Source organism: Bradyrhizobium sp. WSM2254 (genome assembly GCF_000472645.1).
GTDB classification, from domain to species: domain Bacteria; phylum Pseudomonadota; class Alphaproteobacteria; order Rhizobiales; family Xanthobacteraceae; genus Bradyrhizobium; species Bradyrhizobium niftali.
Genome location: NZ_KI421444.1, coordinates 1 through 56,594, shown reverse-complemented (window position 1 = coordinate 56,594; position 56,594 = coordinate 1). Strand labels below are relative to the sequence as shown.

Here is a 56,594-nt window from a genome sequence, read left to right as displayed (position 1 = left end):
AATCGGTCCCGGCCGAGACCGCGGCGATGCCCGGCTTTCTCTATGCCAATTACGTCATCACCGGCGCATGGACCGCGGCCGCGCTGCTGATGGCGGCCGCCAATCTCGTGCTGCTCTACGTCCCCGGCCTTCCCCTCTGGTCGAGCCTTGCGGTCGCCTTCGCCGCCCGCAACAGCGCGATCTACTTCACAAAATGGTATCCCGAGTATCGCCAGATCAAGTACGGTACGGCGGCCGCCGCACTTCCCAACGCTCGCTGAACAGGATCGACGATGAAGGACGTATTCGCCCGCCTCGCCTCCGACTTCCTCTCCGCCATCGTCTTCCTGGTCGTCTATCTCATCACCGACAACGTCGTCCTGGCAACGTCGGTGGCGATTGCCGGTGCGATCGCGCAGGTGATCTACGCCCGCGTCAAGGGGCAGCAGCTCAACTACATGACCTATGCGAGCCTCGCGCTCGTCATCGTGCTGGGCACCGTCACGCTGCTGACCAATGATCCCCGCTTCATGCTGGCAAAGCCCTCGATCGCGCATTTCGCGATCGGCGCCATCATGCTCAAGCGCGGCTGGATGCTGCGCTACATGCCGCCGATCGTCGCCGAGACCGTTCCGGAATATGTCACCGCTGCGGGCTATGCCTGGGCGGTGCTGATGTTCGTGATCGGTGCCGGCATGATCGCGGTCGCCTCCACAGGCGATCTGAAGCTGTGGGCGTTCTACATCACGGTGGTCGCGGGCGGCGCCAAGATCCTCGCCTTTGCCGTGCAGTATGTCGTTCTGCGGCTCATCGTCACCAGCCGCCGGCGCGCCGCCGCCCGCGCCTGAAGCGCGATGCAATTGCGCTTCAGGTTGTTGTTTGAGCATGATCCTTATCGGAAAACCGCTACACACTTTTCCGGATCATGCGCTATGCCTCCAATGCAGCGTTAGGCAGGCGCGCCGAGTTGGGTTATAGGCTCGCTCAGGACTGGCCGCGGATCGTCGCGGCCCGCCGGGATTTGTTCGGGAGACGGGAATGGCCGTAGACGGCAACTGGAATCTGACCATGACGACGCCGATGGGCGAGCGCAACGCGACGCTGAGCCTGAAGGCCGCCGGCGGCGCGCTCACGGGCACGCAAGGCGCGGAAGGAAATACCGCCGAGATCTTCGACGGCACCGTCAGCGGCGACGCCGTCAACTGGAAAGTCTCGATCACCAATCCGATGCCGTTGACGCTCGAGTTCATCGGAACGGTGTCCGGCGACAGCATGAGCGGCGAGATGGGCATCGGCCCGATGGGCAGTTTTCCGTTCACGGGCGTGCGGGCGTAAGGCCGCGTTGCGAACCGTGCGCGTACTCCGTCTCATCGCGGCATCAATCCTGTGCATCGCGACACAAGCGGCGCGCGCGGATGACACCGAACCGGCGTGGCGCGCAAGCGCGCTCGCCATGGTGCCGGCGGGCTATGTCGCCGGCACGGCCTACCGGACCGAAGGATCGACCGGTTATCTCGCCGTTTATCCGGCGACGTCGAATGATCCGAAGACGCCCGCAAGCGTGTTCGCCGCGCGCCAGGCGCTCGTGGTCACGCTGACGCCGGATGCGACGCGCGCCGTCTCAGCCGAGCTGAAGCCGCGCGCCGGGCCGGATCCTGACAACGACGACACTGATTTCGCAAAGCTGCACGCCGATCTCGCCAAGCGCGCAACGCTGCCTGACGGCACCGAGCCCTGCGATCTCGGCGCCTGGTCGATCGACAAGGATCCGAGCGGTCTCAACGTGCGCGCCGAGCCGTCAGTGAAGGCACGCGTGCTCGGCACGCTGCCGCCGCCCTACCGTCTGAAGCTTGGCGGCGCCGAGAACACGCCCGAGGGCGGCTGGCTCACCGAATTCCGCATCATCGGCTTCAAGGACGGCTGGTTTCTGATCGAAGGCGCCAAGCCGCCGGGCAAGGACTACGAGGACGACAAGAAATATCCGCGCAGCGCGCCAAAGCCCTATGCCGGACGCGGCTGGGTCGCCTCCAACAAGGTCGGCGCGAATTACGCCAATGGCTACACACGCGCGGGCGGGCTGTTCCAGGCGCCATTCGTCGATGCCAAATGGATGCCGGCCCAGCGCGAGCTTGGCGGCCCGATCGACGGCGACGGCGGGCCGAAGCGCATCTTTGCCTGCAGCGGCCTCTGGGGCCTCGTCGAGAGCCACGACGGCGTCCGCGGCTGGTGGCGCGCGCTCTGCTCCAACCAGGTCACGAATTGCAGTTGAACTCTTCTCCCTCGCCCCGCTTGCGGGGAGAGGGTCGGGGTGAGGGGGAGTCTCCACAAGGACGGCGAGAGTCGGACTCGCGGAGAGTCCCCCTCACCCGGACTTTGCGCAATGCGCAAAGTCCGACCTCTCCCCGCAAGCGGGGAGAGGTGAAGAGCTAACCCAAATTCAACTCCTTGAAGAAGTCGTTGCCCTTGTCGTCGACGATGATGAACGCCGGGAAGTCGACGACTTCGATGCGCCAGATCGCTTCCATGCCGAGCTCGGGATATTCGAGCACCTCGACCTTCTTGATGCAGTGCTCGGCGAGGTTCGCCGCGGCGCCGCCGATCGAGCCGAGATAGAAGCCGCCATACTTCTTGCAGGCCTCGCGCACGGCCGGCGCGCGGTTGCCCTTGGCCACCATCACCATCGAGCCGCCGGCGGCCTGGAACTGGTCCACAAACGAATCCATGCGGCCCGCGGTGGTCGGACCGAACGCCCCGGAGGCGTAGCCTTCCGGCGTCTTGGCGGGGCCGGCGTAGTAGACCGGATGGTTCTTGAAATAATCCGGCAGCGGCTCGCCCTTCTCCAGTCGCTCGCGCAGCTTGGCATGGGCGCTATCGCGCGCGACGATCATGGTGCCGGTCATCGAGACCCGGGTCTTGATCGGGTATTTCGAGAACGTCGCCAGGATGTCCTTCATCGGCTGGTTGAGGTCGATCTTGACGACCTCGCCGCCGAGCGACTGCTCGACCTGCGGCAGATACTGCGCCGGGTTGTGCTCGAGCTCCTCGAGATAGATGCCGTCCTTTGTGATCTTGCCGAGCACCTGGCGGTCGGCCGAGCAGGACACGCCAAGACCGATCGGCAGCGAGGCGCCGTGGCGCGGCATGCGGATCACGCGCACGTCGTGGCAGAAATATTTGCCGCCGAACTGCGCGCCGACGCCGAGCGACTGCGTCATCTTGTGGATTTCCTTCTCCATCTCGACGTCGCGGAAGGCGTTGCCGTCGGGCGACCCGTGGGTCGGCAGCGCGTCGAGATAGCGGGCGGAGGCGAGCTTCACCGTCTTCATGCAGAGCTCGGCCGAGGTGCCGCCGATCACGATGGCGAGGTGATAGGGCGGGCACGCCGCGGTGCCGAGGGTGAGGATCTTCTCCTTCAGGAAGGCGAGCAGCCGGTCCTTGGTCAGCACCGAGGGCGTCGCCTGAAACAGGAAGCTCTTGTTGGCGCTGCCGCCGCCCTTCGCCATGAACATGAACTTGTAGGCGTCGTCGCCCTCGGCGTAGATCTCGCACTGCGCCGGCATGTTGTTGGCGGTGTTCTTCTCCTCGTACATCGACAAGGGCGCGACCTGCGAGTAGCGCAAATTGCGGCGCAGGTAAGCATCGCGCGCGCCTTCCGACAGCGCCGCCTCGTCGTCACCGTCGGTGATGACGTTGCAGCCCTTCTTGCCCATGATGATCGCGGTGCCGGTGTCCTGGCACATCGGCAGCACGCCGCCGGCGGCGATGTTGGCGTTCTTCAGGAAGTCGAGCGCGACGAACTTGTCGTTGGGGCTCGCCTCGCCGTCCTCCAGGATCGCGCGCAGCTGCTTCAGGTGGCCGGGCCGCAGGTAATGGTTGATGTCGCCGAAAGCCGCCTCCGACAGCGCCCGCAGCGCCTCGCGCGACACCACCAGCATGTCCTTCCCAAGGACCTTCTCGACCCTGACGCCCTCGGACGAAATCTTCTTATAGGGCGTCTCGTCCTTGCCCAGCGGGAACAGCGGGGTGTGCTTGTAGGGCGGAACGGGCTTTGCGGGGTCGGGGAAGGCGGTGGGAGCGTTCATGGAGCGAATCTCGGGGTTTTGGAGCCCTCGCGCGGGCCCCTAGCATAGAAGCGTTCTAAGCTTTTTTGCCGTAAAGGGAAGGCGTTCCGGCGCGGTCGGGGCATCCCGATTCGACGTCATGACGGCCCTTTTCCGGTCACCCTCGGCCGGACGCAGGGGGTGATGATCGTGCCCGGCAGGCCTTGCGTCCACCCCTTGCGCTCGGCGCGCGACGAAGGTTGAATGCGCGCCCTAAGGGGCTTTTCATCATGATTTTCAAACCGAACTTCCGCGGCGCGATCCTGGTCGCCGCCGCCATCACCGGACTTGTGACCCTCGCCTCGCCTGCCCGCGCGGACCAGTGCGACGACATCGCAAAGCAGCTCGCGAGCGGGGTCGACAGGCTGAAGGTCAACTTCAAGGCTGCCAACATCATCTACCTCACCCACCCGGCGGCGAAGGAGCTCTCGCTCGGCTGCCGGGCGCAGGGACAGAACTATTCCAACGAGCTCTATGCCAAGGGCGACCGCAAGCCGACGCCGCAGTTCTATGACCTCGTCGCGTCCGCGGCCGCGATCATCTTCACGGTGCCGAAGGACGACACCGCGAAAGGCGCGACGCGCTGCCTGAAGCGCATGGGCCTGCTCCGCGGCGACAAGGTGTCGATGCGCTTCAAGCGCCTCAACATGGATTGCTCGCGCAGCAAGACGGAAGCCTCGATCGCGATCACGCGGCCGAAGGACGAGTAGAGGCGTCGTACCGCAGGCGCGCCCTACGCGCGTCGTAACGTCGCCCGCCACACACGCCGTCATTGCGAGCGCAGCGAAGCAATCCAGAATCCCTCCGCGGAGACAGCCTGGATTGCTTCGCTGCGCTCGCAATGACGAGGAGCGATCGCGTCGTCTCTCGGACATCGCGCGACGAGGCACAAAAGAGCGCAGCGCACCGCACCGGATCCCTCGCATTTTAACGATTGGCTTGAAGGAAATTTCGCTCCTCGCAGGGCAAGCTCAATTGTTTCCATGTGTGAGGATTTGTGGATGAGCGTTTCTACCGTTGCGCCGCCGCCGATCGCGATCGTGGTCCCGAGCTACGACACGACCAAGCAGCAGGACGATCAGGCCAAGACCAAAGACGCCGACCCGACCTACAAGCCGCAGCCGCCGGTGCCGCTGCCGCCGGGCCAGGGCACGCGGATCGATCAGCTCGCCTGATCGGCCTTTATCCCAGTGAAGCGCCCGATCCGGTTGATCGGGTTTTTCGCGTGTCCGGCGTGTGGTGAGCGAGCATCGCCCGAAACGGCCGGTCCGGAACGGGGGCTGCCGCCGGACTCCCTCTGGGCCGGCTAATCATCGAGTTCCTTGTAGCGGCGGAAGATGCCCTGCTCGTTGAAGGCAATGCGGCGCTCGCTCGCAAGATAGGCCTTGATGTTCGGCCGCGCGGCAACGCGGTCGTGCAGGCCGACGAGGCCCGGGATGTCCGCCTCGAACGCCTTCATGCGCCTGGGGAACGCGTAGCGCAGCCCGGCGACGATCTGGAACAGCGAGAGATCGACATAGGTCAGCCGGCGGCCGGTGACGCAAGTGCCGCCATTGCCGGCGAGCATCTGTTCGAAGTAGCCGAGATATTTCGGCACGCGCTCGCTCCAGAACTCGGCCGTGCGCTTCTTCGCCGCGGGCCGCGCGTCCTCGTAATAGAGCGAGGGCCCAAGTGGATGATGGGTGTCGTGGACCTCGACCACAAAGTCGGTGATGGTGAGCTGGAGCTGGTGCACCCAGAGCCGGCCCGCCTCCGTCTTCGGCGCAAGGGCGTGGCGGGCGCCGAGATAGAGCAGGATGTTGGCGGTCTGGCCGATGACGAGCTTGCCGGCTTTCAGGAACGGCGGCGCGAACGGCGGCGTGCCCTCATGCGCGTCCATCATCTTCATCATCGCAGCCGTGCCGCGCGGGCCGCGCGCGACGTCGACGTAAGCCGCACCCGCCTCCTCCAGCGCCAACCGCACATATTCGCCACGGCCCTGAATCTCGGGCCAGTAGTAGAGTTCGTATTTCATGGAAACAGTCCGTGATTGCGTTGCGGCAAGTGTAGCACGCAACCACGAACTCCATGACGGTGGACGGTGTTCCGCGCCTCAATTCGCCGCGAAGCAATACAGCAGCCCGTCGCCACCCGTACTCTTCAAGTCGGCCTGCGAGCAGCCGCCATCGGGACCGCGCGAGGGGTGCGAGCTGTTCCACGATTTCGACGGCTCGTCGTCGCGCAGGCCCCGCCGGTCGGCATGGCCGACCACCGCAGCACCTTGCGTGCTCGACGACCAGTTCTTGCAGGTCTTGTCGTCGCCGGCGGCAAATGCGGTGCCGTCGGGTTGCGTCCCCGTGAGGATGTCGTGGCGGTTCGGCGTATCGCCGGCCCCGTTGTTGACCTCACCCTTCTCGCTGAGCGCCGTCTGCTTTGTCAGGTTGTTGGCGGGGCCATGCAGGTCGGCAACGTCCTTGGCGATGACCGCGCCCTTCGCATTCTGCCACGGCCCCTTGCCGATGCGGTCGCGCGCGTTGACGGCCGGCTTGCCGTCGGCGGCCTGGGTCGAGAGATAGGCGCGCCAGGTTTTGGCGCCGGCACCGGCCGATTGCGCGAGCTTCTGGCAGTGGGCGTCGGCACCGTCGAGACCGCCAAGATCGGCACCCTTGCCCGGCCCGCTCGAGGTCACGAAGAAGGTCATGTCGGCTGACTGCGCCCGCACCGATGGACTTGCGAAGACCGCGAGCGCAACGCCTGCTGGCACGATGACTCTGGCAATAATGCTCATCCTATCCTCCCGATTGGTCCTGCGATTGCGCCTGGCAGGCCCGTCTTTGATCCTCTGACATGAACCCGTCGCGACGGACATTATTCCGGCATTCCAGCGGCCATCCGCCACACGCGCGTCACCTCGAGCGGCGGCGCGCGACCGGTCGCCCCGAGGGCCGTGTCGATTAATTGCTTCCCGGGACCGTAGCGCCGGGTGAGCATGCCAGCACGGGCCGATCCTCAAGCGATCGCCCAGGGGAGGACGCGGGAGGCCGTTGCGGAGCCGTTCAGGGCGGCATCCGCGATCACATCGGGGCTGCCGCCGGGCGCGGCGCGAGGGGAGATCGTCATGCACTGGAACACCGTCCGCCCAATTGCGGCAATTGCCGGCTATGCCGCGCTTTGCTGCCTTGCCATCGGTCCGGGCCGCGCCTCGGCCGCGGAATTGCTCAAGGCCCGGCTTGCGCAAAACCTCGGACCGATCTCCGGCCTTGCGATCGTCGCCAAATCGAAGGGGATTTTCGAAAAGAACGGACTGGACATCACGGTCTCGAACTTCACGTCCGGCAAGCAGTGCCTGGACACCGTGATCGGGGGCGGCGCCGACATCGCGACGACGGCGGAGGCGCCGGTCACAGCTTCAGCGATGGCAAACCAGCCCATCGCCTTCGTCGCCGGCATGGAATATTCCGACCTCAAGACGGTCGTCGCGGCCAAGGCCGGCGTCAAGACCAAGGCAGATCTTCGCGGCAAGCGAATCGGATTCACGGCCGGCACCGGCAGCGAGGTCTACACGGCGACTTTGCTGAAGTCGGCGGGATTGACTCCCAAGGATGTCACCCTCGTCAACCTGCGGCCGCAGGAGATGCTGCCGGCACTTGCAGCCGGAAGCATCGACGCAATCGACACTTGGGAACCCCACATCGCCAACGCGAAGAAGGCCCTGGGCGAAGCCGTCGCTGAGCTCGATACAACGGGCACTTACTCGGAAACGTTCAACATCGTCGTCATGAGGACCTATCTGGATGCCAACCCTGCGGTGGTCGAGAAGTTCATCGCCGCACTGATCGACGCCGAGGTCTGGATGAAGGCACACCAGGATGAAGCGATCACGGTCGTGGCGGACGCGGTCGGCATGAAGCGGGACGACCTCGCTCCCATCTGGGCCGACTATGTCTACCGGGTGCGTCTCGATGACCGGCTGATCGAGATTCTCAAGACCCATTCCGCATGGCGCCTCGAGAGCGGCAACCATCCTCCGGGCGCGGCGATGCCCGACTTCAGCAAGGTCGTCGTCGCCGAGCCGCTGAAGAAGGTCGACCCCGCACGCGTCACCCTCTCGTGGAAATAGGCACCCGCACGGCCATGCAGGACGGCACTTCAGCACGACAGGAGATTGCTCTCCGCACCGGCGGTCGCGATCGGCGGCCGGATTCAGCCCGTCTTCGCCGCCTCAATATTCTGGTCGGGGCGCTTTCGCTTCCCCTGTTCGTCGGCCTCTGGGAGCTGGTCTCCCGTTCCGGGGCCGTCAACATGGTGCTGTTTCCGCCTCCGACGGTGGTTGCTGCGGCGGTCCTTGAGTGGATACGAAGCGGACAGTTCCTTGGCGATCTGCTGGCCAGCCTCTTTCGCGTCACCACGGGATTCATCGTAGGCGGCGTGCTCGGCATCCTGCTCGGTATCCTCACCGGCCAATTCCCTGTTATGTCGAGCCTGCTGTCCCCGCTATTCCATATCCTCCGGCCAATTCCGCCGATTGCTTTCGTGCCGATCGTCATCCTCTGGTTCGGCCTGTCGGAGGCGGGAAAGCTGTTCCTCGTCGTATGGGGCGTGTTCTTCACGGTTTGGCTTTCGACCCACATCGGCGTGCAGAAGGTCGACCGCGGCCTGATTCGGGCGGCGTTGATGCTCGGCACGCCCCGGCGGCAGATGCTCCTGGAGATCGTGCTGCTGGGCGCGCTTCCCTACATCGTGGTCGGATTGCGCACCGCCGTCAGCATCTCCTTTTACACACTTGTCGCGGCCGAACTTGCAGGCGCTTTCGCCGGCATCGTCTACAGGATCGAGATTGCGCAGCAGAATTTGCAAACGGGCCAGGTCATGGGCGGGCTCGCAGCGCTCGGGTTGATTTCGTTCATTGCAGACCGGCTGTTTTCGGCTCTTGCGGAACGTACTGTCTGGTGGCGTTGATGTCGGGACCTCGATCAATCATGAAACTGGCTCTGGCGAGCTCGCCAGCCTCCGTCGAATCGGCGCGGAAACAACCGACCATTCAAGTCTCAAACCTGAGCATCGTTTTTGACACCAATCGCGGGCAGACCATCGCGGTGGATCGCGTTTCCTTTGACGTGGCGCCTGGCGAGTTCGTTTGCATCGTCGGGCCCTCTGGCTGCGGCAAGTCGACGGTGCTCAATACCATCGCCGGACTGGAAGTGCCGTTTGAAGGCGACATCCTGGTAGAGGGCTCGCGTGTCTACAGCCCGCGCCCCGATGTCGGCATGGTGTTCCAGCAGCCGCATCTTTTCCCATGGAAGTCTGTCCGCAGGAACATCGCCCACGGCCCCAGGATGCTCGGGAAGTCCAGGACGGAAGCGAATGCCATCGCCGACGATCTGATCGCGATGGTCGGTCTCAAGCGTTTCGCCGACGCCTATCCGAACACGCTGTCGGGCGGCATGCAACAGCGCGTGGCGATCGCGCGAGCGTTGGCCAATCAGCCCCGCGTGCTGCTGATGGACGAGCCCTTCGGGGCCCTCGACGCGCAGACTCGGGCGGTGATGCAAGACAATCTGCTGGAGCTGCGCGACCGGATCAAGGCGACGATCGTGTTCGTCACGCACGACATCGATGAAGCCATCGTGCTGGCCGACCGCGTCCTCATCATGAGCGCGGGCCCCGGCCGCATCCTGCGCGAAGTCGCGGTCAAGCTGACGCGCCCGCGGTCGAGTTCTGTCATGGTCGAGCCGATCTATCTCTCCCTCAAGAAGGATTGTCTCGACGTGATCCGCGCGGAAGGGCTGCGGGCGTTCAATCAGTCGGACGCGAGCTGATCGCCCGGAACTCGGACATCGAGAAGGCCCGCAGCGCGCTGGCATGGTTCTTGAATAATCGATGCCGGGTCTCACGGTGGAGCCGGCGATGCACAGGGCGAATAGCGCGATAGCGGCAGGCGTGATGCTGGCCGAGTCGGACAATCTCGTCAGGCCGCTGCCCGGCTTGCTGGACGGTCTCAACCGGGCTGACTGCAATCGGTTGCGTGCGATCGGACGCGAGAAGGCCCTGGAAGCCGGCCAACTGGTTTGGTCTCAGGGCGACACACAGGCCGGGATCTACCTGATCAGCGAGGGACGCATCCGCAGCTACTATGCGGCGCCGTCGGGGCGCGAGGTCACGCTCGCCTACTGGTTTCCCGGCAACTTCGTCGGCGGCCCCGACATATTCGGAACGGGCCCGCACATGTGGACATCGGTTGCGGCCGAACGCAGCCGGTTGACGTTCATGCCCGGACCGGCGCTGCGGCGGCTTGCGCTGGAATCGCCGGCGATCGCCGTCGCCCTGCTGGATGCCCTGGCATTCAAGGCGCGATGCTATTCGGCGATGGCCCAGATGCTCGGGACGCGCTCGGTGACCGAGCGGCTGCACAGCCTGCTGATCTTCCTGTCGCACGTCTACGGCGTGAAGCGCGGCGGCGAGATTGTCGTCGGGATGCCGTTTACCCACGGCGATCTCGCCAATCTCATCGGATCCACCCGCCAATGGGTGACCGTACAACTCGCACGGCTCCAGGAGGAAGGCGTGATCAGGTACGACAGATCCGTGATTTCGATCCTGGATCTTTCGACGCTCGGGCAGGAGATGGAATAATATCCGGCCTTCAGCCGCCAGACTTCAATTCGAACGCCGCTTGGCCTGCGCTGGCCTCGAACCGCCGCGCCAGTCCGATCAGCGCGCGATCATGCCACGCCGGCGCCAGCAGGGTCACGCCCATGGGCATGCCGTTCGGCAATGTCGCATTCGGAACCGCCACGCCGCAGAGATCGAGCAGATTGGCAAAGTACGAGTAGTAGCCGAGGCGATTGTTGAGGGTGATCGGATCGCGATCCATCTCCTCCAGCGTGAACGGCCGCGGTGCGGTCGGGACCACCAGCGCATCGACACCAGCAAAGATCGCCTCGGCGTCGCGGCGAAGTCGGTGCAACCGGTGAATGGCACCAAACGTGTCGATCGCTGAATAGCCGGCGGCTGAGCCCAGCACGGTCCTCGTGACATCGAGCAGGGAGCCGGAATCGATGTCCATCAGCGAAGCGATGGCCGAGTGCCGCTCCGCGACCCAGGGTCCGCTGAACATCAACTCCCCGGCCTGGCGGAACGGGGCGAAGTCCACCTCGATCGCCGTCCCTCCGATCTGTGTGAAACGCTCGCAGGCGCGCTCATAGAGTTCGCCGCATTCCGGCATGCCGAAGCATTCGAGATCGGCGGACGCGATGCGGCCGAACCGGAACGATGGCGCCGTCCCTATGGCGAAAGAAACGGCCCTGGGCAAGCGGCTGTAGGGATCTTCGAAATCGAACCCTTCGATGATGTCGATGATCGCCTCGCCGTCGCTGACGGTATTGCAGAACACCGAAACGCAATCGATCGTCGGGCAATTCGGCACCAGCCCGCGCGATGACACCAGCCCAACGGTCGGCTTGATTCCGACGATGTTGTTGAAGCCGGCAGGTATGCGGCCGGACCCGCCGGTATCGGTGCCGAGCGCGAACGCGACGTGCCCGGCCGCCACGGCGACCGCGGACCCGGAACTGGAGCCGCCCGAAACATAGCGCGCATCGGCAACCGACGCGCAGGGGCCATAGGGCGAACGCGCGCCAGACAGGCCTGTGGCGAACTGATCGAGATTGGTCTTTCCGAGGCAAATTGCGCCGGCCGCGGTGAGGCGTTCGACGCTGTGCGCGGAATGCCAGGGCGTGTAGCTGAACGCCGGGCATGCGGCCGTGGTCGGCATTCCCTCGACATCGATATTGTCCTTCACACCGAAGGGAATGCCGAGCAGCGGAAGATTTTCGCCCGTCCGCGCGCGTGCCACCAGCTTGCGGCATTCTTCCAGCGCCTCCTCCCGCGGGCGGAGATAGATCCAGCAATTGCGGTCGCGCTCGGCCTCGATCCGGTCATACGCCGTCTCGATCGCCTCCAGCGCCGAGGACGAATTCCTGGCGATGGTTTCGTGATTGGTCCTGCAGCGCGCGACAGACTGAGTCACCGAATATCTCCTTCTCCAACCGGCAGGCGCGAAATTGCGGGAGCTCTGCATGGGCAACAAGCAATTAAGTGCTTCGCCCAAATGGTCGGCCGTATCAGGACATATGCGGCTCAAAGAAAAAGGCGCCGTGCCAGAGGCACGACGCCCTTATTGTTCAATTCGCTCGCGATCAGTTGGTCTGCTGGATCGCCGACAATTCCCAGCCGCTGCCCGGCCGGCGTGCGAAAGTCCAGACTTCAGTGACTTCGCCCGGCTGCTCGCTGCCGGCGACGAGCGCGCCGGTGTTGCGGTCGACCGTTTTGTCGGTGAGGGCGAAGCGCAGCGCCACCGTCGCGTAGTCCGTCTCGCCTTCGCGCCAGGCTTCCGCCAGGTCGCCCTGCAACAGTTTCACGTTGGAAGTCTTGTTGACGACGTTGCGCGCGCGATTCTCGCCAAGGTCCTTCTCGAAATAGGAGACCATCTCCGGCGTCGCGAGCGTGTGCAGCTTTGCCACGTCCTCGTTCGACCAAGCGGACTGGATCTCGCCGAGCAGGCGCTCGAACGCCTCATAGTCGTCCGGCTTGATTTCGAGCGGCGCGTTGTTGGCGCCGAAGCCGAAGCCACCACCGCCGAGACCGCTGCGATAGTTCGTCTGCGGTCCCGGACCGGCACCAGCATCAGCATTGGCGTAAGCCGCCTGCGGCGTGTGGCGGCGCTGCCACCATGACATCGCCAGCCGAACCACGAGCACCACGAGCGCGATCTGAATGATCAGGCCAATGATCGACGACAGGCCGCCGAGGCCGCCGAACAGGCCGCCGCCGAACAGCATGCCGAGCAGGCCTGCGCCGAGGAAGCCGGCCGCAAGGCCGCCCATGAAGCCGCCGGCACGGCCGAACAGGCCGCCGCGCGCGGGCGCGGCCGAATTCATGCCTGCACCCGGCTGGGTGTAGGTGCGGTTGAACTGCGAGGCCGAGCCCGGCGCGGTCGTGGTCGACGGCGGCGCCGAATAGGTTCGCGAGCCGCGCGAACCCGACGACATGCCGCCACCAACGCGCGCGTCGGCGGACGAGATCGCCAGCGCTGTCGGCAGCGCAAGCGCCAGCACGACGGCGATCGTCTTGAAGAGACTGCGGGAGCGTTGCGAGAAATTCATGTTCGTTTCCCAAATCCCCGGCATGGGGACGTGTCCCTAAGATGGGCAGCCGGCGCGAAAAGTGAAGCCGGTTTCGGAACTTGTAGCTGCGGCCCTCAGTCGCGGGGATGTGGCAAAAGCCCATATTTGGCGGGGGTTTGGCCGGGCGCGCGCGGGGGGCCATGGTCGCCGGGTACCGGTGGCTTTTAGGGCCAGAATTCCGCTTTCTCCTCGTCATTGAACCCTTGGGTCAAAGCAATCCGGTCTGGTTCCGCGGAGACAGTCTGGATTGCTTCGCGGAGCCTGTCACCGGGCCGCGCTTTGCGCGGACTCGTTGGCTCGCAATGACGGTGTTGGGACAATTGCGCGTAATGCCGTCCTGGCGAAGGCCAGGACCCATTACCCCAAGAGGCGGTTTGGCGAAGACTGGTCGTTCGGGATTGGCAGCGCGCGCAATCGATGGATCACGCGGTATGGGTCCTGGCGTTCGCCAGGACGACAGCGGAGATTGCCGCGCGGTGTGTGCATCCCACGCGCAGCCCTCACCCCTGCTTCGTCATCGTCTCCTTCACCGCCGCCACGAGTTGGCTGAGCGTGAACGGCTTTGGCAGGAAGTCGAACTGCTGGCCTTCGGGCAGGCTCTTCTCGAACGCATCCTCGGCGTAGCCGGAGACGAAGATGAACTTGATGTCGGGGTTCTTCTCGCGCATCGCCTTCAGCAGCGTCGGGCCGTCCATCTCCGGCATCACCACGTCGGAGACGACGAGATCGATCGCGCCGCTCTGCTCCTCCAGCATCTCCATGGCTTCGACGCCGTTCTCGGCCTCGACCACGGTGTAGCCGCGCGAGCGCAGGCCACGTGCGTTGAGCGCGCGCAGGCCCTCCTCGTCCTCGACCAGCAGGATGGTGCCCTGTCCCGTCAGATCGGTGCGCGGCTTCGCTTCCGCCGCCGCGGGCGCGGCTTCCTTCGCAGCGCCATTGGCTGCGCTGACCACTGCCGCGGGCTGCTCGACCTGCACCTCCGGCTCGGCGTGATGGCGCGGCAGGAAGATGTGGAACGAGGTGCCCTGCCCCGGCTCGGAATCGACGTAGATGAAGCCGCCGGTCTGCTTAACGATGCCGTAGACGGTGGAGAGGCCGAGGCCGGTGCCCTTGCCGACTTCCTTGGTCGAGAAGAACGGCTCGAAGATCTTGTCGCGGATGTCGGCGGGGATGCCAGTGCCGGTGTCAGCGACCTCGATGCGCACATAGTCCGCCGCCGGCATGCCCTTGTAGGCGAGCTTGCCCGCATCCTCGGTGGCGACATTGGCGGTGCGGATGATCAGCTTGCCGCCATCGGGCATGGCGTCGCGCGCGTTGACCGCGAGATTGACGATCACCTGCTCGAACTGGGAGACGTCGACCTTCACCGGCCAGAGGTCGCGGCCGTGGATCAGGTCGAGCTTGACCTTCTCGCCGATCAGGCGGCGCAGCAGCATGGTGAGGTCGGAAAGCGCATCGCCGAGATCGAGCACCTGTGGCCGCAGCGTCTGCCGCCGCGAGAACGCGAGCAGCTGCCGCACCAGCGTCGCGGCGCGCGTCGCGTTCTGCTTGATCTGCATGATGTCCTGGAACGACGGATCGGTCGGCTTGTGCGCGTTCAGCAGGAAGTCGTTCGCCATCATGATGGCGGAGAGCACGTTGTTGAAGTCGTGGGCGATGCCGCCAGCGAGCTGGCCGACCGTCTCCATCTTCTGCGACTGGTTGATCTGGTTCTCCAGCGCGCGCCGCTCGGTGGTCTCGAGCATGTGCACGATGGCGGCTTCCGCGTCGTTCTCGGCCGCGTCGACCGGCGTGACGAAGAACTGGCCCCAGCGCTCCTTGGTTCCTTCCAGCGCCACCTCGACCGGCGCGATGTCGGCCTTGCCTTCGGCGGCCTGGTTGATGGCCGTGATCACCAGGTGGCGGTCACGTGAATTGATGGCGCGGAAGATCGACTTGCCGGCGCTGTCGAGACCGAGGCCCTGCGCGAGCTTGGCGTAGCGCGCGTTTGCGCGCACGACGTTGCCGCCGCGGTCGACGGTGGCGATCGCCATCGGCGTGTGGTCGAAGAAGCGCATGAAACGCACTTCGGCGGCGCGGTCCGGATCGCTGCGCTCGTCGCGGGCGCGGCTGATCACGAGCGTGCGCGACGGCCCCGGCGCGCCGTCGGCGCCGAAGGCGAGCTTGTGGTAGAGCCGCACCGGCATGGTCTTGCCGGTGCGCATGCGCAGGTCGATGTCGAAGACCTCGGTCTTCACCTCGCCCGGCACCGCCACGATCGAGCTGAGCAGCGAGGCGCCGTCGCCGGAGACGATGTCGGCGAGCTTCAGCCCGCCCGAGCCGATCTCGGCGAGGTCGTAGTCGAGCCAGTTCGCCAGCGTCGCGTTGACGTAGGCGAGCTCGCCGGCCGGATTGACCGAGAAGAAGCCGCAAGGCGCGTGATCGAGATATTCGATCGCGTGCTGGAGCTCCTGGAACACGTCCTCCTGGCGCTCGCGGTCGCGGGTGATGTCGGCGATCGACCACACCGCGTATTTCGCCTCGCGCTTTCCGGTGCCGAGCGGCCGCACCCGCATGCGCAGCCAGCGGCCCTGGCTGCCGTCATGGCCGGAGATGCGCACCTCTTCCTGCTGCCGCTTGCCTTCGCGGGCGGCTTTCAGCAGCCGGAACACGGCTTCGGAGACGTCGGGATTGCCGATGAAGACGCGCTCGACGGGGCGCACGTCCTGCGGGCCGGTGGCACCGGTCAGGGTCAGATAGGCCGCATTGGAATAGACCACATGGCCGCGCGGGTCGGTGACCGCCAGGCCGTCGAAGGCGTGATCGGCGATCCGTCCCATCACGGGGTCGTCGAGACTACGGTCGACGAAGCGGATGATGCCGGCGGCGAAGGCGAACAGGTTGAACAGGCCGACCATCGCCAGCACGGCGAGGACGCCGAGGATATAAGGCTGCGCCTGCGCGCGCCCGAGCGTCATCAGCCCGACGGCGACGGCGACGAGGCCGGCGGCCACCAGCAGCACCAGCGCAATGCTGCCCGAGCGCGGCGACGGCTCGTGCGCCGCAACGGGCTCGCGTGTGAGGTCGTGGTCGGTCTCGGCGGTCATTTCAAGCTGGCACAGCCTGTCGGCAGAGAATCAACGCGCTACGGGGCGCGTGGGGTCCTCCCTGCCTGAATCGGACCCGCAGGCGCAAGGGCAGCAAGGGCGAAAGGTACGCTGATTCCCAGATTACGGCCATTTCCGGTACTTTTCGGGCATTTTATCCTCGCCCGGCGCCGAATCCGTGCTTCAGGCGCATGACGTAGCCGATGACCTCGGCGACCGCATGGTAGTGCTCGGTCGGGATTTCCTGGTCGATGTCGACGGTGGCGTAGAGCGCGCGGGCCAGCGGCACGTTCTCGACGATGGGGATGTCGTGCTCGCGCGCGATCTCCCTGATCTTGAAGGCGAGATTGTCGACGCCCTTGGCGACGCAGATCGGCGCCTGCATGCCGCGCTCGTAGGACAGCGCCACCGAATAGTGGGTCGGGTTGGTGATGATCACGGAAGCCTTGGGAACCGCCGCCATCATGCGCTTCTTGGCGCGCTGCTGCCGCAGCTGCCTGATCTTGCCCTTGATGTGCGGGTCGCCTTCGGACTGCTTGAACTCTTCCTTGATCTCCTGGAGCGACATCTTCTGCCGCTGGAACCAACTTCGGTACTGGAAGAAGTAGTCGCCTATGGCGATGATCGCGAGCGCCGCGACCACCGCGCCGAGCAGATGAATGGTCAAGCTGGTGGTGGCGCCGAGCATGGCGGCCGGATCGAGCCTGACCATCGCCTCCATGCGATGCCGCTCCGGCCACAGGATCGTGGCCATGACCGCGCCGAGCACGATCAGCTTGCCGAGGCCCTTCAGGAAGTTCGCGGCCGCCTGCTTGCCGAAGATCCGCTTGAAACCGGCCGCGGGCGAGAGCTTGCTGAACTTGGGCTTGAGGGATTCGGCCGACCAGACCAGGCGGTGCTGGAGCATGTTGCCGGAGATGGCCGCCAGCACCAGCATCAGCAGGGGCACACCGACCGCCGCGAGCACGGCGAATTCGATCTGCTGCATCAGCGCGAGCAGGGCCCGGCCGTCGGTCTTGATCATCCAGGAATTGGCGAGCAGGTTGCGCATCGGCGTCACCAGCCCGCTGCCCACCGAGCCCGAGAAGGTCGAGACCACGAGCGTGCCGCCCGCGATCATGAACCAGGTGTTGATCTCCTGGCTCTTAGCGACGTCGCCGCGTTCGAGCGCCTCGTCGAGGCGTTTTTGCGTCGGGTCTTCTGTTTGACTGTCTGGATCGTTGTCTTCCGCCATCGATCCCCCGTTACCTGAGCGGCATCATCTGGTGCATGACACCGATGAAGTAATCCAGAAATGTGCCCATCATCGCCGTGAGCACCACGGCGAGCACCAGGAAGCCCACGAAGATCGACAGCGGCACGCCGACGAAATAGACCTGCATCTGCGGCATCAGCCGCGCCAGCACGCCGAGCCCGATGTTGAAGACGAGGCCGAACACCAGGAACGGTCCGGAGAGCTGCAAGCCGAGGCGGAACGCGGCGGCGAAGGCGCGTGTCGCCAGCGATGCGACATCGCCGCTCGACACGGTCTCGCCCGGCGAGAAGATCGCATAGCTGTCGTTCAGCGCCGCGATCACCAGATGATGGCTGTCGGTGGCGAACAGCAGCGTCACCCCGAGCATGGTCAGGAAGTTGCCGACCAGCACGCCCTGCTGTCCCTGCGTCGGATCGACCGAGGTGACGAAGCCGAGCCCCATCTGCTGCGCGATCACGGAACCCGCGACCTGGAGCGCCGACAGCGTCACGCGGGCGGTTGCCCCCAGCACGATGCCGATCGCGATTTCATGCAGCATCAGCACCAGCAGCGGCGCCAGCGAGCCCATGTCGACCTGATAGGCGCTGCGATGCAGCGGCAGGATGATCAGCGTGAGCAGGAGCGCGATCGACAGCTTTATCCGCGTCGGGATGTTGGTCTCGCCCAGGCCCGGCAGCAGCATCACCATCGCGCCGACTCGGGCGAAGACGAGCATGAAGGCCGCCGCAAGCGCCGGCAGCAGCGAGACGTCGATGCGCATAATCGAATGCCTCGGCTCCAACATTCGCACGCCATCGCGGCAGGCACTTTTGCGAATGTTGGAGCCAAAGAGGCATTCGCAAATATCAATAGTCGTGCGGCTATTGGATTTGACATTCGCCAACGCGACTCGCGGAGCCCCCAGGACGAATGTCAAATCCACCGCACGACGCATCTTGCCTCAGCCGCCGATGATTCGCGACGAGATCCGCAGCATATGGGCGTGGAGCGCGTCGGCCATGAACGGCAGCGCCAACAGCATCGTGGCGAAGATGGCCAGAATCTTCGGCACGTAGATCAGCGTCTGCTCCTGGATCTGCGTCAGCGCCTGGAACAGCGACACGATCACGCCGACCACGAGGCCGACCACCATCAGGGGCGACGACACGATCACGATCGTCCAGATCGCATCGCGCGCGACGTCGAGGGTCTCGGGTCCGGTCATTTGAATTCTCACTCTCGATTGTTTGTCGTCATTCCGGGGCTCGCGAAGCGAGAACCCGGAATCCATCCAGCGGCATCGTCGGTAGCACCATGGATTCCGGGTTCGCGACTTCGTCGCGCCCCGGAATGACAATCGCGTCAGATCGGCATCTTCATGATGTCTTCATACGCCGAGATCACGCGGTCGCGGACCGAGACCAGCGTGGAGACGGCAACGTCGGTGTCGGCGACCGCCGTCACCACGTCCATCACGTTGGCCTTGCCGGCGGCCATCGCCACCGTCTGCGCGTCGGACTTGCGGCCGGACTCCATGACGCTGCCGACGGCGTCTTTCAGGAGCGAGGCGAAGGACTGCCCGCTCGCTTCGCCGCCCTTGCCGGCGCCGCTGTTCTCCAGCACGCGGGCGAGGTTGGCATAGGCGTTGGCTGCGATTGTCGGTGATGCCATGGCTCAAATGTCCTGTTCAGCTCTTGAGGATGTCGAGCGTGCGCTGGATCATCCGGCGCGTCGCACTGATGATGTTGAGATTGGCCTCGTAGGACCGCTGCGCATCGCGCATGTCGGTCATCTCGACCACCGAGTTCACGTTGGGATATTTGACGTTGCCGGTCGCATCGGCGGCCGGATTGTTCGGTTCGTATTTGGTGCGGAAGTTGGACTGGTCGGGCTTGATCCTGCCGAGGGTGACGACCTGCGCGTCGAGCGTGCGGTCGAGCGCGGAGGAGAAGGTCGGCACCTTGCGCCGGTAGGGATCGCCGCCTGATGTCTGCGACGTCGAATCCGCGTTCGCGATGTTCTCCGAGATCACCCGCATGCGCCCGGCCTGCGCGCGCAGGCCGGAGGTCGCGATCGCCATCGAGCGGGCAAAGTCGCTGCTGTCATTCGCCATGATGCGCCTCCTCTAGCTCTTCTGTTCCGGGATCATGCTCTAGCCCTTGCCGATCGCGGTCTTGAGCAGATGCAGGCTCTTCGAATAGAGCGAGGTCGCAGCCGCGTAGTCCATCTGGTTGCTGGCGGCCTTCATCATCTCCTCTTCGAGATTGACGGCGTTGCCCGCAGGGCGTGTCTCGAAGCCCGCATTCTTGTTCTGGTCGAAACCCGAGGCCGCCCCCGATGGCGTCATGTGAGACGCGCTGGTGACGGTCATTGCCAGCGGGCCCATCGACCCCGTGACCGCGCCAGCCTTGTCAAGCTTCGGCTCGACCAGGTCGCGCGGCCGGAATTTGGGCGTGTCGGAATTGGAGACGTTCTCGGACAGGACGCGCTGGCGTTCCTGATGCCACTGCATCTTGGTGCGAAGCGCCGACAGCACCGGGAGGTCGTTGATGGACATCGTCGCGGCTCCTTCCGCCTCCTCCGGATCCAGGGTCCGAAGCTAGGCAGAATTTGCCGCCTGTATGGTTAACAGGTGGTTAAGGGTGCCACAGATGCATGTCCCGCACCGGGACAGGGATTCGTTCCCCCGTGATTCTACGCCTCCAAAAGTGGCATTAACCCAATCGCTTGGCGGCACATGCACAGCCCAAGAAGTCATTTTGGATCGAGCGATTCATAGGTTATTAAGAGTTGGGGACGGCAAAACTTGCCGTGGGACGTTAAGAAATCGCAGTTTGGGGCATCGTAGGCCGGTGGTCGGCGCGTCTGACCACGGGCACGAGAAGAGCGCCATTTCTCGGGGACAAGTATGCAAGGCAGCCCTATCACCTTCATCGTCGCGTTCATCGTCGTTCTGGCGTTGATCGGCGTCGCTGCATGGCTGGTTCGCCGATTCGCCAGCAGCCGGCTCGGCGCCAACACCCAGCGCGGCCGGATGCCCCGGCTCGCCGTGATCGATGCTGCCGCCGTTGACGGCCGGCGCCGCCTGGTGCTGGTCCGGCGCGACAATGTCGAACATCTCCTGATGATCGGCGGCCCGACCGACATCGTCGTCGAGCCCAACATCGTGCGCGCCGCGCCCGGCCGCGACCAGCTTCCGCAGCGTCCCAACTCCGCCGAACCGCCGCGCCTCGCCCCGATGCCGGATGCCGGCGGCTGGGCCGACGAGATGCCGCGGCCCGAAATGCTCGATCACCCCGAGCCGCAAATGCCCGAACCGCCGCCGCGGCCCGCACGCCCGTCCTTCGCCGACGAAGTACGCCGGCCCGCGCCCGCGCTGGCCGAACGCCGCAGTGAGCCGCCACTGGCCGGCTTCCCGCCCGAGCCGATCGCGCGCCCCGAGCGCGAGCCGCGGCCTGAGCCGCTGCCGCTACCGCCGCGCGTTGCCCGCAACGAGCCGCCGCTGATGCCGCGTCCGCCGCGCCAGAGCGAACCGGCGAAGGGGCCGCCAGTGCGCGCCGAGCGCGCGGTCGCGCCGCCTCCGCCGGTGCCGCAGGCGCCGCCCGTTGCGCCGCCGGCCCCCACTCCTGCTGCGCCCTCGAGCGCCGAGCAGAATCTGGCCGAAATGGCGCAGCGGTTAGAGGCTGCGCTGCGCCGCCCGGCCGGCGAGACGGTCGCGCCGCCGGTTGCGCCGGAGCCGCCGGCCGCTCCTCCGCGCGCGGCGCGCAGCGAGCCGCCGGCACCACCGGCCCCGCCGCCGAAGCCTGCCCCGGAAAAGACCAGCTTTGAGAATCTCGAAGACGAGATGGCCTCCCTGCTCGGCCGTCCGAAGCCGTCTTCGTGAGGCTGCCGGCCCTCCCGCGTAGAGTTCTTTTTCTTTCTGTCCTGTTCAGTGCGGCTTCGCTCGCAAGCCTCGCGCATGCGCAGGACATCAGCATCAATCTCGGCGGTCAGGGTGGCGGCGGCGTCACCGAGCGCGCGATCCAGCTCATCGCGCTGCTCACGGTGCTGTCGATCGCGCCGTCGATCCTGATCATGATGACGTCGTTCACGCGCATCGTGGTCGTGCTGTCGCTCCTGCGCACCGCGATGGGCACGGCGACCGCGCCGCCGAACTCGGTGATCATCGCGCTCGCGATGTTCCTCACCTTCTTCGTGATGGGGCCGGTGCTGCAAAAATCCTACGACGAGGGCATCCGCCCGCTCGTCGCCAACCAGATCGGCGTCGAGGATGCGCTCCAGCGCGCCTCGGTCCCATTGCGCGGCTTCATGCAGAAGAACGTGCGCGAGAAGGACCTCAAGCTGTTCCTGGATCTCTCCGGCGAGCCGGCGCCGGCCACCCCCGACGAGCTCGCGCTCCGTATCCTCGTCCCCGCCTTCATGATCTCCGAGCTGAAGCGCGCCTTCGAGATCGGCTTTCTGCTGTTCCTGCCCTTCCTGATCATCGACCTCGTCGTCGCCTCCGTGCTGATGTCGATGGGCATGATGATGCTGCCGCCGGCAACCATATCGCTGCCGTTCAAGCTGATCTTCTTCGTTCTGGTCGACGGCTGGTCGCTGGTGGCGGGAAGCCTGGTGCAGAGCTACGGGGGATAGGCGGACGTGGGCGATGCCAGCGACGCATCCCCACCGCCCCCAATGATAGCCTCCGGCCTCTCCCCGTCATTGCGAGGAGCCCTTGCGACGAAGCAGCCAGACTGCCTCCGCGGAAAGATTCTGGATTGCTTCGCTGCGCTCGCAATGACGGAAGATGTGGCGCCGTTCCCGGCCGCGCTCCACGCGGCACCCGGGTCCCTACCGCGTCATCTTGATCTGCCGCACGGCGGGGATCTTCGGCAGCGAGCCGGTGTGGTCGGTCTCTTCCTTGACCTGCGGCCCGGATGGCGCGCGGGCGGTGGCGTCGGGGAAGCGCTGCTTCATCTCGCGCAGGAAGCCGTCGAGCGTGTCGACGCTCGCAGCCAGCTTGGCGATCTCGGCGAATTCGGCACTGGAGGCCGCGGCCGGCTTGCTGGCGATGTTGAAGGCGAGACGGTCGGCGCTCTCGCTCATCAGCGGCGCGTACTTCTCGCGGAAGCGCGACAGGCCGATCGAATCGTCGGCGAGCGCGTAGCCGACGGCGGCGCGGATGATGTCGCTCTTCTCCACCGCATTGAGCGGCTTGAAGTCGCGGAAGCGTTCACCGTAATAGAGCTCGATCTGCTCGGCGGACTCGCGCCAGCGCCGCGCCGCCCAGAAGATGTCGGAGCGCAGGCGGAGCACCTCGCGCCCGGAGACGTTGGAGACGATGTCGAGCGCGAGATCGTGCCGGCCGACGTCGCTCTGCGCCCGGGCCTCGAGCAGCAGACGCTGCTGCCTGAGCTCGCCGGAGAGATCGCTGATGCGGCTCGCGCGCAGCGCCGAGATCGCCATGTCCGGCCTGCGGTTGGCGAGATAGATCATGGAAAGACGCGCGGCGACCTGGGCACGCGCGGCGCCTTCGAGGCGGTGGTCGACCTGGTACTGCAGGAGCTCGGCGGCCTGGTCGAGCAGGTCGATCGAGGCGAGACGGTCGGCAAGACGCCGGATCAGCTCGTCGCCGCGGCGGCCGATCGGTGTCAGCTCGCGGAACTCGTAGAACATCCCGAGCGCCTCGACCGGCGGCAGCTCGTCACCCTTGGGCCCCAGGAAGATCTGCGTGAACAGGTCGGAGGCGAGATCCTGCGCCTGGCGCGAGGCGTCCGCGTTCGGCTGCAGCTTCGTCGCGGTGCGCGCCGCCGTGAGCGCGTCCCGGTAGCGCCCGTTCTCGGCATAGATCTGCGACAGCATCTGCAGCGTCTTGACCTCGATCGCGTCGCCGCGCCAGGTCATCGACAGCGTCTCGAGCTCGCGCAGCGCGTCTTCCTTGCTGATCTCGTCGCGCTTCTGCCGCAACGCGACCTCGAGCTGCTTGGCCTCGGCCGCAGCCGGCCGGTCGCTCGAGCCGACCGCGAACCTGTAGTCGTCGAGCGCATCCCTGTCGTGGCCGAGCGCCTCGGCGAGCCGGCCGCGCAGCACGGCGAAGCCGGGCGCAGCCTCGGGCGATACGCCGACGATCTCGAGCTCGCTGCGCCGCTTGGAGGCGCCGGCATAGTCCTTCACTTCGAGCGAGGCGCGCATCGCGTCCATCGTCACGATGCGCTGGATGTCGAGTGGCAGCGAGGCGATGGCGAATTCGACGTTCTTGAACTTCTCGCGCGCGTCCGCCCATTTGCCCTGGCGCGCATAGGCGAGCGCCTTCCAGAGCTGAGAGTCGTGGCTGTTGCCGATCACGGGATTGGCGAGGTCCTTCAGGCCCTGCGCCGGCCGGCCGATCAGGATGCTCGCGATCGCGTGCATGATCAGCGCGCCGCTCTCCTCCTTGTTGAGCGGATCGCTCAGCATCAGTTCGGTCACGGCCTTGGCCTCGTGATACATCGCGCGCGACATGTAGAACTGCGCGAGGTCGAGCCGCGGCAGCGAGCGCAGCGCCGGCTCGACGGCCGAGCTCGCCGTGATCAGTTCGCTCTGGCGCGTCATGAAGTTTTCCGACTGTCCCTTGCGCCAGCCTTCGGGGCTGAAGATCGGGCGCACCGCGGTCGGGGCGCGCTCGGCGGAGATGTCGACCGGCGACAGCGTCAGTCCGCCCTTCTTGCCGAGAATGACCTTGTCGGATCCGACCTCGACGCCGACCTCGTCGGAGTTCGGCCGGATCGCGATGCCGTGGGCGGATTCCAGCAGCGAGAGATCGACGAGGTCCTGACGCTTGATGAAGCCGCGTACCGGCCGCTGCGCGGTGACGACGTAGAGCATGTCGCCGGCATCGGGATCGGTGAACTTGTGCAGCAGGCCCGGATTGGCGAAGGGAATCGCGATGTTGGCGAGCGCGGGGTCGGTGATGTTGCGCGACATCATCAGCGGCAGCGGCGTCGCCTGGATCTTGTCGGCGAGCGTCAGCAGCCAGTTGGTCTCCTTGCCGACCTCCTCGCTCGTCAGCGAATAGACCAGCGGCCGGGTGAGACGGATGCGCACCGCCTGCCCCTTGTCGAGGGGGATGCGGCCGACCTCGCCGATCATCGCGCCGCCCTTGGCGCGGATCGCCTCGACGTCGATCGGCTTCGGCGTGTCGAACACCAGCCAGATGGTGTCGCCGCGGCGGAACGCCGCCGCAGGCGTTGCGACCTGAAGCGGGAACGTCACCCGCAAGCCGTCGCTGTCGCGGCGCGCATCAACGCTCGGTGCGGCCGGCTGCGGCGCGGTCGCGGCCTCGGTCGGCGCAGCTTTGGCTGCTTCCCTGACCGGCTCCTTCGCCGCTTCCTTCACGACCTCCTTGGGCGCCTCGACCATTGCGGGCTTGGCCGGTGCGGCCGGAGCTTCGGCAACAGGCGGGGTGGGCTTCGAGGCTTCCTTGGACGTTTCTTTGGGTGCTTCCGCAGACTCGGCCACGGGAAGCTGCGCCGGTTTCGGCGCTTCGGCGACGGGCATCGCGGCAGACGCTTCCGGCTTCGCCTCGGGCTTGATATCGATCCTGGCGTCGCGCGCGATCGTCTCGGAGGTCGGCGGCACGATCTCGCGATGGGCGTCCTTCTTCTCGGCCGCCGGCTTTTCCGCGGCCGGTGCCGGTCCATGGCCTTGGCTGGCGGGCTTGGCCTGCGCGATCGCGGCCTCGGGCGTCGCGGCCGCCTTGCCCTTGTCCGGCTGGAAGGAGACGTCGACGACGTAGTTCTTCTCGTCGCGGAAGGAGTGCACGTCGGAATCGCCAATCAGCGCGATCTCGACATTGGTCTGATCGATGTCGGCCCTCTGCTTGATCGAGGCGACGTTCGGCGGCGCGGCGACGACCGCGTCAGCGAGGTCGAAACTGAGGTTGGCGTTGAAGGCGAGCGTGAGCTTCTGCTCATTGAGCACGGAGGACACGCCGACGCCGTCGGGCATCTCGAACACGAAGCGCACGAAGGTCGGCTGCACCGAGGCGCGCACACGGATCTGCGGACGCTTCTTGGTCTCGGCCGCGGCGCGCTGCGCACGCAGCGCCCGTTCGGCGACGCGCGCGCGCTCGGCGAGTTCCTTGACCACATCCATGGGCAGGCTCGGCGGCGGTCCCTTCCAACCTTCCGGCAACAGGTCGATGAAGGTGCGCTCGCCGGCATTCATGGTGTTGACGGTGACGCGCCGCGCCAGCGACAGGCGGATGGCGCCGCCGTCGGGATCGCGGCGGGCGGAGTTGACGTAGTCGGGCGCGCCCTCCGGAACCCGGTCGACGGGAACGTCGACCGGCCGGTCGAAGCGGATGATGAGAATGGAGCCGGCCGTCGTCACCTCGGAGGGAACATCCTCGCCGAGCTTGATCACCAGACGGGCAAAGCCGCCACCGGCCGAAAAACTGGCCTCGCCCCGGATCGGGTCCGCCCGCGCCGGGCTTGCGGCGATCAGGCCGACCAGGAGGAGGGTTGCCAGCGCAGGTGCCTTACCGACATGACGCGACAGCCCCCACGCCAGGGCGCGGGCTCGCGACACAAATCCAGCGGCAGCCTTCTGCGCCATTGGCGGCACTTCTTCCGGTTCGACGACCCATACCGGCACATGGCGCCGGCCCATGGCGTCGAATGTAGGTTTTGCCAATTAAGGACTTGTTAATGCTGTATTGGCGAATTGATCCCGCGCCGTGCGTCGCGACGCCTTGCGTGCGGGCTGAGGCGTTCGCGCTCCGAATTTGGAGAGCAAGTGGTTAAGGAGATGTTAACACCCCGTCGTCACCGGCGCCGGGCGGGACCGGCGCGGCGTGCACTGCAGCCGCCGTCTCGGCAAATTCCTCTGCGATGATCGACGAGCCAGAGCCAGTCGTGAACTCAGTCGTGACCGACGCCATAATGCGCGAACTCGTCGCCGATATTGCCCTGAATTGTCTTTGCAGCCGAAATGTCAGAATCTCCGCCAATCGCGTCGCCTTGCTTCAGCTTGGCAAGCCCGCGGCCAAAAAGCGCGCTCGCCAATTCCGGGGCGGCCCGCAAGGCAGAATTGTAGTCGGCGATCGCCGCGCCGAACTCGCCCATCCTCAGGTGAATCAGCCCGCGCGTGTCGTACACGGCAGCGCTGGTCGATCCGGATTGAAGCGCTCTGTCACAGTCCTCCAGCGCGGCCTGCCAGGCACCGAGTAGCGCCCGGGTCCAGCATCGTCCGCTCCATGCGGCCTGCGAATTGGGCTGGAGACGAATGGCCTCGTCGTAGTCATGCGCCGCGCGCTGGTGGTCATTTTTCTTCAGGTAGGCTCCGGCGCGGTTGACGAAGGCAGCGCCATAGTCGGGATCGAGCTTGATCGCATCGTCAAAGGCTTCGATCGCGAGCTGATATTCGCCTTTCCTCAAGTAAGCTACACCGCGGTTGTTGAAGGCCTTTGTGTATGTCGGCTTGAGCGCGATCGACTGATCGAAATCACGGATGGCTTTGTCGAAGTCGCCCTTTGCGGTGTAGGCATTGCCGCGATTGTTATAGGCGATAGCCAGAGCTGCCGTCGTCCCCTGACGCGCCTCGATGAAAGCCGTGCAGGCAGCGATCCGGGCATCAAGCGAGATGGTACCCGCCCCGTTGCAGGGTTCAATATAGCTGAGATAGCTGCTGTTCACCTTGGAATTCTGGGCCGCGACTGGCAAGCCGACCAACAGCAGGACGCCAATCGCCACTCCGCTTTTGACGACGGACGATCTTGATTCCATGTCAGGCCCCGTCCTCTGAGATCTGGGCGATTGCGCGGAGGCTAGAACCAGCGTCAGCACCCGCGGCAGATGTTCAGATTGAGCTTGTGCTCCGCCCTTTGCTCGGGTCGCGGTGCCCCCGTTACGCCGGACTTCTTCGAATATTTGTTCTTGCCCTCTTCGATAAGAGTGGAGAACCTGGTGGTTCCGTCATCCGAGATTTCGACATGAGGTGTGGTGCCTCGAACGCCCATCGTGGCGACCGGCGTTTCGATCTTCATGTCACCGGTCTTCGCAACCTGGCCGGCAACAAAAACGAACGTCCCCTTGGTCAGGCTGAAGATCGTCGAATTGGACTTCCCGGCTGGTTCGTAGACATATTCGTCCAACGTCATGCGGGTGTTGCTCGACAAGTTGAACGACGTTCCATCCACGAAGTTGATGCCGACCCGACTGTCGGCATCGGTTCGAACCACATCGCCCAAATAGACCGGATCGCCAATCTTCGTCTTGATGGATTCGCCCGGGACGTTGACCTGGGCAATGACGGCTCCGACATGCTCGATGATGACCGAGCCCTCGGCTGCCACAACTTTCCCGATTGGCTTTGACGACGAGTCCAGGACGGCTCGCCGCGGAGAATCGTTCTGCGCCTGGACTGGGTTGAGTGACGAGCCGGCCAGCGCGAGGACGATACCTGCCACGAGAACAGTCGCTGCGTGAGTGCCCATGGCTCAACCCTTTTTTGAAGATGTTGTTTTGAGCATCGGAACGGCTCCGACGGCGTCGGCAAGACCACCGCGCATTATGGCAGACCAGCGGCAACAAGCCACGACGGCCAAACCGACTATTCCGGAGTAATCCGAATGGCTGATCGCCGTGCCCGAAAGAGCCACTATCCGTGCCAGGCAATTTCAACCAGCTTTTCGCCCGTGCCGTCGGGTGAAACGACAGCAATTCTGCCGTGACATGCCTGGGCGGAATTCTCGGAAACCACGACCTTCAGCGGGCCTGACTGAGGTTGCCGGCGCAAAAGCTCCCGATCACGTGACGCGGCAAGCCAGCAAAGATACGGCGACGTCTGAGGTCGACCGCTTGTCAATCGAGGTCGAACAATGTCCGTCACGCCCGCTGGAAGGCCCGGGGACGAGCGCGAAGCCGCTGCGGTCAGGCATCACCGCCTGAAGGCGGCCACGAGCGGCTCTCTTGATGGACCCGTCGCGCAGACTCGCGAGCGGGCCTCTGCCGGCCGCTTCGGGATGCTGTCGCTCACGGCATTGTTCTTCTCGATGATCAAGCAGGCCCAGGCCGCAGACCCGAACGTAACGTTCCTGGATGACGACGCCATCACTTACAAGGACCTCGCGCACGGTGCATTCGAGCTTGTGACCAAGGAGCCGATCCCGCGGCACATCATCGTCGAGGATCCCGGCGAGACAATCGTCCTCAAGAAGGTCGGATCCTCGGTCAGTGTGAACCAGGTCACGAACACTCTTGCTCGCATGGAGGAGTTGCAGGCCGCACAACAGGACGCGCTCGCCAATCTTCAAGGACCCCACGGCTCGGGCACGCCTCCCTTTGTCAAATCCCTACCGCTGCAGCCGATCAATTTCATTCCGCCCGACGCACCCGCGCCGCAAGATTTGCTGAAGCCTTTGGTTTTCACCCCTGAGCCTCTGATCGTACTACCACCGCTGACGCTGATCACGGGAGCCGGGCCGGCCGAACTCGACACCGTGGTGTTTGACACATTCACTGCGACGAGCGGAACGTTCGCCGCGAGCAGCATGAACAGCGGCAAGCTGACCTTCGGCGTCGTCGGGGCGAGCGCCGGCAACACGGTCCTGGGCGGAGTGACATACGATCTGTCGAAGGCAAGCCCCTACGGGACGCTCTACGTCAATAGCACGAGCGGCGCCTATACGTTCGTGCCCGACAGCGCCGCAATCAACGCGCTGACGGCGCCCACGACCGACGACTTCGTTGTGACCGTTTCCGACGGAAACACTTCTGCCAGTCAGACCTTCACGATCGTCCTTAACGGCGTCAACGACGCTGCATTCATCTCCGGAACCACGACCGGCTCGGTTGTCGAGGCTGGCGGCACCACCAACGGAACGCCCGGCACGCCGCTTGCAACCGGCACGCTCACCGACACCGACGTCGACAATCCGCCCAATACCTTCACGGCAGTGAGCTCGCCAAGAGCGAGCGCCGGCGGCTACGGCACCTTCACGATGACGACGGCCGGCGTATGGACCTACATCCTGGACGACACCAACGCCGCGGTGCAGGCGCTCAATGCGGGCGATACGCTGATCGACAACTTTACGGTGGCCGCCGTAGACGGCACTCCCCAAGTGGTGACGATCACCATCCATGGGGCCAGCGACGCGGCCATTATCTCCGGCTCGACGGCCGGCTCGGTGATCGAGGCGGGCGGCGTTGCCAATGCAAATCCCGGAACGGCCACTGCAAGCGGCACGCTCACCGACACTGACGTCGACACGACCTCAAATGCCTTCACGGCGGTCGGCCCAACGGCAAGCGCTGGCGGCTACGGCACCTTCACCATGACGGCAGCCGGCGTGTGGACCTACACGCTCGACAATAGCAACGGTGCGGTGCAGGCGCTCAATGCCGGCGAGACGCTGGCCGACACGTTCACAGTGACCACTCTGGACGGCACCCCCCAAGTGGTCACCATCACCATCCACGGCACCAACGACGCCGCCATTGTTTCCGGCACCACGACCGGTTCAGTGACCGAGGCAGGCGGCGTCGCCAATACGGCGCCCGGCACGCCGGCCGCGACGGGCACACTCGTCGCCGTTGACGTCGACAATACGTCCAACATCTTCACGGCGGTAAGTTCGCCAAAGACAAGCGCGAACGGCTACGGCACCTTCACGATGACCGCCGCTGGCGTGTGGGCCTACACCCTGGACAACGCCAACGCCGCGGTGCAGGCGCTCAATGTCGGCGACACGCTCGCCGACAGTTTCACTGTGACTGCCATCGACGGCACCCCGCAACTGGTGACGATCGCCATCCACGGCACCAACGACGCCGCCATCATTTCCGGCACCACGATCGGCTCAGTGATCGAGGCAGGCACCGCTGCGCCCGGCATTCCCGTCGCGACCGGCGCGCTCACCGACACAGACGTCGACAATACGCCGAACACTTTCACGGTAGTCGCCTCACCAACTGCGAGCGACGGCGGGTACGGCACCTTCACCATGACGGCAGCCGGCGTATGGACCTACACACTCGACAACAACAATAGCGTGGTTCAGGCGCTGGATCCGGGCGATGCGTTAACCGACACTTTCACGGTGACTGCGATCGACGGCACGACGCAATCCGTGACCGTCACCATCCATGGTGCCAGCGACGCAGACCCCAACGATTTTGATAACCTCGCCACGGGGTCCGTCGTGATATCCGATCCCCCCAACGTGTTTGGAACGCCGGGGAGCGAAACCATCGCGGGAGGCGGCAACGAAGGTCAGATTATCTACGCAGGAGCCAGCAGTGATACCGTCAACGGTACGGGCAAAGCCGACATTCTCTATGGCGGCTCCGGCAATGACACGATCAAGGGCAACGACGGGGATGACACGATTTACGGTGGTTCGGGCAACGACACCATCAATGGCAACAATGGCAGCGACACCATAACCGGTGGATTTGGTGCGGACCACCTCACGGGCAGCAATGGGAACGACCGTTTCGTCTATCTGTTCGCGGCCGATTCCAACGCCGGCCAGTTCGACACCATTACCGATTTCGCGTCGGGATCCGACAAGATCGACTTGACGGCTCTCGGCGGGCTTGGCTTCGTTCTCCTGGCCTTGAGCCCATCAAGCACGTCTGTGCCGGCTCATACGATCGCCTGGCTCTACGACAGCGCGGCCAATGAGACGATCGTGTATGTCAACCCGAGCGACCAGACCCTGCACATTGGCGATTCCAGCTTGATCGAAATCCATTTGCAGGGAATTGCGACCATCGACGCGTCGGATTTCATCGTGACGCCGGCGGCGGCGGCTGTGCTGGCGGCCGACAGTGGGCTGCTCGATCTCAGCGCAACGACACAAAGCGATGCCACCGCCGTGACGATCACCGGTTCGTCCGACACCACACTCAGCGACGGCACGCTCCTCGCTGACTGGAACGCGACGGACAGATCAACCGCCCAGGCCTCCGGCGTCTTTGCCAGTTCGGACCAGTTTGGATGGACCGAATATCCGAGCTTCGCCAGCTCAGACGGGGTGCAGCTGCGCGCGACCGAGATCACCGACAGTGCCCCGGTAACGACCTCACCGACCGGGCTGTCCACGAGCTTGCACGACGTGGCCACACCGACGGCGACCAGCTTCGTCTTCGATCATCTAACGGTACCCGACAGCATCGATACCACGATCGGAAAGAATGACGTGATCGCCGGAAGTGCCCCCATGCCTGACGTTGCTTTCACGGCGCTCCACGATGCGGCCGAACAGCTCGCCCGGCACGGGCATACGGTGGAGAGCGGCGACAAGGACCATGGTGCATCGGCTCCCGAAAGCGCCCACAACGCTGGTCATGCCCACGGCGGACCCGGTCATTCGCTTCCAAGCGAGGCAGCCGGACAGCACGACGTGCCCGGACACGGCCCGGCGGGTGTCGATCCGCCCTCTACTGCTCATGCGGCGCCCACCGGTTCGCACCAGTTCGGCGACTCCTTTGACTTCAAGGATGGCGCTTCGCATGGCCAGGGTTCAGAGCACAGCGCAGAATTGGATGATCCCCCGGACCCGTCCGGTCATCACGAACACGCCGGGAAAGTCCACGAATCCGCGGCGGCGTCAATGCCTGAACTGCCCCCGCCGCATCTTGACCAGGCTCACGGGGCAGGCACAACCGGCGTTCATGTGCTGCACGATCTGATCGTGTGACGTCCCCACGGCGACCGTATCTTCAGTGTTGTTTTCCCGCGCAATCCGGCGCGGAGGAATTCTCTCGCCCGAGACCCGCGTCATCATCAGCGTCGCCATCTTCCCCTTGCGGCGGCAATGCATGCTGATGATCTAGTGCGGTTGTCCAGGCGAACGTCATCGCCGCGATGAGCAGCCGATTGACAGCTTCGATTGCGCGTCCTGCTGCGGACGAGTAGTTCATGGCTTCCCTCCCCGCTGCGGATTTACGAATGGCGGAAGCCTAGGACGAATGCGTCGGCGCCACTGTACTCCATGTCACATTCGTACGCGTCAACTCAGCGCATCCTCAGAAGATGCCGCTTGCTCCGGCTGCATCCGCAACGCGAGTCGTTGTTGGTTGCCGGACACGCGCGCACAACCTCAGAGGTGTTGCGATCTATCGACGACTCTGAATCAGATGCGGTTACGGCGATGCGAATTCGATTGGTCAGCCTTTGGGGGGGCAATCAATGAGCGGAGAAGCCAACTGCATTGTATGTAGCCGGGCAAGAGCAGTCGTAGCCGTCTTTCCAATCGCGCGGGGCTATGCACTGAAGGTATACGAGTGCGCCTGCTGCCACAGCACCCTGCATCTCGTGACTCGAATGACGAAGGCTGCGCTGGTCAGGCAGCACTGCGAGACCCTCCTTGCCGTCGAGAAACAGCTGAGCTCGACAGGTCCCAGGGTTCAGCAGCGGATCGCAAACTAGGCACGCAAGGCATCTGGCCCCGTGCCGGCCGGGCGACCGGGCAACTGCGCGCAGGCTGCCGCAGCGCGCCGCGGCTCTCGCGCGCTCAATTCGGCTTTTGCGTCGGCTTGCCGTCGATCTTGGGCAGGTCGCCGGCGGACGCCGATTGATCGCCGCCGCCATTGGCGCGGCGGGCCATCTCGACGGTCAGCCGCTCGGCGGCCTCCGGCGACATCAGTCCCAGGATGTCCGACATCTTTCGCGGCGCGATGGCCGAGGCGATCTCGATCAGCACGCCCATCTCGAGCCGGTCGAACACCCGCGCGGCATCCTTCGGCTTCATGCCTTCATACATGGTGACGAGGCCCTTCATGCGCTGGGCTTCGGCGGCCTTCTGCTCGGCCTGGGTCGTGGAGATGCGGGATTCCACCGCCTTCATCTCCTCGACCTTGTTCTCGATGCGCTTCTCGGCCGATTTCAGCAGACTCTCGCGGATGTCGATCTCGCGCTGGCGGGCCTCGATTTCCTGGCGGCGCGACTGCAACCGCTCCAGGATCGCGCGCTCGGAGGCCGAGACCTGCGGCTGGGCTTCCTCCACCTTGACCACGGTGCCTTCGGGCTTGGTCTCGGGCGCGGCCGGCTTCGGCGCCTCCTTCGGCGCGCCATGGGTCGATCCCGTGATGTCGGGGTCTTCCCGTCCGGTCGGAAAGTTCAGATTCTCCTGCGCCCAGGACTTCTTGGCCTGTTTCGGCTGGTAGTCGAAGACATAGCCGCCATTGATCGCGAGGCCCGCGACCTTGAGCGTGGCGAGACCTGCGACGGCAACCAGGACGACCGGAATGACGCGGATGTTACGAAAGGATTTCATACCCTGACTTCATGCGGCAAGGCCGTTGGATCGTCGGCGCTCGGAGAAGGCTTCGGCCGCAGCCGCCACCGCCTTGGCCGACGAGGGCTTGGCCGCGGGCACGGCAACCGTTTCCGGATTGGTCACGGGGCGCGCGGCGATCGCGATCTTGGACAGGCGCCGCACCACGTTGTCGGCTTCGCCCAGCTGCTTGTAGAGCTGGTCCGACATCTGGGTCGCCGCCGCAAGCTGGCTGCCGAGGTTCTCGTTGACGTCGCGCACGGCGAGCTTCAGCCCGCCGATCGCGCGCTCGGCGATCTCGGTCGCGGTAATCAGCTCGGCGATGACCGCCTTCAGCGAATGCTCGTCCGCCTTCAGCCGCGTCAGCCGCTTGTTCAGCAGAATGCAGTAGCCGATCGTGAGCATCAGCAAGATAGCCACCAGCGTCTCGATCGCCATTCCAAGGGAGTGGTTCATGGGGCCTCCATCATCTTGTTGTGCTCGTCCACCTTCTCGAACATCGCAAGTGTCGTACTTGGCTTGCGCAAGGGTTTCGTCACCCTGATAGCGACGCGGTCGCCGACCCGTCCCATGCGTCCTTCGGTGATTGTGACGTCGCCGCAGCGCACGGTGACGTTGGCGTCCGCGCGCATGTCCAGCGGCAGCGTGTCGCCGACCTTCAGCCGCATCAGCTGCTTGAGCGGGATGTCGGCCTCGTAGAGCACGGCATCGACGGCGATCTCGGCCTGGCCGATCTCGGTGGCGAAATGGCCTTCCCAGACCGGGTCGCGGCCGAACTTTTCGCCCATGAACATCTGGAGCAGGACGCCCCGGATCGGTTCGATGGTCGCGTAAGGCAGCAGGAGCTCGATATTGCCGCCGCGGTCTTCCATGTCGATGCGCAGGCGCACCAGGATGGCGGCGTTGGCGGGACGGCTGATGGCGGCGAAACGCGGGTTGGTCTCGAGCCGGTCGATCGTGAAGGTCACTGGCGACAGCGGCCGGAACGCCTGCTCGGCGTCGGCCAGCACCACCTCGACCAGCCGCTTGACCAGCTCGGTCTCGATCGTGGTGTAGGGCCGGCCCTCGATGCGGAGCTGGCTGGTGCCGCGGCGGCCGCCGAGCAGCACGTCGATCATCGAGTAGATCAGGTTGGAATCGACCGTCGCCATGCCGAAATTGTCCCACTCCTCGGCCTTGAACACCGAGAGCACGGCCGGCAGCGGGATCGAGTTCATGTAGTCGCCGAAGCGCACCGAGGTGATGCGGTCGAGCGAGACTTCGACGTTGTCCGAGGTGAAATTGCGCAGGGATGTCGTCAGGAGCCGCACCAGGCGGTCGAAGACGATTTCGAGCATCGGCAGACGCTCGTAGGAGACCATCGCCGAATCGATGATCGCGCGAATGCCGGAATGGTCGTCGAGCGTGACGTCGCCGACGGTGAAGCCGAGGAGGTTGTCGATCTCCTCCTGCGACAGCACCCGCTCGCCGGAGTTCTTGCCGGTGCCGAGGTCGCGGCTGCCGTCCTCGACCATGGCGGCCCATTGCAGGGCCATGGTCTCGGAGAGTTCGTTTTCGGCAGCGGCCTTGGCGGCCTCCGCGGGATCCTCGGAATCGAGCGAAGCCTCCCATTGGGCGGCAATCGCATCCTGGTCCATCTGCTCGTTGCCGGCCATGACGCTAGCCCATTACCTTCCCTGCGCCGTCACTGGATCACGACTTCCTTGAACAGCACCGCGCTGACCTGGACCGGCGCGACCGCCGCATTGACGCGCTTGGTCAGCTCTTCCTTGAGGCGGAAGATGCCGGCGGAGCCGTTGAGGTCGGAGGAGCGCAGCTCGCGCACGTAGGTCTGGAAGATGTCGGTGACGCGCGGCATCGCCGGCTTGATCGCCTCGATCTGCTTCTCTTCCTTCAGCTCCAGCACGATCTTCAGCTTCAGATATTGCACGCGCTCGCCCGGAGCACCGGCGAGGTTGACCATCATGTCGGGCACCTCGACGAAGGCCGGCGGCTTCGGCGGCGGCGCCGCCTCGGCATGATGCTCGTCGTCGCCATGACGGAAGAAGAAGAACCAGGTCGCCGCACCGCCGCCGAGGACGGCGAGCAGGCCGACGGCCATGATGATGAGTTTGAGCTTGTTCTTCGGGGGAGCGGCTTCCGCGCCTTCGGCGGCTGCGCCGCCTTCCGCTTCGTTTTCTGCCATGGTCGCCCGGCTCGCTCATCTCTCATAGGAATCGAAAGAGCGAAGCCCCCTGGCAGACAATGACGCGATACAAATGCCCCAGCGCAATGCGCTCCCTTGCATGCAAACGCTACGGTAATAATGGTTAACGGAATCTTTCGATTGGGCCTCCACTAGGAAAAATCTGCCGGGCAAACATGGCTAACAGAACCTTTCTGCCGCCCTCCCGCGCCCTCGAAAAATCGACAAGTAATTGATATTAAACAATTTTCTACGTTGGCACGGCTTTCGCTGAGAGAGGACCGAGACCGAAGGGTTTGGGAGAACCTGACGGTCTCGTTCACGGGGTCCGCCAAGGCGCTTGGGAGAGCGAGGAGGCAGATCTCACTCAGGGGAGATCTTCCGATGCAGAACGCGCTTCTGATCGGCTTGTCACGGCAGATGACGTTGGAACGGCAGATGGATGTCATCGCCAACAACGTCGCCAATGCCAACACCAACGGCTTCAAGGCCGACCATTCGCTGTTCGAGGAGTATCTCAACTCGAACGCGCGTGAGGACAATTTCGTCGGTTCCGACCGCCGGGTCTCCTATGTGCAGGACCGCGGCACCTTCCGCGACGTCGGCCAGGGGCCGATGGAGCCGACCAACAACCCGCTCGACATGGCGATCGACGGCAACGCCTTCTTCGCGGTGCAGGCCAACGGCGCCGAGCGCTACACCCGCGACGGCAAGTTCTCGCTCAGCAGCACCGGCCAGCTCGTCACCTCCGACGGCAACCTCGTGCTCGGCACCGGCGGCCCGATCACCTTCCAGCCGACCGACCACGACATCAATATCGCCCCCGACGGCACCGTCACGGTGCTCGAGGGCACGGCCAAGACCGACTCGATCCGCGGCAAGATCCGCATGGCCTCGTTCGACGATCCGGCCAGGCTGACCAAGCTCGGCGCCAACCTCTACAGCGCCGGCTCCGCGACCCAGCAGGCCGACACCAAGTCCACCGTGCGCCAGGGCTACATCGAGAAGTCGAACGTGAACTCGGTCGGCGAGATGAGCCGCATGGTCGAAGTCATGCGCAGCTACACCGCCATCGCCAATCTGCTCCAGCAGCAGAGCGACCTCCACAAATCGGCGATCGAGAAGCTCGCCGACGTTCCGGCCTGATTAGGGGACCACTGACATGCAAGCGCTCCACACCGCTGCGACCGGAATGGCGGCCCAGGAACTCAACGTCCAGGTCATCTCCAACAACATCGCGAACCTGCGCACCACCGGCTTCAAGAAGCAGACCGCGGCGTTCCAGGACCTGATCTACGAGCACGTCCGCCGCGTCGGCGCGCAGGCCTCGGACCAGGGCACCATCCTGCCCGTCGGCGTGGACATCGGCGGCGGCGTCAAGACCGTCGGCACGCCGCGCAGCATGACGCAGGGCACGCTGTCGCAGACCGGCAACGATCTCGACCTCGCGATGTCGGGCGAAGGCTTCTTCAAGATCCTGATGCCCGACGGCACCTTCCAGTACACCCGCGACGGCACCTTCCAGATGGACAACCAGGGCCGCGTCGTCACCGCGCAGGGCAACCCGGTGCAGCCGACCATCACCATCCCGAACAACGCCTCCGGCATCTCCGTCAGCGAGCAGGGCCAGGTCTCGGTGACGCTGCCGGGCTCGTCGACCTCCTCGATCATCGGCCAGATCGGCGTGACCCGGTTCATCAACAAGGCGGGTTTGCAGCCCGTCGGAAGCAACCAGTTCACCGAAACACCCTCCTCCGGCCCGCCGCAGGACGGCACCGCGAATGCCGAAGGCTACGGCAAGATCACGCAGGGCAGCCTGGAGCAGGCCAATGTCGACGTCGTCTCGGAGATGAGCGACCTGATCGCCGCGCAGCGCGCCTACGAGATGAACGCCAAGGTCATCAGCGCCGCCGACCAGATGATGCAATCGACCACGGCGCTATTCCGCTGAGGCAATGACGATGATCCGCACCACCCTCGCCACGATCTCCGCTCTCCTGCTGCTGGCGCTGCCGGCGCAGGCCGCCGACGACGTCATCGCGGCGCCGACGCTGCGCGCCAGCGTCACCGTGACCTCCGACGTGGTGCGGGTCGGCGATCTCATCGACAATGCCGGCTCGGCCGCGCTGATCCCTATCTACCGCTCGCCCGATCTCGGCACCACCGGTGCGCTGCCGGTCGCGCAAGTCCTGTCGGTGTTGCGCGCAAAGCAGGTGATCGGCGTGATGACCGGCGACATCAGGGAAGTCCAGGTCACCCGCCTCGCCCGCACCCTCGCCAACAAGGACCTCGAAAACGCGGTCGCCTCGGCGCTCGAGCGCCGCTTCGGCCTTGGCGATGCCGCCAACATCACCGTCACCTTCGACCGCGGCGTCGCCGACATGCGGCTGGACGCCTCCAACACCGGTGCGCTCCAGCCGGTGGCAACCCGTTACGACGCCCGCAGCGGCCGTTTCGACATCGCCTTCGAGATCAACAACGACAACAATCCGGCGCCGACCAAGCTGCGCTTCACCGGCACCGCGATCGAGACCGTGGAAGTGGCCGTGCTGACGCGCGACATCGACCGCGCCGACCTCCTGAAATCCTCCGACGTCACGCTGGAGCGCCGGCCCAAGGCCGAGGTCACCGGCGAGGCAGCCTCGCGCGACCGCACCATCGGCATGCAGCTGCGCCGGCCGATGCGGGCGGGCACGCCGATCCGGGTCGCCGACATCGTCAAGCCCGACTTCGTGCAGCGCGACCAGAACGTCACCATCATCTACCAGGTGCCCGGCCTCTACCTCACCACGCGCGGCAAGGCGATCGAGAGCGGCGCCGAGGGCGACACCGTCAGCGTGCTCAACCTGCAATCCAAGCGCACGCTGACCGGTGTCGTCACCGGCCGCGGCCAGATCACGGTCCAGGGCGCGAGCCAGTCCGCGCCGATGCCGCCCGCGGTCGAGCAGACCTCCTCCCTCAAGCGCGACGAAGCACCCGCACCCGTCGATACTGCAGCTCTCGTCCGGAACCTGGTCCAGGCCCCCGCGTCTCCGGCCCAGATCGCACAAGCCCAGATCCCGCAAGCCCGCATCTCGCAAGCTCCAGCCAAGTCAGAGTAAGTCATGTCCATGTTCAGTTCGGCTTTCCGTCCTCGTCGCATCGCGATTTCCGCCCTGCTGCTGGCAATTGGCGCGCTGGCAAGCGGCTGCTCCTCGATCGACCGACTGTCGCAGATCGGCGAGCAACCGAAACTGTCCGCGATCGACAATCCGACGACGCAGCCCGGCTACAAGCCGGTGCAGATGCCGATGCCGAAGCCGGAAGTCGCCTCCTACAATCCGAACTCGCTGTGGCGCAACGGCAGCCGCGCGTTCTTCAAGGACCAGCGCGCCCACCAGATCGGCGACCTCCTGACCGTGACCGTGAACATCACCGACAAGGCCAATATCGAGAACGACACCCAGCGCAGCCGCACCAACAAGGAAGACTCCGGGATTACCGACTTCATCGGCGCGAAGACCATCACGCAGGCCAACAAGATCCTGCCCGGCCGCATCCTCACCGCCGACTCCACCGCTTCCAGCGAGGGCAAGGGCAGCGTCGACCGCAAGGAAGCGTTGCAGACCAACGTCGCCGCCGTCGTCACGCAGGTGCTGCCGAACGGCAATCTCGTGGTCGAGGGCAAGCAGGAGATCCGGGTCAATTTCGAGATCCGCGAGCTGATCGTGGCCGGCATCGTCCGCCCCGAAGACATCCAGAGCGACAACACCATCGATTCCACCAAGATCGCGCAGGCCCGCATCGCCTATGGCGGCCGCGGCCAGATCATGGACGTGCAGCAGCCGCGCTACGGCCAGCAGGTCATGGACGTGCTGCTGCCCTTCTAAGCCTCTCCCGAGCTCCCACATCGTGTTCGCGAACCTAGGCGCGAACGACGATGTACTACGCGGCCCTTGCTAGCTCCCCTGGCAAGGGCCGCATGTATTTTGCAACTGCGAGAGTGTCTACCACCGCCACGAAACGGCATGATTAATTGAACTTACGGAAGACCGCCGCGGCACATATTGAGATTGCACTCAATATCCGATCCAACTAAAGGTGAAAATCTTATCTGAAGCATTCATCGAGATTTGGATTAGGATTTTGCACATGGCAATCAAGTCGGAAGCAAAACTACACCCACTCCGAGTCGCCGCGAGAAAGGCAACCGAGTTTGTCAAACCCTATGAACGCGAGACCGTGTTTGAGCTCTTGGAACAAGCCGGATTTGACCTCAGCGAATGGGGTGAAAGCGAACTAGGCAAGAAAGCCGCGTCTAATCCGAAGTATTGCTACAATTGGTCTTTCGAACAGCCCGGCACAGCCATCGCCGTTTGCATTTGGTATGATGAAGTTTCCAGCCACGGGAACGAACCGTACTACGCAGGTAACATGAGGCTCGAGCGAAAAAGCCAAAATCCGATCAGCGCAAGAATCTGGACTCGCCGTGCAAATGCAGTCGATCGGCATTTGCGCACTGCCTACCTCGACCAATTGCCCGTCCGCGCACTGCTTCTCACAGGGCTTCGTCGAAATGCGCTCGATCATAACGCCAAAGCATCGCGCGTTCAAAATCGACGTCTTGATAGAATCCCGTGGGCCGTGACCGAATACGATATGGAAACGGGTGACTTTGTCATCACGCGAGGCGCCAAGCCAGTTGCCCCCTCTGAACTGCCTCACGACGAAGAACTCGAATCTTTTAGCGAAGGAGAGCCCCGTCGATCCTTTCGCAATCACCGACACCGTGAGCGGCGTGCGCGCCGTGCCAAACTTCAAGAAGCCGTCCGTCTCAAGGGGCGGCTAATTTGTGATGTCCCAAACTGCGGTTTCGATTTTCAGGAACGTTATGGATCGCTAGGCGAGGGGTATGCACAAGTTCACCACTTAAAACCTCTCGCGAGCCAAACTTCCAGCGGCACCAAAACCAAGCTTTCGGACCTAGCTGTAGTTTGCGCAAATTGTCATGCAATGATCCACGTAGGCGGAGAGAATCGCCCTTTGGAAGGCCTCATTCCCGATAATTGAATTTATTAGATCGCGATCATGGCGATTGCGAGCGTAGCGAAGCAATCCAGACTGCCGCCGCGGAAAAGATTCTGGATTGCTTCGTCGCATCAGCGCAAAATTGCTGCGCAATTTTGTCGCGGGCTCCTCGCAATCACGGAGAATGTTGGAGCGCTATGCGCCCTCACGTAAACTTCGCCTCCACCACGCCCAGCCCGTCCAGCTCCATCCGCACCTTGTCGCCGGCCTTCAGCCACAGCGTCTTCACCAGGCTTCCCGTCAGCACGAGCTGTCCCGCGTGAAGACCCTTGCCCTCGGCGGCGAGATGATTGGCGAGCCAGGCGAGCGCGTTGTGGGGGTGGCCGAGCACGTCGGCGCCGGTGCCGTGGCTGACCTCCTCGCCGTTGACGATGGCGCGGCCCTTGACCGCCGTCAGGTCCGGCACCGACGAGCGCGGAACCGACGGCCCCAGCACGCAGCCGGCGGCGAAGAAATCGTCGGCGATCAGCGTCGGCGCGCCCATCGTCTCCCACTTCACGTAGCGGTCGTCGACGATCTCGATCGCGGGATGATAGGCCTCGACGGCCTCGCCGACCCATTCGGCCGTGAAGGGCGCCTCGCCGGCAGCAAGGTCACGCTGCAGCCGCACCGCGATCTCGCATTCGACGCCGACACGGACATATTTGGAGGCCGCGAGCTTCACCCCGCTGTCGTGCACGCCTTTCTGGAACACGCCGCCGCCGCAGGGATGCGGGATGCCGATATAGTCCTGCATCACCTGGCTGGTGCAGCCGATCTTGTAGCCGACGAGCGGCCCGGCATGCGGCAGCAGGAGGTCGTGCAGCGCGCGCTGGACCAGGTAACCCTCGGCCTCGTCGGCCGGTGGAACCTCGAGCGCTGCAAGCGGCGCATGGTTGCGCCGCGCCAGTGCGATCGCCTTTGCGGCTTCGAGAATGTTGTCCATCGGCGCCGCCTCCCACGCTACGCAATCGAGGATAGCACTTCAGCACCCCTGCTCCGGCCTGACAAGCGCGGGCGGCCGGCGGCTTCACGCCTTGACGAGGCTAAGCCGGATCAGGCTCTCGGCCGTCGCGAGGATCGCCGCATCGTTGGAACGCGCCTGCCAGCCGAGCAGCGACCGCGCCTTGGCGTTGGTGGAATGCCGCACCCTGCCGAGCATCGGCACGACCGCACGCAGCAGCGGAATCCGGTTTGCGGCCAGGCGCACCAGCCAGTCCGGCGCCTGAAGCCGCGGAACCCGGCGCGCCCTCGGTCCGAGTTCCCGCCGCAGCACCCTGGCGATGTCCAGGATCGACATCGTCTCGCCGGAGACCGCGATGAAACGCTCGCCTTTCGCCTCAGGCGCCGTCATCGCCCGCAAATGCAGGTCGGCCACGTCGCGCACGTCGACCACGCCGAAATAGACCCGCGGCACCGCCGGCATGGCGCCGTCGAGCAGCGATTTGACGATCTCGATCGACCCGGAGAAGTCCGGCCCGAGCACGGGACCGAAAATGGCGGCGGGGTTCACGACCGAGAGCTCGAGCCCGCCGCCTTCGCGCGCGACGAAATCCCAGGCCGCCCGCTCGGCCAGCGTCTTGGATTTGATGTAGGGCTGCACGTCGGCGCCTTCGAGATTGGTCCAGTCGGTCTCGTCGAACGGCTTTTCCCGCGGCTTGTGGCCATACCCGATCGCACCCAGCGACGAGGTGATCACCACGCGCCTCACGCCGGCCTCGCGGGCTGCCCGGAGCACTCGCAGCGTGCCGTCGCGGGCCGGGATGATCATCTCGTTCTCATCCTTGGGAACACTGGTCGAGAGCGGCGAGGCAACATGGAGAACGTAGTCGCAGCCCGCGACGGCCTCCCCCCACCCCTCGTCCCGGACGAGGTCGGCGGTGAAGAAGGACAGGCTCTCCGGCGAAACGGCCCCGCCCTCGCGCAGCATCGCCAGCACATCGGTCTGGCGCTCCGGCCGGCGCACCGTCGTCCGCACCGTGTGGCCGGCGGCCAGAAGTTGCAGGATGACATGGATGCCGACGAAGCCCGACCCGCCAGTGACCAGAACAGTGCTCATTGCCAAACTCCCCTCGTGCGCAGGCTGGGCGAATTGGTTCCGCCACCCTGCTCAAGGCCGCATCTGGTCACTATCTCCCAGGGAGCAAGTAGAATGGATTTCGAGACCGGTATGCAAAACCTGACCAGCGTTTGCGACGGCGACTGCGATTGCAGCCCCGACCCTGCCCTGCTCGCCGACTTCAAGCGGGCCATCCACGCCCTCGGCGGCAAGTGGAAGCTGGAGATCCTGTTCGCGCTGATGAACGGCGCGGTTCGTTTCGGCGCATTGCGGCGATCGATCGGCGGCATCACCCAGCACATGCTGACCACGCAACTGCGCGAGCTCGAGCAGGACGGCTTGGTGTCGCGGACCGTCTTCGCGGAGAAACCCTTGAGGGTCGAGTACGAGCTGACGGATGCGGCCTACGGCCTGCTGCCGGCGTTTAAGGAAATATTGAGCTGGTCCAAGCTTTATGGGGACGCGCGCCTTGTGGCGTCGCAGCAGGCCTGATTGCAGCGATGCTTGATGCAGCTGGATCGGCGTCTCAGCGTTCGAGTCGATCCCGTTGATGCGACTCGCAAAATCTCCCGCACCTGAAGTGAAGGCTGTTTCTCATCCGAACTCACGTGAGCTCGGAGGAATCGAGTCTAGCCCATTGATCACGATTCACTTTTCGCGATTGCGCTCGCGCGTCGAAGCGCGGCGGCAAGCGACGGGCAATATGCTGACCGCGGCGCGAAATGGCGCCTTGCGTCCAAAAACAAAGAGCCGCATCGCTGCGGCTCTAACTCTATTCGTCCCGGTAAACCTTCTCGCGTTTCTCGTGTCGCTCCTGCGCTTCCACCGAGAGCGTCGCGATCGGCCGGGCCTCGAGCCGCTTCAACGAGATCGGCTCCCCGGTGTCCTCGCAATAGCCATAGGTGTTGTCCTCGATACGCTGGAGCGCGGCGTCGATCTTGGCGATCAACTTGCGCTGGCGGTCGCGGGCGCGGAGTTCGATGGCGCGGTCGGTTTCGGACGATGCCCGATCGGCGAGATCGGGGTGGTTCACGTTCTCCTCCTGCAGGGCTTGCAGGGTGAGCTTGGACTCTTTGAGGATCTCATCCTTCCAGGCAAGGAGCTTCAACCGGAAGTACTCCTTCTGCCGGTCGTTCATGAAAGGCTCTTTTTCGGTCGGTCGGTAGTTTTTCAACTTTTCCAAGGGCGGCCTATCTGTCTAAGCAACGACTCGCAAACGGAACGGGGTCCGTTGAGCGGGGCGTTATATAGCGGCCTCCTGTGACAGACAATATTTCCCTGCACGCCCAGCTGGCGCACCCAAGCCCTTGCACAGGAAGGTTTATCCTGGAGGGCCTGGGGGCGGCCGAAGGCCTAGTAACCGACCGTGAAACGCTGCCTCAAATGGGCCGGCCGCTCGATCTCGTCGGCCAGCGCAATGGCGTAGTCGGCGAAGCTGATCCAGCTCTTGCCATTCGCATCTGCGAGAAGCTGATCGGTCCCGAGCCGGAACTTGCCCGTGCGCTCTCCCTCGACGAACAGCGCCGATGGCGAGATGAAGGTCCAGTTCAGGTCCTTTTCCTGGCGCAGCAGATCGAGAAAGGCAGAGCCTGCCTCGGCCTCGGCCTTGTATTGGGCCGGAAAACCGGGGGTTGTAACCAGCTTTACGCCAGGAGCGACCTCCAGGCTGCCGGCCCCGCCGACGACGAGGTAACGGCCCACCTTGGAGTCCTTGGCTGCCCCGATCAATTTGAGCGCGTCGCTGGCCAGGAAGTGGACGGAACTCACGGCGACGTCGTGCCCGGCCCACAGCTTGGCGAGGCCCGCCTGGTCGAGCACATCTCCCTTGGTCGGTGTGACGTTCGGCAGGGCCGCGATCTTCTCGGGGTTCCGGGCGATGGCCGTGACGCTATGGCCGCGGCGGGACAGTTCCTTGGTGATCTCCGACCCGGCACGGCCCGAGGCGCCGGCGATTGCGATTTTCATGGAAGGCTCCTTTGCTTCTATAGTAACTAGCGGTGACTAGATATCGCAAAGAATGCTGGTGTTAAGAGAGCACTTTGTGCTTACCTGCTTACGCAGGAGTAACCGGCAAGCGAGCCGGCAAGCGACTTCAATGGATCGAGGACCCGACGATGAAGCCCGACGTCTATGCAGCGAACTGCCCCACGCGCCAGATCCTCGATCGCATCGGCGACAAATGGGCGGTGCTGATCCTCCTGCTGCTGCGCGGCGAGCCCATGCGTTTCAATCAGTTGCGCCGCACGATCGAAGGCATTTCGCAGAAGATGCTGAGCCAGGTTCTCAAGTCGCTCGAACGCGACGGCCTGATCAAGCGCCGCGCCATCGCGACCGTACCGGTGACGGTGGAATATTCGATCACGCAGCTCGGGCTGACACTCGCCGCTGCCGTCGATCCGCTGCGCGATTGGGCCGAGGAGAATCTGAAGGACGTGCTCGCCGCCCAGCGCCGCTACGACGCGCAGAAGGAGGAGGAAGCGGCGTGAGCAGGTGCGAAGAACGCTGATAGGAGTCCCGTCATCCTGAGGTGCGAGTGGCGCGATGCAAGGCATCGCGCCGGGAGCCTCGAAGGATGCACGGCCGAGAAGTAGTCGGGCCGTCGCCCTTCGAGGGCCGCTGAAGAAGCGGCCACCTCAGGGTGACGGATCACTCTTAAGCCTGCCCGGCCTTGGCGAGCTCGACCTCGACGCGCAGCTCGATCTCGGACAGCACGGAATCGAGACCGGGATCGCCCGAGGACGATTTCAGGTTCGCCGCAGCGTCGCGCAGCCGCATCACGGTGGACGCGTCGAGATTGCCGGACAGCAGCCCCATCTTGAGATCCTCGAGCACGTCGAGCGCGGTCTTGCCGCGGGCGACCGAGCGCTTGCGGCGCTCGACCGGATCCTCCTCGATGCCTTGCAACGCGAGCAGCGCATCGATGTTGGCGGCCGCTTTCGGCGCCGCGGCGGCCCGCGTCTCCTGTGCCGACGAGGTGTCGGGCAAGACGAAGGTGCCGGAGCCCGTCCGCCTGGCCTGGCTGGCCGGCGTTCCAAGCGTGGTGCCGTTCGGTCCGTAGATGCGCATCGCAGCAATCCGGGTGATCGATGCGTCACATTCGCTGTTTTATGGTTAACGGCGCGTAAACAGCCCGGCAAAATCTGCCGACAGGCGGCAGTTTCGCTCCTCAGGGACAACGTCCGCTGACACCGGTCGAAACAGATTTATTCAACCTAAACAGCGACCTACCCCCACTGCCCCGCGTTGGCACAGCCCTCGCAAGGAAAGCGTCGGACCAGCTCGTCATGGGAGTGTCGAGGATGGTCCGAGATTTGAGGAGCCTCGGGGAGCAGAGGATGCCAGGCGTTCGTTGGGTGAGGATTGTTGGGGTGGCCTGCGCCGCGCTGTCAGCGCTGACGCTGTCGGTCACGTCCGCAAGCGCGACCTCGCGCATCAAGGACCTCGCCAATATCGAAGGCGTGCGGCAGAACCAGCTCATCGGCTACGGCCTCGTCGTCGGCCTCAACGGCACCGGCGACACGCTCAACAACATCCCCTTCACCAAGCAGTCGCTGCAAGCGATGCTCGAGCGCATGGGCGTCAACATCCGCGGCGCCACCATCCGCACCGGCAACGTCGCCGCCGTGATGGTGACAGGCAACCTGCCGGCCTTCGCCACCCAGGGCACGCGCATGGACGTCACCGTCTCCGCGCTCGGCGACGCCAAGAACCTCCAGGGCGGCACCCTGCTCGTCACGCCCCTTCTCGGTGCCGACGGCAACGTCTATGCGGTCGCACAGGGTTCGCTCGCCATCTCCGGCTTCCAGGCCGAGGGTGAAGCGGCGAAGATCGTGCGCGGCGTTCCAACGGTGGGGCGCATCGCCAACGGCGCCATCATCGAGCGCGAGATCGAGTTCGCGCTCAACCGGCTGCCGAACGTGCGGCTCGCGCTGCGCAACGCCGACTTCACCACCGCCAAGCGCATCGCGGCGGCCGTCAACGACTATCTCGGCGTCAAGACCGCCGAGCCGATCGATCCCTCGACGGTGCAGCTTTCGATCCCGCCCGAGTTCAAGGGCAACGTCGTCGCCTTCCTCACCGAGATCGAGCAGCTCCAGGTCGATCCCGATCTCGCCGCCAAGATCGTCATCGACGAGCGCAGCGGCATCATCGTGATGGGCCGCGACGTCCGCGTCGCCACTGTCGCGGTGGCGCAAGGCAACCTCACCGTCACGATCTCCGAAAGCCCGCAGGTGAGCCAGCCCAATCCGCTGTCCCGCGGGCGGACCGTGGTCGCGCCGCGCAGCAGCGTCAGCGTCACCGAGGACGGCAGGAAGTTGGCGCTCGTCAAGGATGGCGTCTCGCTCCAGCAGCTCGTCGACGGCCTCAACGGCCTCGGCATCGGCCCCCGCGACATGATCAGCATCCTGCAGGCGATCAAGGCCGCCGGCGCGATCGAAGCCGACATCGAAGTGATGTGATGCAGACGAGCATGATCAACACCCCGCGCGCCGCCACCTCCTCGGCCTTCTCGGTGGAGAGCCGCAACGGCCGGCCCGACTTCGAGCTCGCCGCCGCGCTGCAGAAGGTCCCGCCGCAGCAGCAGGCCAAGGCGCAGAAGACCGCCACCGATTTCGAGGCGATGTTCCTCAACAGCATGTTCTCGCAGATGACCACGGGCCTGAAGGGCGAAGGCCCGTTCGGCGACACACCGGGCACCGGCGTATGGCGCTCGATGCTGACCGAGCAGTATTCCAAGAACTTCGCCAAGGCCGGCGGCGTCGGCGTCGCCACCGAGGTCTACCGCACTCTCATCATGCAGCAGGCGAAAACCGTCCGCACGGCATAAGGTCAAACGAGATGAACCAGTTCACCGCCTCACGTCAGCCGATGCAAGCGCAGCGCCCGAACACCGCGCCCGGCAACGCCGAGGCGCGCAAGCTCGCCGAAGACCTGATGGATGCGATGAACGCCCTGCTCGGCCTGATCGAGCGCGAGACCGAGCTCGTGCGCGCCGGCAACGTCCGCGAGGCGATGACCCTCGAGAGCAGGAAGCAGGAGCTGTCGCGAAACTATGTCGGCGCCGTCAGCCGGTTGAAGGCCAGCCAGGCCCAGCTCGCGAAATCCGCGCCCGAGCTGCTCTCGACGCTGCATCGGCATCACGATGCGTTCCGCGCGATGCTCCAGGTCAATCTCACCGTGCTCGCGACCGCGCACGCGGTCTCCGAGAGCGTCGTACGCGGCGTCAATGCCGAGATCCAGAAGCGCAACGTGCCGAACACCTATACGGCCGCAGGTCGCCGTGCCACTCCGGGCCCGCGCCACATCACCCCGCTCACGGTCAGCCGCTCGCTCTGAGCGCGCGCAAAACAAGCGACAATTTTACGAAAAACCGCGCGGCGATATCGTCGCGCGGTTAGTCACGTTTCCTTACCGGGTCTTCAATCCTGGTGTTCCATGGTTGCGCATTGAGAGGGGTTGGGATTTGACTCGGACGAGGCAACCAGGAGGCTGCCATGAGTACAGATTTCAGCATCAGGCCGGTGGGGATACCGGCCCCCGCGCAGATCATAACGACGTCGAATGCGGCGGCGAACGAGGCCGTGCAAACTGATTTGCCGGTGAGCCAGACGGTCGCCGCGAGCGATACGAGCGCGCCCGTGCGCAATGATTTGCCGAACAACGAGAACATCTCGCGGCAGGTCGTGTTCGACCAGGCTGCCGCATCCTTCGTCTTCCAGGTCGTCAACGACAGGACCGACGCCGTGGTCAATCAGTTCCCCGACGAAGCGATGCTGCGCCGGCGAGCTTATTTCCATGCAGAGGATCTGAAGTCCAAACCCTCGCGTCCGCTCAATACGGACCTCAGCGCCTGACGATCAGGCGTCGCGCGTGGCAACCGCTGTGTCGAGATAGGTCGCGCCGGTCGCAGGATCGGTGACGACGTTTTTGATCTGGGCCTTGCCAACGTCAGTCAGCGTAAACTTGGTATTCCCGAAGCGGAACGAGCTGTCCTCGATCGGCACCTGCCGGTGTGGGACGTCCCGGTGCTCCCGTCGTGGACCTGCGCGCGGAAGGCGCTGACCGGCGAGAGGTTGAGCGGGAATATCTTGCCATCGGAATAGGTCCCGGTCCGCCGCCCTGGTAGAGCGAGGAATCGGCCGGGACGTATGTCGACGAACCCGATGGGCTGGAACGAACGTTCGACTTATGCGCGGTCGACACAATGCTCATGATGTCGGCCACGACGGGCCTCCATCACGGCCGCCCGGATAGACCCGCAGCGATATTGCGATTGATCTCGATCAGCGGGCGGAAGTGATCGAACTGCGGGCTCATCTGCAGCGCCGCGGTCTGGCTCAGCACGAACACGCTGATGTTGGCGATCTTCTGGCGGACGTCGATCGGCTGCGGATTGTTGTCGCGCATTGCCTCGCTCAGGAAGATCGTCCAGAGCTTGCGGTTGAACATCAGCGCCTGCATGGTCTGCTCGCTGAGCGGATCAGCGTTGTTCACCGCATCCTGGAGCTTATTGGCGGCCTTGAGCAAGGTCTGCGCCTCGATGTCGCGAGGAGATGCAGTGGTCGTTGCAACACGCGCGTAAGCCGAGGCAGCGGAATTCGACATCAATCACACCCTGGAGGTTACCTAGCCCGTTGAACGCGCTTAAGGATTTCTTTCCCAACCCTAGGCAGCACCGCTTAAGATTTGCTTACGTGTGCGCTTGGAAGCACTCCGGATAATTACGGGTCGCGGAGGTCTTCGTCACGCAACGCTAGATGCACGCACACACGCTGTAAACTTGCTTCGCGTGATGGGCATCAATCTCAGCTAATCCTGCCTTAGCGATCTCCGTAAAAAGAACGGCGGAGCGTTAGCCCCGCCGCGATATTTCAAGTAGCGATCTTTCGCTGCGAAATTAGCGGAGCAGCTGCAGCACGCTCTGCTGCGACTGGTTGGCCAATGACAGCGCGGAGACCGCGATCGACTGGCGGGTCGACAGCGCCTGGCTGTTGGCCGCTTCCTCGTTGGTGTCGGCCAGCGTCAGGTTCGATGAGCCGGTCTGCAGCACGTTGATCAGGTTCTTGGAGAAGTCCTGGCGCACCTGCACGATCGAGAGGTTCGAACCGAGCGCCGAACCTTCCGAGCGCAGCGTGCTCGAGGCCGCGTTCAGGCTGGTCAGCACCTTGTTGGTGGCGCCGTTGTCGATGAAGTCGACACCGTTGACGAGGTTGCTGAGGCCGAGGCCGGCCGCATTGAACACCACGCCGTTGATGCCGAGCGTGGAGCTGCCGGTCTCGTTGAAGACGAGCTTCAGCGTGTCGCCGTTGAGCAGGTTGACGCCGTTGAAGGAGGAGTCCTGCGACGTCGTGTCGATCTGCGCCAGAATGTTGTTGAACTGGTTGACCAGATTCGAGCGCGCCGTCTGCGCGACCGGATCCTGAACCGGCGGCTGCGCGGTGGTGAAGGCCAGAACACCGGTGATCGTGCCGCCGACCGTGCCGCCCGCAGTCGTCGAACCGAGCGTCGAGGAGGCGTATTCGTTGACGGTGGTCACCGTCAGCAGGCCATTGGCGTCGATCGTCGCCGTCAGGTGGTTCGCCTGAAGCTGCGCGTTGAGCTGGTCGAGCGTCTTGACGGTGCCGTTGGTGCCGTCGCCGAAGGTGACGTTCACCGGCGTGCCGCCGTTGAAGGAGGTGAAGGTCAGCGTCTTGCCGCTGACACCACCAACACCGGAGGTCCGCGCCGCGGTGAAGGCGGTCGCCGTTCCCGTGTTGCCGCTGAGGCCGAACGCGTGGAGCGCATTGCCGGTGCCGGTGATCGACAGGTCGGCGTTGACGCCGGTGGAGAGCGCAAGCTGGCCGCTGCTGTTGACCGACGACGGGATCTGGCCCGAAGTGGTGGTCAGCGACGCTGCGCCGTTGAAGATGCTTGCGGTCTTCACGCCGGTGGCAAGGTCGATCGAGTTGAGCAGGTCGGTGAGCGTTGCGCTCTGGATATAGACGGTCGAGTTGCCGTTGCCGTCCGTGACGATGTTGCCGTTGACACCACCCGAGGTCACGCTGGCCGCCGATTGGGGCGTCTGGGCGTTCTTGAAGGTGATGGTGTGACCATCGATGTTCAGCGTCGAGCCGTCCTGGACCAGGGTGCCCAGCGAGCCCGAGGTCGTCGACCGGTTCGCGGTCACGTTCGCATTGCCCGCGCCGGTCGCCGTGGTCAGACCGAGCTTGTTGAGGAAGTCAGCCTTGCCGGTCACACTCAGATCGGCGCCGGTCGAGCTCTTCAGCGTGACCTGGCCGCCGCCCGAGATGGACGATGCCACCTGAAGCGTGCCGATCGGACCGGTCGAACCGCTGACCGCGATGGCCGCCGCGCCTGCGCTGATGGTTGCGGTCTTGACGCCGCTGGCGAGGTCGATCGCGCTGAGGACGTCGTTGACGGTCGCTCCGGGCGCAGTCGGTGTTCCCTCATAGACGATCGAATTGCCGTTACCGTCGGTGGCGATGTGTCCGCTGGCGTTGAGGCCCCAGCCGGTCGGTTGCGTGGTCGGAGCGATGCCGGTGCGGAAGGTGATGGTCTTGCCGTTCACCGTGATGGTGTCGCCGTCCGCGGGCGGCGCGCCGAAGGTGGTGGATGCCGTGGTGCCGACCAGCGTGGCGGTACCGGACAGTACGGTGGTGCCGTCGGCGGCGGTCGCGGCAAAACCGACCGCCGAGCCCGCGTTCGAACCCAGTGAGGCGCCGAGCGCGGCAGTCCCCGTTACCGGGGTCACGCCACCGGGTGCGCCGGTGTAGAGCACGTTGCTGTTCGCGGTTGCACTCGCATAGGAGGTCGTTCCGCGCAGGTCCGCGGGCGTCGCACCGGGAATCGTGGTGGAGACGTTGGACTTAGTGGAGTAACCGACCGTGGTCTGCAGCGCCTGGTTGGCGATCGATTTCGCGCTGTCGATCAGCTTCTGCAGCGAGGTGATGCCGGTGTTGGCGGCCTGGAGCACCTGCACACCGTTGTTGATGCCGTCGAGCAGGTTGCTGATGTCGCTCGCCCGGTTGTCCAACCCCTGCGCGGTGAAGAAGTTGGTGGGATTGTCGAGCGCCGTGTTGACCTTCTTGCCGGTTGACAGCCGCTCCTGCGTCGTGGCCAGCAAGTCAGCCGTCGACTGCAGCGACAACAGGTTCTGGCGAACTGACGCCGAGAGAACGATGTTGGACATTGGCGAGTCTTCCTCTTGAACCGGATACGAATCGGCCACGCGGTCTCGAAAGCGGGCTTTGGTCCAGTTTTAGGAGGTGTCCTTTAAAGTATGGTTAACGCCGGTTTAAGCGATAGGGTTAATGGCGAATGAACGCCCCTGCCCGCCTCCGGACGCAAAAAAGAGCGGCGGGGCCAATGGCCCCGCCGCCCGATTTTATGTAGCTATTCCAGCTACTTGTTAGCGGAGCAGCTGAAGCACGCTCTGCTGCGACTGGTTGGCCAGCGACAGCGCGGAGACCGCGATGGACTGGCGGGTCGACAGCGCCTGACTGTTGGCCGCCTCGACGTTGGTGTCGGCCAGGGTCAGGTTGGACGAACCGGTCTGCAGCACGTTGATCAGGTTCTTGTTGAAGTCCTGGCGGATCTGCACCACCGAGAGGTTCGAGCCGAGGCTCGAGGCCTCCGAGCGCAGCGTGCTCGATGCGGCGTTCAGATTGGTCAGCACCCTGTTGGCGGCGGCGTTGTCGATGAAGTCGACACCGACTGTCAGCGCGGCGAGGCCGAGACCCTTGGAGTTGTAGGTCACGCCGGTGATGTTCAGGCTCGACTTGCCGGTCTCGTCGAACACCAGCTTGAGCTGATCACCATTGAGCAGGTTGACGCCGTTGAACGAGGAGTCCTGCGAGGTGGTGTCGATCTGGTTCAGGATGTTGTTGTACTGAGACACCAGGTTCGCACGGGCCGTCTGCGCAACGCCATCCTGGACGGGGTTGGAAGCCGTCGAGAAGGTCAGCGCCGAAGTCAGCGTGCCGCCGATCGCACCACCCGCCGCCGTCGAACCGAGCGTCGACGACGCGTAGTCGTTGGACGCCGTGATGGTCAGCAGGCCGTTGGCGTCGATCGTGGCAGCCAGGTTGTTGGCCAGAAGCTTGGTGTTGAGCTGATCGAGCGTCTTGACCGTGCCGTTGGTGCCGTCGCCGAAGGTGACGTTGACCGCCGTGCCGCCGTTGAAGGAGGAGAAGGTCAAGGTCTTGCCGGCGATGCCGCCGATGCCGGAGGTGCGCGCCGCGGTGAAGGCGGTGGCATTGCCGGTGTTGCCGGCGAGGCCGAGCACGTTCAACGCATTGCCGGTGCCGGTGATCGACAGGTCGGCGTTGATACCGGTCGAGATCTTGAGCTGACCTGAGGTATTGATCGTCGAGTTCGACTGGCCGGTGGCGGTCGCCAGCGTCGCGGTGCCGTTGGCGTTGATCGTCGCGGTCTGCACGCCGGTGGCAAGGTCGATCGCCTTCAGCACGTCGTTGACCGTGCCGGCCTGCAGATAGACCGTCGAGTTGCCGTTGCCGTCGGTGAGGACGTTACCGCTCGTACCATAACCGGTCGGAACGCTCGGCGCACCGGTCGAGCCCGGGATCGGCGCGTTCTTGAAGGTGATGACGTGACCGTCGACGTTCAGCGTCGCCCCGTCCGCGATGGTCGCGCCGAGCGAGGCCGCGCTCGTGGTCCGGTTGACGTTGACGGTGGCGTTGCCGGCACCCGTGGACGTCGTCAAGGCGAGGGCCTTGAGCAGGTCGGCCTTGCCGGTGACGCTCAGATCCGCACCCGTCGAGCTCTTCAGCGTGACGGCGCCGCCAGCAGCGGTCGAAACGAGACCACCTGGTTGGCTGGCGCTCACGGCGATCGTCGCAGCGCCCGCGGTGATGGATACCGTCTTCACGCCGCTGGCCAGATCGATCGCGGACAAGAGATCGTTGACGGTCGCCGCCGGAGTGCCCGCGGTGCCGAGATAGACGGTGGTGTTGCCGTTGCCGTCGGTGACGAGGTTGCCGCTGACGCCCGAGCCGGCCGGAACGGCGGTCGACGCCGGAGCCGCGCCGCTNCGGAACGTGATGGTCTTGCCGTTCACGGTCAGCGTGTCGCCGTCGGCAGGCTGGGCGTTGCCGAGCAGGCCGGACGCAGTCGTGCCGTTGGTGGCGATCAGGGTGATGGCGCCGGTCAGNGCCGTGGTGCCGTCACCGGCCGTTGCGCCAGTGCTTGCAAAGGAGCCGATGGTGGCGCCGAGCGTCGTGGTGCCGGTCGCCGCCGTCGTGCCGCCGGCCGTGCCGTTATACAGCACGTTGCTGCTCGCGGTCGCGCTGGCGAAGCTCGTCGTGCCGCGCAGGTCGGCCGCCGTCGCACCCGAGATGGTGGTGGAGACGTTGGACTTGGTGGAGTAGCCGACCGTGGTCTGNAGCGCCTGGTTGGCNATCGACTTGGCGCTGTCGATCAGCTTCTGNAGCGANGTNANGCCGGTGTTGGCAGCCTGCAGCACCTGCACGCCGTTGGCGATGCCATCGAGCAGATTGTTGATGTCGCTGGCGCGGTTGTCGAGCGACTGTGCCGTGAAGAAGTTGGTGGGATTGTCCAGGGCCGAGTTGACGCTCTTGCCGGTCGACAGACGGTTCTGTGTGGTGGCGAGGAGGTCGGCGGTGGACTGGAGAGAGAGCAGGTTCTGACGAACCGACGCAGAGAGAACAATACCTGACATGACTCTTACCCTTCTGGCTTACGCGTCTTCGTTCGATCGCTTCGGATCGAGTGACGGGGCCAGCGTGCCGCGACATGGCTAACAAAGGGTGAAACGAACATCGCCTGCATAAGCGCCGGTTCACCATAAGCGGGCGGGAAGCGCAGGGTGAGATGGCAATCAGCCTGAAATCATTGGCAATTCTTCGCGCTTACGCTCCATTAACCATAACCGCTGGTTACTTTTCAGAGTGTCGCCTGCCCTCTCGAAACCTCGAGTGACGAACGAAAAAAAGCGGCGGGGCCGAAGCCCCGCCGCCTTGTTGGTTTGCGATGTCTGCCGCTTGTTAGCGGAGCAGCTGCAGCACGCTCTGCTGCGACTGGTTGGCCAGCGACAGCGCGGAGACCGCGATCGACTGGCGGGTCGACAGCGCCTGGCTGTTGGCCGCCTCGACGTTGGTGTCGGCCAGCGTCAGGTTGGACGAACCGGTCTGCAGCACGTTGATCAGGTTCTTGTTGAAGTCCTGACGAACCTGCACGATCGTCAGGTTCGAACCGAGGCTCGAGGCTTCCGAGCGCAGCGTGCTCGACGCGGAGTTCAGGTTGGTCAGCACCTTGTTGGTGGCGGCGTTGTCGATGAAGTCGACGCCACCGGTCAGCGCGGCGAGGCCCAGACCCTTGGAGTTGTAGGTCACGCCGGTGATGCTCAGNTTCGACTTGCCGGTCTCGTCGAACACCAGCTTGAGCTGGTCGCCGTTCAGCAGGTTGACGCCGTTGAACGAGGAGTCCTGCGCCGTGGAGTCGATCTGGTTCAGGATGTTGTTGTACTGAGACACCAGGTTCGCACGCGACGTCTGGGCAACCGTGTCCTGGACGGGGCTGGAAGCCGTCGAGAACGTCAGCGCTGTCGTCAGCGTGCCGCCGATCGCACCACCCGCGGCGCTCGAACCGATGGTCGAGGACGCGTAGTCGTTGGTGGTCGAAACCGTCAGCAGTCCGTTGGCNTCGATCGTCGCGGTCAGGTTGTTGGCCTGAAGCTTGGTGTTGAGCTGATCGAGCGTCTTGACCGTGCCGTTGGTGCCGTCGCCGAAGGTGACGTTGACCGCCGTACCGCCGTTGAAGGAGGCGAAGGTCAAGGTCTTGCCGGTAAGGCCGCCGACGCCGGAGGTGCGCGCCGCGGTGAAGGCAGTCGAGGTCCCGGTGTTGCCGGCGAAGCCCAGCGCATTCAGCGCATTGCCGGTACCGGTGATCGAGAGGTCGGCATTGACGCCGGTCGAGAGCTTGAGCTGGCCCGAGGCGTTGATCGACGAGTTGGTCTGGCCGGTGGCGGTCGCAAGCGTCGCGGTGCCGTTGGCATTGACCGTGGCAGTCTGCACGCCGGTGGCAAGGTCGATCGCCTTCAGCACGTCGTTGATCGTGCCGGCCTGCAGATAGACCGTCGAGTTGCCGTTGCCGTCGGTGAGGACGTTACCGGAGGCACCGAAGCCGCTCGGAACGCTCGGCGCACCGGTCGAGCCCGGGATCGGCGCGTTCTTGAAGGTGATGACGTGACCGTCGACGTTCAGCGTCGAGCCGTCCGCGATGGTCGCACCCAGCGAGGCCGCGCTCGTGGTCCGGTTGACGTTGANGGTGGCGTTGCCGCCGCCCACGGCTGTGGTCAGGCCGAGAGCCTTGAGCAGGTCGGCCTTGCCGGTGACGCTCAGATCCGCACCCGTCGAGCTCTTCAGCGTGACGGCGCCGCCAGCAGCGGTCGAGACCGCAGCACCTGGCTGGCTGGCGCTCACGGCGATCGTCGCAGCGCCGGAGCTGATGGATACCG

The 56,594-nt window shown here is 64.7% G+C and carries 54 protein-coding genes (1 of these 54 running past the window's edge); 24 read left to right on the top strand and 30 right to left on the bottom strand.

The window, feature by feature from the left end; translation table 11 throughout:
* From A3M7_RS0137975 to A3M7_RS0137960, 4 genes are all read left to right on the top strand, one after another.
* Nucleotides 1-260, top strand: the 3' portion of a protein-coding gene (locus A3M7_RS0137975) for a hypothetical protein (RefSeq protein WP_027548544.1). 316 nt of this gene lie to the left of the window's left edge; the window shows 260 of its 576 coding nt (coding positions 317-576); its start codon lies off the left edge, out of view; its stop codon occupies nt 258-260.
* 12 nt (nt 261-272) lie between these two features.
* Nucleotides 273-827, top strand: a complete 555-nt coding sequence (locus A3M7_RS0137970; protein WP_027548543.1) for an inner membrane-spanning protein YciB — start codon at nt 273-275, stop codon at nt 825-827.
* A 190-nt stretch (nt 828-1,017) separates the two neighbouring features.
* Complete coding sequence (locus A3M7_RS0137965; RefSeq protein WP_027548542.1) at nt 1,018-1,314, top strand: hypothetical protein; 297 nt, start codon at nt 1,018-1,020, stop codon at nt 1,312-1,314.
* Between the two features lie 16 nt (nt 1,315-1,330).
* On the top strand, nt 1,331-2,248 hold the full coding sequence (locus tag A3M7_RS0137960; protein ID WP_027548541.1) for an SH3 domain-containing protein: 918 nt from the start codon (nt 1,331-1,333) through the stop codon (nt 2,246-2,248).
* Between the two features lie 157 nt (nt 2,249-2,405).
* Here A3M7_RS0137960 and A3M7_RS0137955 read toward each other — a convergent pair whose 3' ends face one another.
* The gene (locus A3M7_RS0137955; protein WP_027548540.1) at nt 2,406-4,061 is read right to left on the bottom strand and encodes a fumarate hydratase; all 1,656 of its coding nucleotides are present in this window, start codon (nt 4,059-4,061) and stop codon (nt 2,406-2,408) included.
* A gap of 248 nt (nt 4,062-4,309) precedes the next feature.
* Between A3M7_RS0137955 and A3M7_RS0137950 the strand changes: the two genes are divergently transcribed.
* Together A3M7_RS0137950 and A3M7_RS50110 are read left to right on the top strand one after the other, a co-directional pair.
* Nucleotides 4,310-4,789 (top strand): hypothetical protein, encoded by a 480-nt coding sequence (locus A3M7_RS0137950; protein ID WP_027548539.1) that lies wholly within the window; start codon nt 4,310-4,312, stop codon nt 4,787-4,789.
* Between the two features lie 291 nt (nt 4,790-5,080).
* Nucleotides 5,081-5,254, top strand: coding sequence for a hypothetical protein (locus A3M7_RS50110; RefSeq protein WP_198033894.1), 174 nt, complete (start codon nt 5,081-5,083; stop codon nt 5,252-5,254).
* Between the two features lie 131 nt (nt 5,255-5,385).
* Here the strand turns inward: A3M7_RS50110 and A3M7_RS0137940 are convergent, their stop codons facing one another.
* The gene (locus tag A3M7_RS0137940) at nt 5,386-6,093 is read right to left on the bottom strand and encodes a glutathione S-transferase (RefSeq protein ID WP_027548538.1); all 708 of its coding nucleotides are present in this window, start codon (nt 6,091-6,093) and stop codon (nt 5,386-5,388) included.
* Between the two features lie 78 nt (nt 6,094-6,171).
* Nucleotides 6,172-6,846: a hypothetical protein gene (locus tag A3M7_RS0137935; protein WP_027548537.1), complete on the bottom strand. Its 675-nt coding sequence runs from the start codon at nt 6,844-6,846 to the stop codon at nt 6,172-6,174.
* Nucleotides 6,847-7,176: 330 nt separating this feature from the next.
* Here A3M7_RS0137935 and A3M7_RS0137920 point away from each other — a divergent pair, with 330 nt between their 5' ends.
* The 4 genes from A3M7_RS0137920 (at nt 7,177) to A3M7_RS0137905 (ending at nt 10,691) form a co-directional block, all read left to right on the top strand.
* Nucleotides 7,177-8,178, top strand: a complete 1,002-nt coding sequence (locus A3M7_RS0137920; protein ID WP_027548536.1) for an NrtA/SsuA/CpmA family ABC transporter substrate-binding protein — start codon at nt 7,177-7,179, stop codon at nt 8,176-8,178.
* Nucleotides 8,169-9,017 (top strand): ABC transporter permease, encoded by an 849-nt coding sequence (locus A3M7_RS0137915; RefSeq protein WP_027548535.1) that lies wholly within the window; start codon nt 8,169-8,171, stop codon nt 9,015-9,017. The genes A3M7_RS0137920 and A3M7_RS0137915 overlap by 10 nt, the downstream gene beginning before the upstream one ends.
* Before the next feature lie 20 nt (nt 9,018-9,037).
* A complete protein-coding gene (locus A3M7_RS0137910) occupies nt 9,038-9,877 on the top strand; it encodes an ABC transporter ATP-binding protein (protein WP_198033899.1) in 840 nt (279 codons plus the stop codon).
* An 88-nt stretch (nt 9,878-9,965) separates the two neighbouring features.
* Nucleotides 9,966-10,691 (top strand): Crp/Fnr family transcriptional regulator, encoded by a 726-nt coding sequence (locus tag A3M7_RS0137905; RefSeq protein WP_027548533.1) that lies wholly within the window; start codon nt 9,966-9,968, stop codon nt 10,689-10,691.
* 10 nt (nt 10,692-10,701) lie between these two features.
* Here A3M7_RS0137905 and atzF read toward each other — a convergent pair whose 3' ends face one another.
* The 9 genes from atzF to flgB form a co-directional block, all read right to left on the bottom strand.
* Nucleotides 10,702-12,087 (bottom strand): allophanate hydrolase, encoded by a 1,386-nt coding sequence (gene atzF, locus A3M7_RS0137900; RefSeq protein WP_027548532.1) that lies wholly within the window; start codon nt 12,085-12,087, stop codon nt 10,702-10,704.
* A 169-nt stretch (nt 12,088-12,256) separates the two neighbouring features.
* A complete protein-coding gene (locus tag A3M7_RS0137895; protein ID WP_027548531.1) occupies nt 12,257-13,246 on the bottom strand; it encodes a Tim44 domain-containing protein in 990 nt (329 codons plus the stop codon).
* A gap of 497 nt (nt 13,247-13,743) precedes the next feature.
* On the bottom strand, nt 13,744-16,329 hold the full coding sequence (gene cckA / locus A3M7_RS0137890; protein WP_027548530.1) for a cell cycle histidine kinase CckA: 2,586 nt from the start codon (nt 16,327-16,329) through the stop codon (nt 13,744-13,746).
* A gap of 154 nt (nt 16,330-16,483) precedes the next feature.
* On the bottom strand, nt 16,484-17,563 hold the full coding sequence (flhB, locus tag A3M7_RS0137885) for a flagellar biosynthesis protein FlhB (RefSeq protein ID WP_027548529.1): 1,080 nt from the start codon (nt 17,561-17,563) through the stop codon (nt 16,484-16,486).
* A gap of 10 nt (nt 17,564-17,573) precedes the next feature.
* The gene (fliR, locus tag A3M7_RS0137880) at nt 17,574-18,344 is read right to left on the bottom strand and encodes a flagellar biosynthetic protein FliR (protein ID WP_027548528.1); all 771 of its coding nucleotides are present in this window, start codon (nt 18,342-18,344) and stop codon (nt 17,574-17,576) included.
* Nucleotides 18,345-18,524: 180 nt separating this feature from the next.
* A complete protein-coding gene (gene fliQ, locus A3M7_RS0137875) occupies nt 18,525-18,788 on the bottom strand; it encodes a flagellar biosynthesis protein FliQ (protein ID WP_018321865.1) in 264 nt (87 codons plus the stop codon).
* A 137-nt stretch (nt 18,789-18,925) separates the two neighbouring features.
* The gene (gene fliE, locus A3M7_RS0137870; protein WP_027548527.1) at nt 18,926-19,234 is read right to left on the bottom strand and encodes a flagellar hook-basal body complex protein FliE; all 309 of its coding nucleotides are present in this window, start codon (nt 19,232-19,234) and stop codon (nt 18,926-18,928) included.
* 16 nt (nt 19,235-19,250) lie between these two features.
* Nucleotides 19,251-19,676, bottom strand: coding sequence for a flagellar basal body rod protein FlgC (gene flgC / locus A3M7_RS0137865; protein WP_014494020.1), 426 nt, complete (start codon nt 19,674-19,676; stop codon nt 19,251-19,253).
* Nucleotides 19,677-19,715: 39 nt separating this feature from the next.
* Entirely contained in the window at nt 19,716-20,120 is a 405-nt protein-coding gene (flgB, locus tag A3M7_RS0137860; RefSeq protein WP_027548526.1) for a flagellar basal body rod protein FlgB, read from the bottom strand.
* A gap of 351 nt (nt 20,121-20,471) precedes the next feature.
* Between flgB and A3M7_RS0137855 the strand changes: the two genes are divergently transcribed.
* Nucleotides 20,472-21,446 (top strand): flagellar biosynthetic protein FliO, encoded by a 975-nt coding sequence (locus A3M7_RS0137855; RefSeq protein WP_027548525.1) that lies wholly within the window; start codon nt 20,472-20,474, stop codon nt 21,444-21,446.
* Nucleotides 21,443-22,198 carry a flagellar type III secretion system pore protein FliP gene (gene fliP / locus A3M7_RS0137850; RefSeq protein WP_027548524.1) on the top strand — a complete coding sequence of 252 codons (756 nt, stop codon included), beginning with the start codon at nt 21,443-21,445 and terminating at the stop codon, nt 22,196-22,198. The genes A3M7_RS0137855 and fliP overlap by 4 nt, the downstream gene beginning before the upstream one ends.
* Before the next feature lie 198 nt (nt 22,199-22,396).
* On the opposite strand, the gene A3M7_RS0137845 is transcribed toward fliP, so the two are convergent.
* The 3 genes from A3M7_RS0137845 to A3M7_RS0137835 all read right to left on the bottom strand — a co-directional run bounded on the left by A3M7_RS0137845 (nt 22,397) and on the right by A3M7_RS0137835 (nt 27,992).
* On the bottom strand, nt 22,397-26,140 hold the full coding sequence (locus tag A3M7_RS0137845) for a hypothetical protein (RefSeq protein ID WP_049823965.1): 3,744 nt from the start codon (nt 26,138-26,140) through the stop codon (nt 22,397-22,399).
* A gap of 305 nt (nt 26,141-26,445) precedes the next feature.
* Nucleotides 26,446-27,309, bottom strand: a complete 864-nt coding sequence (locus tag A3M7_RS0137840) for a tetratricopeptide repeat protein (protein ID WP_027548522.1) — start codon at nt 27,307-27,309, stop codon at nt 26,446-26,448.
* A gap of 53 nt (nt 27,310-27,362) precedes the next feature.
* Nucleotides 27,363-27,992, bottom strand: a complete 630-nt coding sequence (locus tag A3M7_RS0137835) for a FecR domain-containing protein (RefSeq protein ID WP_245284419.1) — start codon at nt 27,990-27,992, stop codon at nt 27,363-27,365.
* 411 nt (nt 27,993-28,403) lie between these two features.
* On the opposite strand from A3M7_RS0137835, the gene A3M7_RS45640 reads away from it, so the two are divergent.
* Entirely contained in the window at nt 28,404-32,231 is a 3,828-nt protein-coding gene (locus tag A3M7_RS45640; protein WP_049823957.1) for a VCBS domain-containing protein, read from the top strand.
* A 22-nt stretch (nt 32,232-32,253) separates the two neighbouring features.
* Here the strand turns inward: A3M7_RS45640 and A3M7_RS49315 are convergent, their stop codons facing one another.
* The 5 genes from A3M7_RS49315 to fliL all read right to left on the bottom strand — a co-directional run bounded on the left by A3M7_RS49315 (nt 32,254) and on the right by fliL (nt 35,994).
* The gene (locus A3M7_RS49315; protein WP_156937112.1) at nt 32,254-32,454 is read right to left on the bottom strand and encodes a hypothetical protein; all 201 of its coding nucleotides are present in this window, start codon (nt 32,452-32,454) and stop codon (nt 32,254-32,256) included.
* A gap of 593 nt (nt 32,455-33,047) precedes the next feature.
* Nucleotides 33,048-33,809 carry a MotE family protein gene (locus A3M7_RS0137825; protein ID WP_027548520.1) on the bottom strand — a complete coding sequence of 254 codons (762 nt, stop codon included), beginning with the start codon at nt 33,807-33,809 and terminating at the stop codon, nt 33,048-33,050.
* A gap of 9 nt (nt 33,810-33,818) precedes the next feature.
* Nucleotides 33,819-34,265, bottom strand: a complete 447-nt coding sequence (locus tag A3M7_RS0137820; protein WP_027548519.1) for a DUF6468 domain-containing protein — start codon at nt 34,263-34,265, stop codon at nt 33,819-33,821.
* Nucleotides 34,262-35,464, bottom strand: a complete 1,203-nt coding sequence (gene fliM / locus A3M7_RS0137815; RefSeq protein WP_027548518.1) for a flagellar motor switch protein FliM — start codon at nt 35,462-35,464, stop codon at nt 34,262-34,264. Before fliM ends, A3M7_RS0137820 begins: the two co-directional genes overlap by 4 nt.
* Nucleotides 35,465-35,493: 29 nt before the next feature.
* Nucleotides 35,494-35,994 (bottom strand): flagellar basal body-associated protein FliL, encoded by a 501-nt coding sequence (gene fliL, locus A3M7_RS0137810; protein ID WP_027548517.1) that lies wholly within the window; start codon nt 35,992-35,994, stop codon nt 35,494-35,496.
* A gap of 384 nt (nt 35,995-36,378) precedes the next feature.
* Here fliL and flgF point away from each other — a divergent pair, with 384 nt between their 5' ends.
* From flgF to A3M7_RS47955, 5 genes are all read left to right on the top strand, one after another.
* Complete coding sequence (gene flgF, locus A3M7_RS0137805) at nt 36,379-37,140, top strand: flagellar basal-body rod protein FlgF (protein WP_027548516.1); 762 nt, start codon at nt 36,379-36,381, stop codon at nt 37,138-37,140.
* Between the two features lie 16 nt (nt 37,141-37,156).
* Nucleotides 37,157-37,945: a flagellar basal-body rod protein FlgG gene (gene flgG / locus A3M7_RS0137800; RefSeq protein WP_027548515.1), complete on the top strand. Its 789-nt coding sequence runs from the start codon at nt 37,157-37,159 to the stop codon at nt 37,943-37,945.
* Nucleotides 37,946-37,955: 10 nt separating this feature from the next.
* Complete coding sequence (gene flgA, locus A3M7_RS0137795) at nt 37,956-39,095, top strand: flagellar basal body P-ring formation chaperone FlgA (protein ID WP_027548514.1); 1,140 nt, start codon at nt 37,956-37,958, stop codon at nt 39,093-39,095.
* 3 nt (nt 39,096-39,098) lie between these two features.
* Nucleotides 39,099-39,863: a flagellar basal body L-ring protein FlgH gene (gene flgH, locus A3M7_RS0137790; protein ID WP_027548513.1), complete on the top strand. Its 765-nt coding sequence runs from the start codon at nt 39,099-39,101 to the stop codon at nt 39,861-39,863.
* Nucleotides 39,864-40,125: 262 nt separating this feature from the next.
* The gene (locus A3M7_RS47955) at nt 40,126-41,043 is read left to right on the top strand and encodes an HNH endonuclease (protein ID WP_156937111.1); all 918 of its coding nucleotides are present in this window, start codon (nt 40,126-40,128) and stop codon (nt 41,041-41,043) included.
* 163 nt (nt 41,044-41,206) lie between these two features.
* Here A3M7_RS47955 and A3M7_RS0137780 read toward each other — a convergent pair whose 3' ends face one another.
* Together A3M7_RS0137780 and A3M7_RS0137775 are read right to left on the bottom strand one after the other, a co-directional pair.
* On the bottom strand, nt 41,207-41,986 hold the full coding sequence (locus A3M7_RS0137780) for a 2-keto-4-pentenoate hydratase (RefSeq protein ID WP_027548511.1): 780 nt from the start codon (nt 41,984-41,986) through the stop codon (nt 41,207-41,209).
* 84 nt (nt 41,987-42,070) lie between these two features.
* On the bottom strand, nt 42,071-43,099 hold the full coding sequence (locus A3M7_RS0137775) for an aldehyde reductase (protein ID WP_027548510.1): 1,029 nt from the start codon (nt 43,097-43,099) through the stop codon (nt 42,071-42,073).
* A 93-nt stretch (nt 43,100-43,192) separates the two neighbouring features.
* On the opposite strand from A3M7_RS0137775, the gene A3M7_RS0137770 reads away from it, so the two are divergent.
* Nucleotides 43,193-43,591 carry a helix-turn-helix domain-containing protein gene (locus A3M7_RS0137770; protein WP_027548509.1) on the top strand — a complete coding sequence of 133 codons (399 nt, stop codon included), beginning with the start codon at nt 43,193-43,195 and terminating at the stop codon, nt 43,589-43,591.
* 280 nt (nt 43,592-43,871) lie between these two features.
* Here the strand turns inward: A3M7_RS0137770 and dksA are convergent, their stop codons facing one another.
* A complete protein-coding gene (dksA, locus tag A3M7_RS0137765) occupies nt 43,872-44,237 on the bottom strand; it encodes an RNA polymerase-binding protein DksA (protein WP_008554760.1) in 366 nt (121 codons plus the stop codon).
* 215 nt (nt 44,238-44,452) lie between these two features.
* Nucleotides 44,453-45,064 carry an NAD(P)-dependent oxidoreductase gene (locus tag A3M7_RS0137760; RefSeq protein ID WP_027548508.1) on the bottom strand — a complete coding sequence of 204 codons (612 nt, stop codon included), beginning with the start codon at nt 45,062-45,064 and terminating at the stop codon, nt 44,453-44,455.
* A 149-nt stretch (nt 45,065-45,213) separates the two neighbouring features.
* Between A3M7_RS0137760 and A3M7_RS0137755 the strand changes: the two genes are divergently transcribed.
* Nucleotides 45,214-45,585 (top strand): helix-turn-helix domain-containing protein, encoded by a 372-nt coding sequence (locus A3M7_RS0137755; protein ID WP_027548507.1) that lies wholly within the window; start codon nt 45,214-45,216, stop codon nt 45,583-45,585.
* A gap of 166 nt (nt 45,586-45,751) precedes the next feature.
* On the opposite strand, the gene A3M7_RS0137750 is transcribed toward A3M7_RS0137755, so the two are convergent.
* The gene (locus A3M7_RS0137750; protein WP_027548506.1) at nt 45,752-46,165 is read right to left on the bottom strand and encodes a flagellar assembly protein FliX; all 414 of its coding nucleotides are present in this window, start codon (nt 46,163-46,165) and stop codon (nt 45,752-45,754) included.
* A gap of 269 nt (nt 46,166-46,434) precedes the next feature.
* On the opposite strand from A3M7_RS0137750, the gene A3M7_RS0137745 reads away from it, so the two are divergent.
* The 4 genes from A3M7_RS0137745 to A3M7_RS0137730 all read left to right on the top strand — a co-directional run bounded on the left by A3M7_RS0137745 (nt 46,435) and on the right by A3M7_RS0137730 (nt 48,954).
* Nucleotides 46,435-47,559 (top strand): flagellar basal body P-ring protein FlgI, encoded by a 1,125-nt coding sequence (locus tag A3M7_RS0137745; protein WP_027548505.1) that lies wholly within the window; start codon nt 46,435-46,437, stop codon nt 47,557-47,559.
* A complete protein-coding gene (gene flgJ, locus A3M7_RS0137740) occupies nt 47,559-47,927 on the top strand; it encodes a flagellar assembly peptidoglycan hydrolase FlgJ (RefSeq protein WP_027548504.1) in 369 nt (122 codons plus the stop codon). Before A3M7_RS0137745 ends, flgJ begins: the two co-directional genes overlap by 1 nt.
* Nucleotides 47,928-47,938: 11 nt before the next feature.
* Nucleotides 47,939-48,436 (top strand): hypothetical protein, encoded by a 498-nt coding sequence (locus A3M7_RS0137735; protein ID WP_027548503.1) that lies wholly within the window; start codon nt 47,939-47,941, stop codon nt 48,434-48,436.
* 158 nt (nt 48,437-48,594) lie between these two features.
* Complete coding sequence (locus tag A3M7_RS0137730) at nt 48,595-48,954, top strand: hypothetical protein (protein ID WP_027548502.1); 360 nt, start codon at nt 48,595-48,597, stop codon at nt 48,952-48,954.
* Between the two features lie 3 nt (nt 48,955-48,957).
* Here A3M7_RS0137730 and A3M7_RS51450 read toward each other — a convergent pair whose 3' ends face one another.
* From A3M7_RS51450 to A3M7_RS0137705, 5 genes are all read right to left on the bottom strand, one after another.
* Nucleotides 48,958-49,104 (bottom strand): hypothetical protein, encoded by a 147-nt coding sequence (locus A3M7_RS51450; RefSeq protein ID WP_371090251.1) that lies wholly within the window; start codon nt 49,102-49,104, stop codon nt 48,958-48,960.
* 232 nt (nt 49,105-49,336) lie between these two features.
* Nucleotides 49,337-49,705, bottom strand: a complete 369-nt coding sequence (gene flaF, locus A3M7_RS0137720; protein ID WP_008554779.1) for a flagellar biosynthesis regulator FlaF — start codon at nt 49,703-49,705, stop codon at nt 49,337-49,339.
* Nucleotides 49,706-49,997: 292 nt separating this feature from the next.
* A complete protein-coding gene (locus tag A3M7_RS0137715) occupies nt 49,998-52,289 on the bottom strand; it encodes a DUF1522 domain-containing protein (protein ID WP_027548501.1) in 2,292 nt (763 codons plus the stop codon).
* 219 nt (nt 52,290-52,508) lie between these two features.
* Nucleotides 52,509-54,797: a DUF1522 domain-containing protein gene (locus A3M7_RS0137710; RefSeq protein WP_027548500.1), complete on the bottom strand. Its 2,289-nt coding sequence runs from the start codon at nt 54,795-54,797 to the stop codon at nt 52,509-52,511.
* Nucleotides 54,798-55,122: 325 nt separating this feature from the next.
* Nucleotides 55,123-56,594 (bottom strand): DUF1522 domain-containing protein (locus tag A3M7_RS0137705; protein ID WP_027548499.1); only part of this gene is annotated, 1,472 nt, incomplete at its 5' end.

Coding starts and splice junctions, on each gene's coding strand:
- A3M7_RS0137970 (WP_027548543.1), top strand. CDS start 273: ATGAAGGACGTATTCGCCCGCCTCGCCTCCGACTTCCTCTCCGCCATC.
- A3M7_RS0137965 (WP_027548542.1), top strand. CDS start 1,018: ATGGCCGTAGACGGCAACTGGAATCTGACCATGACGACGCCGATGGGC.
- A3M7_RS0137955 (WP_027548540.1), bottom strand. CDS start 4,061: ATGAACGCTCCCACCGCCTTCCCCGACCCCGCAAAGCCCGTTCCGCCC.
- A3M7_RS0137950 (WP_027548539.1), top strand. CDS start 4,310: ATGATTTTCAAACCGAACTTCCGCGGCGCGATCCTGGTCGCCGCCGCC.
- A3M7_RS50110 (WP_198033894.1), top strand. CDS start 5,081: ATGAGCGTTTCTACCGTTGCGCCGCCGCCGATCGCGATCGTGGTCCCG.
- A3M7_RS0137940 (WP_027548538.1), bottom strand. CDS start 6,093: ATGAAATACGAACTCTACTACTGGCCCGAGATTCAGGGCCGTGGCGAA.
- A3M7_RS0137935 (WP_027548537.1), bottom strand. CDS start 6,846: ATGAGCATTATTGCCAGAGTCATCGTGCCAGCAGGCGTTGCGCTCGCG.
- A3M7_RS0137920 (WP_027548536.1), top strand. CDS start 7,177: ATGCACTGGAACACCGTCCGCCCAATTGCGGCAATTGCCGGCTATGCC.
- A3M7_RS0137910 (WP_198033899.1), top strand. CDS start 9,038: ATGAAACTGGCTCTGGCGAGCTCGCCAGCCTCCGTCGAATCGGCGCGG.
- A3M7_RS0137905 (WP_027548533.1), top strand. CDS start 9,966: ATGCACAGGGCGAATAGCGCGATAGCGGCAGGCGTGATGCTGGCCGAG.
- A3M7_RS0137895 (WP_027548531.1), bottom strand. CDS start 13,246: ATGCCGGGGATTTGGGAAACGAACATGAATTTCTCGCAACGCTCCCGC.
- cckA (WP_027548530.1), bottom strand. CDS start 16,329: ATGACCGCCGAGACCGACCACGACCTCACACGCGAGCCCGTTGCGGCG.
- flhB (WP_027548529.1), bottom strand. CDS start 17,563: ATGGCGGAAGACAACGATCCAGACAGTCAAACAGAAGACCCGACGCAA.
- fliR (WP_027548528.1), bottom strand. CDS start 18,344: ATGCGCATCGACGTCTCGCTGCTGCCGGCGCTTGCGGCGGCCTTCATG.
- fliQ (WP_018321865.1), bottom strand. CDS start 18,788: ATGACCGGACCCGAGACCCTCGACGTCGCGCGCGATGCGATCTGGACG.
- fliE (WP_027548527.1), bottom strand. CDS start 19,234: ATGGCATCACCGACAATCGCAGCCAACGCCTATGCCAACCTCGCCCGC.
- flgC (WP_014494020.1), bottom strand. CDS start 19,676: ATGGCGAATGACAGCAGCGACTTTGCCCGCTCGATGGCGATCGCGACC.
- flgB (WP_027548526.1), bottom strand. CDS start 20,120: ATGTCCATCAACGACCTCCCGGTGCTGTCGGCGCTTCGCACCAAGATG.
- A3M7_RS0137855 (WP_027548525.1), top strand. CDS start 20,472: ATGCAAGGCAGCCCTATCACCTTCATCGTCGCGTTCATCGTCGTTCTG.
- A3M7_RS0137845 (WP_049823965.1), bottom strand. CDS start 26,140: ATGGCGCAGAAGGCTGCCGCTGGATTTGTGTCGCGAGCCCGCGCCCTG.
- A3M7_RS0137840 (WP_027548522.1), bottom strand. CDS start 27,309: ATGGAATCAAGATCGTCCGTCGTCAAAAGCGGAGTGGCGATTGGCGTC.
- A3M7_RS45640 (WP_049823957.1), top strand. CDS start 28,404: ATGTCCGTCACGCCCGCTGGAAGGCCCGGGGACGAGCGCGAAGCCGCT.
- A3M7_RS49315 (WP_156937112.1), bottom strand. CDS start 32,454: ATGAACTACTCGTCCGCAGCAGGACGCGCAATCGAAGCTGTCAATCGG.
- A3M7_RS0137825 (WP_027548520.1), bottom strand. CDS start 33,809: ATGAAATCCTTTCGTAACATCCGCGTCATTCCGGTCGTCCTGGTTGCC.
- A3M7_RS0137820 (WP_027548519.1), bottom strand. CDS start 34,265: ATGAACCACTCCCTTGGAATGGCGATCGAGACGCTGGTGGCTATCTTG.
- fliM (WP_027548518.1), bottom strand. CDS start 35,464: ATGGCCGGCAACGAGCAGATGGACCAGGATGCGATTGCCGCCCAATGG.
- fliL (WP_027548517.1), bottom strand. CDS start 35,994: ATGGCAGAAAACGAAGCGGAAGGCGGCGCAGCCGCCGAAGGCGCGGAA.
- flgF (WP_027548516.1), top strand. CDS start 36,379: ATGCAGAACGCGCTTCTGATCGGCTTGTCACGGCAGATGACGTTGGAA.
- flgG (WP_027548515.1), top strand. CDS start 37,157: ATGCAAGCGCTCCACACCGCTGCGACCGGAATGGCGGCCCAGGAACTC.
- flgA (WP_027548514.1), top strand. CDS start 37,956: ATGATCCGCACCACCCTCGCCACGATCTCCGCTCTCCTGCTGCTGGCG.
- flgH (WP_027548513.1), top strand. CDS start 39,099: ATGTCCATGTTCAGTTCGGCTTTCCGTCCTCGTCGCATCGCGATTTCC.
- A3M7_RS47955 (WP_156937111.1), top strand. CDS start 40,126: ATGGCAATCAAGTCGGAAGCAAAACTACACCCACTCCGAGTCGCCGCG.
- A3M7_RS0137780 (WP_027548511.1), bottom strand. CDS start 41,986: ATGGACAACATTCTCGAAGCCGCAAAGGCGATCGCACTGGCGCGGCGC.
- A3M7_RS0137775 (WP_027548510.1), bottom strand. CDS start 43,099: ATGAGCACTGTTCTGGTCACTGGCGGGTCGGGCTTCGTCGGCATCCAT.
- A3M7_RS0137770 (WP_027548509.1), top strand. CDS start 43,193: ATGGATTTCGAGACCGGTATGCAAAACCTGACCAGCGTTTGCGACGGC.
- dksA (WP_008554760.1), bottom strand. CDS start 44,237: ATGAACGACCGGCAGAAGGAGTACTTCCGGTTGAAGCTCCTTGCCTGG.
- A3M7_RS0137760 (WP_027548508.1), bottom strand. CDS start 45,064: ATGAAAATCGCAATCGCCGGCGCCTCGGGCCGTGCCGGGTCGGAGATC.
- A3M7_RS0137755 (WP_027548507.1), top strand. CDS start 45,214: ATGAAGCCCGACGTCTATGCAGCGAACTGCCCCACGCGCCAGATCCTC.
- A3M7_RS0137750 (WP_027548506.1), bottom strand. CDS start 46,165: ATGCGCATCTACGGACCGAACGGCACCACGCTTGGAACGCCGGCCAGC.
- A3M7_RS0137745 (WP_027548505.1), top strand. CDS start 46,435: ATGCCAGGCGTTCGTTGGGTGAGGATTGTTGGGGTGGCCTGCGCCGCG.
- flgJ (WP_027548504.1), top strand. CDS start 47,559: ATGCAGACGAGCATGATCAACACCCCGCGCGCCGCCACCTCCTCGGCC.
- A3M7_RS0137735 (WP_027548503.1), top strand. CDS start 47,939: ATGAACCAGTTCACCGCCTCACGTCAGCCGATGCAAGCGCAGCGCCCG.
- A3M7_RS0137730 (WP_027548502.1), top strand. CDS start 48,595: ATGAGTACAGATTTCAGCATCAGGCCGGTGGGGATACCGGCCCCCGCG.
- flaF (WP_008554779.1), bottom strand. CDS start 49,705: ATGTCGAATTCCGCTGCCTCGGCTTACGCGCGTGTTGCAACGACCACT.
- A3M7_RS0137715 (WP_027548501.1), bottom strand. CDS start 52,289: ATGTCCAACATCGTTCTCTCGGCGTCAGTTCGCCAGAACCTGTTGTCG.